The organism is Pedococcus sp. P2_E5 (assembly GCF_056403895.1).
This window is the reverse complement of sequence record NZ_JBFUEP010000030.1, coordinates 1-47,768: the sequence shown is the minus strand read 5'-3', so window position 1 is coordinate 47,768 and position 47,768 is coordinate 1. Positions and strand designations below refer to the sequence as shown.

The 47,768-nt window shown below is 70.0% G+C and carries 47 protein-coding genes, 1 tRNA gene and 1 riboswitch; of the genes, 18 read left to right on the top strand and 30 right to left on the bottom strand.

The features are described 5' to 3' along the window. Nucleotides 1-37 precede the first annotated feature (37 nt). Nucleotides 38-409, top strand: a complete 372-nt coding sequence (locus AC1DVZ_RS11690) for a DUF2752 domain-containing protein (protein WP_477618368.1) — start codon at nt 38-40, stop codon at nt 407-409. 5 nt (nt 410-414) lie between these two features. Here AC1DVZ_RS11690 and AC1DVZ_RS11685 read toward each other — a convergent pair whose 3' ends face one another. The 3 genes from AC1DVZ_RS11685 to AC1DVZ_RS11675 all read right to left on the bottom strand — a co-directional run bounded on the left by AC1DVZ_RS11685 (nt 415) and on the right by AC1DVZ_RS11675 (nt 3,638). Then, complete coding sequence (locus tag AC1DVZ_RS11685; RefSeq protein WP_477618367.1) at nt 415-1,032, bottom strand: RDD family protein; 618 nt, start codon at nt 1,030-1,032, stop codon at nt 415-417. 60 nt (nt 1,033-1,092) lie between these two features. Continuing rightward, nucleotides 1,093-2,382 (bottom strand): DUF4032 domain-containing protein, encoded by a 1,290-nt coding sequence (locus tag AC1DVZ_RS11680; protein WP_477618366.1) that lies wholly within the window; start codon nt 2,380-2,382, stop codon nt 1,093-1,095. 143 nt (nt 2,383-2,525) lie between these two features. Then, nucleotides 2,526-3,638 carry an ABC transporter ATP-binding protein gene (locus tag AC1DVZ_RS11675; protein ID WP_477618365.1) on the bottom strand — a complete coding sequence of 371 codons (1,113 nt, stop codon included), beginning with the start codon at nt 3,636-3,638 and terminating at the stop codon, nt 2,526-2,528. A 270-nt stretch (nt 3,639-3,908) separates the two neighbouring features. On the opposite strand from AC1DVZ_RS11675, the gene AC1DVZ_RS11670 reads away from it, so the two are divergent. Next, nucleotides 3,909-4,922, top strand: coding sequence for a LacI family DNA-binding transcriptional regulator (locus AC1DVZ_RS11670; RefSeq protein ID WP_477618364.1), 1,014 nt, complete (start codon nt 3,909-3,911; stop codon nt 4,920-4,922). 8 nt (nt 4,923-4,930) lie between these two features. Here AC1DVZ_RS11670 and AC1DVZ_RS11665 read toward each other — a convergent pair whose 3' ends face one another. From AC1DVZ_RS11665 to AC1DVZ_RS11655, 3 genes are read right to left on the bottom strand one after another with little or no spacing between them, the layout of a single operon-like run. Next, complete coding sequence (locus AC1DVZ_RS11665; RefSeq protein ID WP_477618363.1) at nt 4,931-5,074, bottom strand: hypothetical protein; 144 nt, start codon at nt 5,072-5,074, stop codon at nt 4,931-4,933. 29 nt (nt 5,075-5,103) lie between these two features. Continuing rightward, nucleotides 5,104-5,925, bottom strand: coding sequence for a trehalose-phosphatase (gene otsB, locus AC1DVZ_RS11660; RefSeq protein WP_477618362.1), 822 nt, complete (start codon nt 5,923-5,925; stop codon nt 5,104-5,106). After that, nucleotides 5,922-7,442: an alpha,alpha-trehalose-phosphate synthase (UDP-forming) gene (locus AC1DVZ_RS11655; protein ID WP_477618361.1), complete on the bottom strand. Its 1,521-nt coding sequence runs from the start codon at nt 7,440-7,442 to the stop codon at nt 5,922-5,924. Before AC1DVZ_RS11655 ends, otsB begins: the two co-directional genes overlap by 4 nt. Nucleotides 7,443-7,598: 156 nt before the next feature. Between AC1DVZ_RS11655 and AC1DVZ_RS11650 the strand changes: the two genes are divergently transcribed. From AC1DVZ_RS11650 to AC1DVZ_RS11630, 5 genes are all read left to right on the top strand, one after another. Further along, entirely contained in the window at nt 7,599-8,027 is a 429-nt protein-coding gene (locus tag AC1DVZ_RS11650) for a CBS domain-containing protein (RefSeq protein ID WP_477618360.1), read from the top strand. Nucleotides 8,028-8,091: 64 nt separating this feature from the next. Continuing rightward, entirely contained in the window at nt 8,092-9,801 is a 1,710-nt protein-coding gene (locus tag AC1DVZ_RS11645) for a serine/threonine-protein kinase (RefSeq protein ID WP_477618359.1), read from the top strand. Further along, a complete protein-coding gene (locus AC1DVZ_RS11640) occupies nt 9,798-11,342 on the top strand; it encodes a threonine/serine exporter family protein (protein WP_477618358.1) in 1,545 nt (514 codons plus the stop codon). Before AC1DVZ_RS11645 ends, AC1DVZ_RS11640 begins: the two co-directional genes overlap by 4 nt. A gap of 196 nt (nt 11,343-11,538) precedes the next feature. Then, a riboswitch (cyclic di-AMP (ydaO/yuaA leader) is annotated at nt 11,539-11,694 on the top strand. 9 nt (nt 11,695-11,703) lie between these two features. Continuing rightward, a complete protein-coding gene (locus AC1DVZ_RS11635; protein ID WP_477618357.1) occupies nt 11,704-12,432 on the top strand; it encodes a transglycosylase family protein in 729 nt (242 codons plus the stop codon). 75 nt (nt 12,433-12,507) lie between these two features. Then, a tRNA-Thr gene (locus tag AC1DVZ_RS11630) sits at nt 12,508-12,580 on the top strand. A gap of 483 nt (nt 12,581-13,063) precedes the next feature. Here the strand turns inward: AC1DVZ_RS11630 and AC1DVZ_RS11625 are convergent. Next, the gene (locus AC1DVZ_RS11625; protein WP_477618356.1) at nt 13,064-13,636 is read right to left on the bottom strand and encodes a hypothetical protein; all 573 of its coding nucleotides are present in this window, start codon (nt 13,634-13,636) and stop codon (nt 13,064-13,066) included. Nucleotides 13,637-14,236: 600 nt separating this feature from the next. Here AC1DVZ_RS11625 and AC1DVZ_RS11620 point away from each other — a divergent pair. Continuing rightward, nucleotides 14,237-16,552, top strand: coding sequence for a putative bifunctional diguanylate cyclase/phosphodiesterase (locus tag AC1DVZ_RS11620; RefSeq protein ID WP_477618355.1), 2,316 nt, complete (start codon nt 14,237-14,239; stop codon nt 16,550-16,552). A gap of 88 nt (nt 16,553-16,640) precedes the next feature. Here AC1DVZ_RS11620 and AC1DVZ_RS11615 read toward each other — a convergent pair whose 3' ends face one another. The 11 genes from AC1DVZ_RS11615 to AC1DVZ_RS11565 form a co-directional block, all read right to left on the bottom strand. After that, nucleotides 16,641-16,862, bottom strand: a complete 222-nt coding sequence (locus AC1DVZ_RS11615; RefSeq protein ID WP_477618354.1) for a hypothetical protein — start codon at nt 16,860-16,862, stop codon at nt 16,641-16,643. A 72-nt stretch (nt 16,863-16,934) separates the two neighbouring features. Beyond that, nucleotides 16,935-18,440, bottom strand: coding sequence for an RNA polymerase sigma factor (locus AC1DVZ_RS11610; RefSeq protein WP_477618353.1), 1,506 nt, complete (start codon nt 18,438-18,440; stop codon nt 16,935-16,937). Then, nucleotides 18,433-18,723, bottom strand: coding sequence for a hypothetical protein (locus AC1DVZ_RS11605; RefSeq protein WP_477618352.1), 291 nt, complete (start codon nt 18,721-18,723; stop codon nt 18,433-18,435). Before AC1DVZ_RS11605 ends, AC1DVZ_RS11610 begins: the two co-directional genes overlap by 8 nt. A gap of 171 nt (nt 18,724-18,894) precedes the next feature. Then, the gene (locus AC1DVZ_RS11600; RefSeq protein ID WP_477618351.1) at nt 18,895-19,710 is read right to left on the bottom strand and encodes a lipase family protein; all 816 of its coding nucleotides are present in this window, start codon (nt 19,708-19,710) and stop codon (nt 18,895-18,897) included. Nucleotides 19,711-19,781: 71 nt separating this feature from the next. Beyond that, on the bottom strand, nt 19,782-20,891 hold the full coding sequence (locus AC1DVZ_RS11595; RefSeq protein WP_477618350.1) for a CapA family protein: 1,110 nt from the start codon (nt 20,889-20,891) through the stop codon (nt 19,782-19,784). Beyond that, on the bottom strand, nt 20,870-22,651 hold the full coding sequence (locus tag AC1DVZ_RS11590) for an ABC transporter transmembrane domain-containing protein (RefSeq protein ID WP_477618349.1): 1,782 nt from the start codon (nt 22,649-22,651) through the stop codon (nt 20,870-20,872). The genes AC1DVZ_RS11595 and AC1DVZ_RS11590 overlap by 22 nt, the downstream gene beginning before the upstream one ends. A 2-nt stretch (nt 22,652-22,653) precedes the next feature. After that, nucleotides 22,654-23,808, bottom strand: coding sequence for a DUF1611 domain-containing protein (locus tag AC1DVZ_RS11585; RefSeq protein WP_477618348.1), 1,155 nt, complete (start codon nt 23,806-23,808; stop codon nt 22,654-22,656). A gap of 236 nt (nt 23,809-24,044) precedes the next feature. Then, a complete protein-coding gene (locus AC1DVZ_RS11580; RefSeq protein ID WP_477618347.1) occupies nt 24,045-25,292 on the bottom strand; it encodes an Ig-like domain-containing protein in 1,248 nt (415 codons plus the stop codon). Nucleotides 25,293-25,710: 418 nt separating this feature from the next. Continuing rightward, nucleotides 25,711-26,676 carry an alpha/beta fold hydrolase gene (locus tag AC1DVZ_RS11575; RefSeq protein ID WP_477618346.1) on the bottom strand — a complete coding sequence of 322 codons (966 nt, stop codon included), beginning with the start codon at nt 26,674-26,676 and terminating at the stop codon, nt 25,711-25,713. A gap of 402 nt (nt 26,677-27,078) precedes the next feature. After that, complete coding sequence (locus tag AC1DVZ_RS11570; protein ID WP_477618345.1) at nt 27,079-27,438, bottom strand: hypothetical protein; 360 nt, start codon at nt 27,436-27,438, stop codon at nt 27,079-27,081. Continuing rightward, nucleotides 27,435-27,569, bottom strand: a complete 135-nt coding sequence (locus AC1DVZ_RS11565; protein WP_477618344.1) for a hypothetical protein — start codon at nt 27,567-27,569, stop codon at nt 27,435-27,437. The genes AC1DVZ_RS11570 and AC1DVZ_RS11565 overlap by 4 nt, the downstream gene beginning before the upstream one ends. A gap of 319 nt (nt 27,570-27,888) precedes the next feature. On the opposite strand from AC1DVZ_RS11565, the gene AC1DVZ_RS11560 reads away from it, so the two are divergent. Beyond that, the gene (locus tag AC1DVZ_RS11560) at nt 27,889-28,200 is read left to right on the top strand and encodes a hypothetical protein (protein WP_477618343.1); all 312 of its coding nucleotides are present in this window, start codon (nt 27,889-27,891) and stop codon (nt 28,198-28,200) included. A 9-nt stretch (nt 28,201-28,209) separates the two neighbouring features. Then, nucleotides 28,210-29,151, top strand: coding sequence for a PaaX family transcriptional regulator (locus tag AC1DVZ_RS11555; protein ID WP_477618342.1), 942 nt, complete (start codon nt 28,210-28,212; stop codon nt 29,149-29,151). 5 nt (nt 29,152-29,156) lie between these two features. On the opposite strand, the gene AC1DVZ_RS11550 is transcribed toward AC1DVZ_RS11555, so the two are convergent. Then, nucleotides 29,157-29,585, bottom strand: a complete 429-nt coding sequence (locus tag AC1DVZ_RS11550) for a RidA family protein (protein ID WP_477618341.1) — start codon at nt 29,583-29,585, stop codon at nt 29,157-29,159. A 137-nt stretch (nt 29,586-29,722) separates the two neighbouring features. Here AC1DVZ_RS11550 and AC1DVZ_RS11545 point away from each other — a divergent pair, with 137 nt between their 5' ends. From AC1DVZ_RS11545 to AC1DVZ_RS11515, 7 genes are all read left to right on the top strand, one after another. Next, the gene (locus AC1DVZ_RS11545; RefSeq protein ID WP_477618340.1) at nt 29,723-30,547 is read left to right on the top strand and encodes a fumarylacetoacetate hydrolase family protein; all 825 of its coding nucleotides are present in this window, start codon (nt 29,723-29,725) and stop codon (nt 30,545-30,547) included. A gap of 20 nt (nt 30,548-30,567) precedes the next feature. Next, on the top strand, nt 30,568-31,044 hold the full coding sequence (locus AC1DVZ_RS11540; RefSeq protein ID WP_477618339.1) for a cupin domain-containing protein: 477 nt from the start codon (nt 30,568-30,570) through the stop codon (nt 31,042-31,044). After that, nucleotides 31,041-31,964 (top strand): acyl-CoA thioesterase, encoded by a 924-nt coding sequence (locus AC1DVZ_RS11535; RefSeq protein ID WP_477618338.1) that lies wholly within the window; start codon nt 31,041-31,043, stop codon nt 31,962-31,964. Before AC1DVZ_RS11540 ends, AC1DVZ_RS11535 begins: the two co-directional genes overlap by 4 nt. Before the next feature lie 32 nt (nt 31,965-31,996). Further along, nucleotides 31,997-33,703, top strand: a complete 1,707-nt coding sequence (locus AC1DVZ_RS11530) for an AMP-binding protein (RefSeq protein ID WP_477618337.1) — start codon at nt 31,997-31,999, stop codon at nt 33,701-33,703. Continuing rightward, entirely contained in the window at nt 33,700-36,084 is a 2,385-nt protein-coding gene (locus AC1DVZ_RS11525) for a bifunctional salicylyl-CoA 5-hydroxylase/oxidoreductase (RefSeq protein ID WP_477618336.1), read from the top strand. The genes AC1DVZ_RS11530 and AC1DVZ_RS11525 overlap by 4 nt, the downstream gene beginning before the upstream one ends. An 80-nt stretch (nt 36,085-36,164) precedes the next feature. Further along, nucleotides 36,165-36,536, top strand: coding sequence for an acyl-CoA thioesterase (locus AC1DVZ_RS11520; protein ID WP_477618335.1), 372 nt, complete (start codon nt 36,165-36,167; stop codon nt 36,534-36,536). A gap of 98 nt (nt 36,537-36,634) precedes the next feature. Beyond that, entirely contained in the window at nt 36,635-37,069 is a 435-nt protein-coding gene (locus AC1DVZ_RS11515; protein WP_477618334.1) for a VOC family protein, read from the top strand. Here the strand turns inward: AC1DVZ_RS11515 and AC1DVZ_RS11510 are convergent. From AC1DVZ_RS11510 to ligD, 7 genes are all read right to left on the bottom strand, one after another. Then, nucleotides 37,066-37,671, bottom strand: a complete 606-nt coding sequence (locus AC1DVZ_RS11510; protein ID WP_477618333.1) for a DUF2238 domain-containing protein — start codon at nt 37,669-37,671, stop codon at nt 37,066-37,068. The genes AC1DVZ_RS11515 and AC1DVZ_RS11510 overlap by 4 nt on opposite strands. Before the next feature lie 88 nt (nt 37,672-37,759). Then, nucleotides 37,760-38,503, bottom strand: coding sequence for a calcium-binding protein (locus AC1DVZ_RS11505; protein WP_477618332.1), 744 nt, complete (start codon nt 38,501-38,503; stop codon nt 37,760-37,762). A 139-nt stretch (nt 38,504-38,642) separates the two neighbouring features. Beyond that, the gene (locus tag AC1DVZ_RS11500) at nt 38,643-39,707 is read right to left on the bottom strand and encodes a sulfate/molybdate ABC transporter ATP-binding protein (RefSeq protein WP_477618331.1); all 1,065 of its coding nucleotides are present in this window, start codon (nt 39,705-39,707) and stop codon (nt 38,643-38,645) included. Then, the gene (locus AC1DVZ_RS11495; protein WP_477618330.1) at nt 39,704-40,513 is read right to left on the bottom strand and encodes an ABC transporter permease; all 810 of its coding nucleotides are present in this window, start codon (nt 40,511-40,513) and stop codon (nt 39,704-39,706) included. The genes AC1DVZ_RS11500 and AC1DVZ_RS11495 overlap by 4 nt, the downstream gene beginning before the upstream one ends. A gap of 6 nt (nt 40,514-40,519) precedes the next feature. Beyond that, nucleotides 40,520-41,329 (bottom strand): molybdate ABC transporter substrate-binding protein, encoded by an 810-nt coding sequence (modA, locus tag AC1DVZ_RS11490; RefSeq protein ID WP_477618329.1) that lies wholly within the window; start codon nt 41,327-41,329, stop codon nt 40,520-40,522. Then, nucleotides 41,326-41,730: a TOBE domain-containing protein gene (locus AC1DVZ_RS11485; protein WP_477618328.1), complete on the bottom strand. Its 405-nt coding sequence runs from the start codon at nt 41,728-41,730 to the stop codon at nt 41,326-41,328. The genes modA and AC1DVZ_RS11485 overlap by 4 nt, the downstream gene beginning before the upstream one ends. Before the next feature lie 138 nt (nt 41,731-41,868). After that, a complete protein-coding gene (gene ligD / locus AC1DVZ_RS11480) occupies nt 41,869-42,846 on the bottom strand; it encodes a non-homologous end-joining DNA ligase (RefSeq protein WP_477618327.1) in 978 nt (325 codons plus the stop codon). Between the two features lie 166 nt (nt 42,847-43,012). On the opposite strand from ligD, the gene gabT reads away from it, so the two are divergent. Then, nucleotides 43,013-44,344: a 4-aminobutyrate--2-oxoglutarate transaminase gene (gene gabT, locus AC1DVZ_RS11475; protein WP_477618326.1), complete on the top strand. Its 1,332-nt coding sequence runs from the start codon at nt 43,013-43,015 to the stop codon at nt 44,342-44,344. 25 nt (nt 44,345-44,369) lie between these two features. Here the strand turns inward: gabT and AC1DVZ_RS11470 are convergent, their stop codons facing one another. The 4 genes from AC1DVZ_RS11470 to AC1DVZ_RS11455 all read right to left on the bottom strand — a co-directional run. Beyond that, nucleotides 44,370-44,591 (bottom strand): hypothetical protein, encoded by a 222-nt coding sequence (locus AC1DVZ_RS11470; RefSeq protein ID WP_477618325.1) that lies wholly within the window; start codon nt 44,589-44,591, stop codon nt 44,370-44,372. A gap of 376 nt (nt 44,592-44,967) precedes the next feature. After that, nucleotides 44,968-46,353 carry a vanadium-dependent haloperoxidase gene (locus tag AC1DVZ_RS11465; RefSeq protein WP_477618324.1) on the bottom strand — a complete coding sequence of 462 codons (1,386 nt, stop codon included), beginning with the start codon at nt 46,351-46,353 and terminating at the stop codon, nt 44,968-44,970. A 153-nt stretch (nt 46,354-46,506) separates the two neighbouring features. Further along, on the bottom strand, nt 46,507-47,271 hold the full coding sequence (locus tag AC1DVZ_RS11460; RefSeq protein ID WP_477618323.1) for an SDR family NAD(P)-dependent oxidoreductase: 765 nt from the start codon (nt 47,269-47,271) through the stop codon (nt 46,507-46,509). Nucleotides 47,272-47,275: 4 nt separating this feature from the next. Beyond that, on the bottom strand, nt 47,276-47,768 hold a 493-nt coding region (locus AC1DVZ_RS11455; RefSeq protein ID WP_477618322.1), incomplete at its 5' end, for an acyl-CoA dehydrogenase family protein.

Sequence of the window (47,768 nt, the reverse complement as noted above, 5' to 3'; positions counted from 1 at the left end):
GGACGTCACTTCCCTGTCGGGCCGCCTCGCGCTCCCGGTGGCCGTCGGTGTCGGGACGCTGGCCCTGACGGCGTACGTCGCGGCGGTCGACCCGAACCGGCCCGGCCACTACCCCGTGTGTCCCACCTACGCCCTCGCCGGTGTCTACTGCCCCGGCTGCGGCATGCTGCGGGCCACCCACGACCTGACCCACGGTGACGTCGTCGGTGCGCTGCAACGCAATCCCCTTGCCCCGCTGGTCCTCGCGGGCATGGTGGCGCTCTATGTCGTCTGGGTGGTCTCCCGCTGGACCGGTCGGCCGGTCCGCTGGACCCCTGGTCGCTGGACCCCGTGGCTGGTGCTCGCCGGGTTCGCCCTGTTCACCGTGGCCCGCAACGTGCCCGGCTGGACCTGGCTGTCGCCCGCCTGAGCTGCCTAGCCCTGGGGCACCTCGACGACGACCGTGCTGAGGATCTTGTCGGCGAACGTCTGTCGCTTGTCGTCCCACAGCGGCCAGAGGTAGCCGACGTAGGCGGCCCCGTCCAGCGTGTGCGCCAGGTCGCGCACGAACGCCATCCCGGCGCCGATCGGCTGCCCCGTGGCCTCGTCGACCAGCCGGATGCCCATCACCCTCTTGCCCATGCTCTGTCCGGTGCGGCCCTGCCTGAAGGCACGGTTCCAGATCTGGATGCCGAGCATCAGCAGCAAGCCCGCGAGCACAAGCAGTCCTCCCGCGACCATCAGGCCGGTACTGCCCTCCTTCGCCGGCGTGTAGTCCCCATACCTGCCGTCGGAACCCGAGTCCGGCGCGCCGACGACGAACAGGATGAGCCCCACGACGTAGGGGACCATGCCGAGCAGCTGCAGCAGGCTGTCGAGGAGCATCGCCGCGGCCCGCGTCCCCCATCCGGCGAGCGGTCCCCATGGTGAGCCGCCCCGGTATGCCGGGTGACCGGCATACCCCGTGGGTGCGCCGTAGGCGGGTGCCTGGGTCCACGGCTGCGCCGGTGGCGTTGGGTGCGGAGCGGTTGCCTCGTTCGGCTGGTCGGCCATGGGTCCCCCTGCGGTCGGCGCACGTCGTTGGTCGTGCGGGCGACGGTCACCCTAGCGTTGCTAGGCCTGGTGTCGAGGAGACGGCCGCGGGTCGTCGTCGGCCGTGTCGTCGAACATCGCCACGACCGGCATCTCGACCGTGTCGACGCCGACCACCGTCGCCTCGTCGGGCTTGCTCGGGAGCACCGTCGACACGTAGTCCCGGATCGCGTCCTCGATCGGCATGTCGTGGCCGGAGCGCTCGGAGAGGTACCAGCGGTGCTCCAGGACCTCGTGGAAAAGCTCGGCGGGTTCGAGCTTGCCGGCCAGGTCGCGCGGGACCGTGCGGGTGATGGGTTCGTAGATCCGGGCCAGCCAGTCGTGCGCGACGATCTCCTCGTCGTCGTTCTGACGGTCGCAGTCGGCGCGGTAGGAGTCGAGGTCGTTGAGCAGCCGACGAGCCTGGTTCTCCTCGACGTCGAGGCCGGTGAGCCGCAGCAGACGCCGCGAGTGGTGGCCGGCGTCGACGACCTTGGGCTGGATCTGGATCGTCGTCCCCCCGATGTCGGTGGAGATCGCGAGCTCGTCGACGTCGAAGCCGAGCTCGTTCAGGCGGCGAATCCGCTCGTCGACGCGCCACCGGTCGCCGCTCTCGAACCGCTCGAGGCCGGTGAGCTCGTTCCACAGGTCGGCATAGCGGGTGACGATGCGGTTGGACGTGTCGACCGGGTCGACCCCCGCCTCGAGGAAACCGCCGGCCTCGAGGTCCATCAGCTCGCCGGCGATGTTGACGCGGGCGATGTCGAGGTCATGCTCGCGCTGCCCTGCGGTCAGCGTCTGGTGCAGCTCACCGGTCTCCGCGTCGACGAGGTATGCCGCGAACGCGCCGGCGTCGCGCCGGAACAGCGTGTTCGACAGCGACACGTCGCCCCACCAGAACCCGACGAGGTGCAGCCTGACCAGCAGCACCGCCAATGCGTCGATCAGTCGGGTCGAGGTGTCCGGGCGCAGCGACTGGCTGAACAGGGCTCGGTAGGGCAACGAGAACTGGAGGTGCCTGGTGATGAGGCAGGCGTCGAGGGGCTCGCCGTCGGTGGCCTCCCGTCCGCTGACGATGCCGAACGGGACCACGCAGGGCAGGTCGAGCTTCCCCAGCATCCGGAGCATCTGGTACTCGCGGGCCGCGATGTCAGCCTTGATCTCCTTGACGGCCAGGACCCGTCCCGAGAGCTTGACGAACCGCACCACGTGCCGCGAGATGCCGCGAGGGAGGGCAGCGAGGTGCTCCTCCGGCCAGGTCTCGAGGGGGAGCTCCCACGGGAGGTCGAGCAGGGCCGGGTCGGGTCGTGCCGCGGTGATCTGGAGTGCCACGTCCTCAGCCTCGCTCTGGTGTCGTGGGCAGCGTCAACATCGTTCCATCCGTGAGATTCCTRCGCCGAGGTGGGCCAGAAACCGGTGTGGCCGGCCCCCGCGCACGGGAGCCGGCCACACCGGCATACGAGCAGCTGGCGGGCCTAGCTGAGGCGCAGGCCGTTCTCCGCGTCGAACAGGTGCAGGTGCCCCTGCTTGGGGGCCAGGTAGACCGTCTCGCCCTTCTTCGGCGGCTTGCGGCCGTCGACGCGGGCGATGAACGGCTTCTCCGGTGCGTCGCTGTCCTCGTCGGCCTCGATGTGCTGGTGCACCTTCGCGGTGCCGTAGATGTAGGCGTCCGCGCCGAGCTCCTCGACCACGTCCACGGTGACGGGGATGCCGCCGCCGCTGTCGGTGGTCAGCTCGAGGTCCTCGGGTCGCACGCCCATCGTGATCGACTTGCCGTGTGCCTTCGCGAGGATGTCGCGGTCGACCGGCATGACGCTGCCACTGACCTTGACGCCGCCGTCAGCGACATCGACGTCGAGCAGGTTCATGGCCGGCGAGCCGATGAATCCGGCGACGAAGACGTTGTTCGGGTGGTCGTACATGCGGCGCGGGGTGTCGCACTGCATGAGGAGGCCGTCCTTGAGCACCGCGACGCGGTCGCCCATCGTCATGGCCTCGACCTGGTCGTGGGTGACGTAGACCGTGGTGACACCGAGCCGACGCTGCAGCGAGGCGATCTGGGTGCGCGTCTGGACGCGGAGCTTGGCGTCGAGGTTCGACAGCGGCTCGTCCATGAGGAACACCTGGGGGGAGCGCACGATCGCGCGGCCCATCGCGACGCGCTGGCGCTGGCCACCGGAGAGGGCCTTCGGCTTGCGCTCGAGGTACGCCTCGAGGTCGAGGATCTTGGCGGCCTCTTCGACGCGCTTGCGGATCTCACCCTTGTCGACGCCGGCGATCTTGAGCGCGAAGCCCATGTTGTCGGCAACCGTCATGTGGGGGTAGAGCGCGTAGTTCTGGAAGACCATCGCGACGTCGCGGTCCTTGGGGGACAGGTTGGTGACGTCTCGGTCACCGATCCAGATCTTGCCGGCGTTGACCTCTTCGAGGCCCGCGAGCATGCGCAGGGAGGTGGACTTGCCACATCCGGAGGGACCGACCAGGACGAGGAACTCGCCGTCCTCGATGTCGATGTTGAGCTTGTCAACCGAGGGCTTGTCATTGCCCGGGTAGAGCCGGGTTGCCTCGTCGAACTTGACTGTTGCCATGGCTACGTTGCCTCTCCTTCACCGGCAGGAACGTGCCGGACGATCCGTTGTAAAGGGTGGTGCTGCCGCTGACGTCGGTGTCCGCGGTGGGCTCAGTCTGGCCCAGCGGGGGGCGTTGCGCCAGTGCTGGTCCGGCCGGTGGGCGACGGAGTGGAAACGTTTGCGCACGCGAGAGGTATGCCGCGTGGCCGCGGCGCGCACGCGGCATACCTGAAATTTCTTGCAGGGTGTCGGCGGGCAACCCTGCAACTTCTTGCTACCGTCGCGGCCATGAAGGCGAGACTGGCTGACATCGCGGCGCACGCCGACGTCAGCGAGGCGACCGTCAGCAGGGTGCTCAACGGCAAGCCCGGGGTGGCCGAGGCGACCCGCGAGGCCGTGCTGACCTCGCTGGACATCCTCGGGTACGACCGTCCGTCGCGACTGCGGCGCAGGACCGCCGACCTCGTCGGCCTGATCGTCCCGGAGCTGACCAACCCGATCTTCCCGGCGTTCGCGCAGATCATCGAGACGGCGCTGGCCCGGCACCAGTTCACGCCGGTCCTGTGCACGCAGACCCCCGGCGGGGTGCACGAGGACGAGTACGTCCAGATGCTGCTCGACCGTGGCGTCGCGGGGATCATCTACGTCTCGGGCCAGCACGCCGACGTGACCACCGATCCCGAGCGGTACACCAGCCTGCGCGAGCGGGAGCTGCCGATCGTGCTCGTCAACGGCTACTGCGAGGGCATCGACGCGCCGTTCATCTCCAACGACGACGTCGCCTCGATGGAGCTCGCGCTGACCCACCTCGTCCAGCTCGGCCACACCCAGATCGGGCTGGCCGTGGGGCCGGAGCGGTTCGTCCCCGTCATCCGCAAGATCGACGGGTTCCGCGCCTCGATGAAGAACCTGCTCGGTCGCGACGACGTCGACGAGCTGATCGAACGCACGATGTTCTCGGTCGAGGGCGGCGACACCGCGGGGGCCCGGCTGATCGAGAAGGGCTGCACGGCCGTCGTGTGCGGCTCCGACCTGATGGCGCTGGGCGCGATCCGGGCGGCACGGCGGGCGGGCAAGCAGGTGCCGGCGGACTTCTCGGTGGTGGGCTACGACGACTCGCCCCTCATCGCGTTCACCGACCCGCCACTGACGACGGTGCGGCAGAGCGTCCAGGCGATGGCCGAGGCGGCAGTGCGGGCCCTGCTCGACGAGATCGCCGGTGAGCCCTCTCCGCGAGCCGAGTACGTCTTCCGACCCGAGCTAGTGGTGCGTGCATCCACCGGTGCCGCGCCCACCCGCTGAGGCGCCGGTCAGCGGGCGTAGAGCCTGGCCTTGGCTGTCCTGACCGTCAGGGTCTCGGGGGTGCCCTGGATCGTGACGTCCCCGGGGATGTCGATCCACTGACCACCGTTGACGGGGAACTGTCCGGTGTAGGTGGCATCAGAGCCCTCCACAGGCCGATCACATACCGAGACCGCCGGAGCTACCGCCGCGAGCGTCGCTCGAACACCAGCCGCAGCGCCCCGGCTGCGTCCTCGGGGGAGTCCACCCGGAACCGGGCAGCCGTCTCGCCCGGGCCCACCTTGACGGTCACGTCGTCCGGCCCCAGCGCCCGGAACGCGTCCTCGTCGGTCACGTCGTCGCCGAAGTAGGCGACCACGTCCGCGCCCACCTCGTCGCGCAGCGCGACCAGCGCGGAACCCTTGTCGGCCCGCACCACGCTCACCTCCACCACGTGCTTGCCGTGCAGCACGTGCAGTCCGGTATGCCGCGTGGTCACGTCGAGCGCCGCCGCTTCCGCTTCGCGGGCGGCCGACTCGTCGGCCATCCGGCGGGTGTGCAGGACCACCGCGGTCGGCTTGAACTCGAGCGACGCGCCGGGTGGCAGGCTGGCACACAGGTCCTTCAGGTCGTCGGTGACCCGGTGGAGCGCCAGCTGCTCGTCGTCGGTCAGCCCTGGACCGCCCGAGCCGGCGGCCGAGCCCGAGTCGATGGTGGCGCTGGTCTCCGCGCCATGGCTGCCGATCCGGGTCACGGCGCTGTCGCCCAGACCGGTGAGCAGGGTCAACGTCTCCAGGTCGCGCCCGGACACCACCGCGGCATACGTGGCGGGAAGGGCCGCAAGGCCTTCCAGGCTCTCGATGGTGCCTGGCAACGCCGTGGACGCCATCGGGTCGCGGACGAGGGGAGCGAGTACGCCGTCGAAGTCGGACGCGACGAGCACCGTTGGCGCCACCGCGAATTCGTCGATCGCCGCCGTCAACGCCGCGGGCAGGCCCGACGACACCGCCGCCGGCAGCGTCATGACCTGGAGTCCTCGGCCGCGGCCTGGTGCAGGTAGCGCGCCTTGCGGTCGGCCGTGGCGTGCTCGTCGTCGGCCTTCTGCTCCTTGGTCGTGCGCTGCGGTCGGTCCGGGGCCACTTCGAGGGCTTCGAGGAACCGGGACGCCCAGCGTTGCACGTCGTGGTCGGCGACGCGGCGGCGCATCGCCCGCATCAGGCGCCGCTTCTCCTTCTCCGGCGTCTCGATGGCCCGCATGATCGTCTGCTTCAGCCCCTCGATGTCGTGCGGGTTGCAGACGAACGCCTGGTGCAGCTCGTGGAACGCCCCGGTGAACTCCGAGAGCACCAGCGCGCCGCCCTCGTCGTAACGGCAGGTGACGTACTCCTTGGCGACGAGGTTCATGCCGTCGCGCAGCGGGGTCACGAGGACGACGTCGGCGGCGAGGTACAGCGCCGCCATCTCCTGTCGCGGATAGGAGTGGTGGAGGTACTGGACCGCGGGCGCGCCGATGCGGCTGTGCTCGCCGTTGAGGCGTCCGACCTCGCCCTCGATCTCGTGCCGCAGCTCGCGATAGGCAGCCACCCGCTCGCGGCTCGGCGTGGCCACCTGCACGAAGACCTCGTTGGGCGGCGAGACCTGACCCTCCTCGAGGAGCTCCCCGTAGGCCTTGATCCGGTGGCCGATCCCCTTGGTGTAGTCGAGTCGGTCCACGCCGAGGAGCAGGGTGCGGGGGTTGCCGAGCGACTCGCGGATCTCCTTGGCGCGCTGCTGCGTCTCGGGCAGCTTGGCCACCGCCTGGAGCCCGACGTAGTCGATGGAGATCGGGACGGCGCTGGCCCGCACCCGGCGGCTGTCGTCGGCGCGCGAGACCGAGACCGTGTCCCCCTTGGTGGGCAGGCCCAGCAGCTGCCGGCAGGCGCGCACGAAGTTCTGTGCGTCAGCGACCCGTTGGAACCCCAGGTAGTCAGCCCCCAGCAGTCCCTCGAGCACGGCCCGTCGCCACGGCAGCTGGGCGAACAGCTCGACCGGCGGGAACGGGATGTGGTCGAACCAGCCGATCCGCACGTCCGGCCGCAGCTCGCGCACCATCGCGGGCACGAGCTGGAGCTGGTAGTCGTGCACCCACACCGTCGCGCCCTTCGCGGCGACCTCGCAGATCGCCTCGGCGAACCGGCGGTTGACCGTCTCGTAGGCCGTGAACCAGTACCGGTGGAAGGTCGCCGGGACGATGACGTCGTGGTAGATCGGCCAGAGCGTGTCGTTGCTGAAGCCCTCGTAGTAGTGGGCGACCTCGTCCTCCGACAGCGGCACGGGCCGCAGGTGCATGTCGTCCTCGACGAAGGGTTCGGGGGCGTCGCCCGCCTCGCCGGCCCACCCGACCCAGGCGCCCTCCCGGCCACGCATGACCGACTCCATGGCGGTGACCAGACCGCCCGGACTGGTCCGCCAGGACACCTCCCCGTCGTCGCCCACGACCCGGTCCACGGGCAATCGGTTGGCGGCGATGACCAGGTCGAACTGCTGCTGGCTGCGAGGCACAGGAAATCAACTCCACGGTGTAGTTGCAGTGGCAACCCTATGTCGCGAGCCAGCCAGACGGCACACCGTGCCTCGGTCGTGGGAGGTGCCCGTCGGGTATGCCGCGTGCGTGGGCTCCCCCTAGCGGTGGCCCTCCCGGCGGTCTACCGTCTGACCATGAGGATCTCGGATGTCGTGCGACGCAAGGGTGGCCAAGTGGTCACCATCCGCTCCGAAGAGACCGTGGAACGGCTGCTCGACCTGCTCGCCGAGCACCGCATCGGTGCCCTCGTCGTGAGTGACGACGGTGAGTCCGTGAGCGGCATCGTCAGCGAGCGCGACGTCGTGCGCCACCTGCAGAGCGACGGTGCCGCCGTCCTGCTGGCGCCAGTGGGCTCGATCATGACGGCCGACGTGGAGACGTGCGGGCCCGATGTCCAGATCGACGAGCTGGCCCGCACGATGACCGAGCTGCGCATCCGCCACGTGCCGGTCGTCGTCGACGGCCATCTGCACGCGATCGTCAGCATCGGCGACATCGTCAAGCACCGGATCGACGAGCTCCAGTCCGAGCGTGACCAACTTGTTGGCTACATCCAGCAGTAACCTCACCCGTTTCGCAGGGCACCCTCACGTACCGTAGGGGGATGACGACAGAGGCCGTAGGGGGATGACGACCGAGGCGATCGAGGGCAGCGACGGCCGGTCCGTCGCGCCAGACGGCCTCCGGCTCGGCCCGTACCGCCTCATCCAGCAGCTGGGTGAGGGCGGCATGGGCGTCGTCCACCTGGCGCTCGACCCCAGTGGCCGTGCCGTGGCGCTCAAGGTGCTGCGCCCGCACGTGGCGCACGACCGCGACGCCCGCACGCGCCTGGCGCGAGAGGTGCAGGTCCTGCGTCGCATCGACGACCACCGCGTCGCAGCGGTGATCGACGCCGACCTCGACGGCGACCGGCCCTACCTCGTGACCCGCTACGTCCCGGGTCCCGCCCTGGACGACGTGGTCAAGGAGTCCGGCCCGATCCGCGGCGGTGAGCTTCTCCGGCTGGGCCGTGGGCTCGCCGACGCCCTCCACGCCATCCACGCCGCCGACGTCATCCACCGCGACCTCAAGCCCGGCAACGTGCTGCTCCTCGACGGTGACCCGGTGCTGATCGACTTCGGCATCGCCCACGTCGCCGACGACGTCCGGATCACCATGACCGGTCTGGTCATGGGAACTCCGGGCTACCTGTCCCCCGAGGTCGTCGAGGGCGCGCCGGTCACAGAGGCCACCGACTGGTGGGGGTGGGCCGCCACCTTGGCCTACGCCGCCAGCGGCGCCCCGCCCTTCGGCCGCGGACCCATGGACGTGGTCCTCACGCGCGTCAGCCGGGGGGAGGCCGACCTCACCGGTGTCGACCCACGCCTCGCCCCGCTCCTGTATGCCGCGTTGTCCCCCCAACCTCGCCAGCGTCCCGACGCCGACGAGGTCGTCGACGCGCTGGAGCGCTACGCCACCGGGCAACCGGTGACCGAGGCACTCACGACGCCCCCGCGGCATACCCAGGTGTTGGAACACCGGCCCACCGCCCGCTGGGAGCGTCCCGCCGTCGCGTCCGCCCCCGTGGCGCTGCCCGTCGAACCCGAATGGGCCCGGGAGCCGCAGTGGACGCCCGAAGGGCAGTGGACGCAGGCGCCCGAGCAGGACCTCGTGCCCTGGGACGAGCCCGACGGTGAGGTGTCCGAGTGGCAGGCCGCCTGGGAGGGAGAGGTCGGCGAACCCGACCCGCGCATCGGCCGCCCGGCGCGCACCGGCACCCTGCTGGCCCTGCTCACGGTCGTGGTGGCGGGGGCTGCGGGCTTCCCCGTGGTTGCCGCGGTGGTTGCGGTGCTCTGGTCGTGGGCGGCCCGCACGGCGGACCGGTCCGTGACCTCGCTCGTCCTGCGTCGACACCATCGCGGTCGGCGCCGGTCCGACGTGCCGATGGCCGTCGCCGCCAGCCCCTGGCACCTCGTCGTCGGCGCACTCGCGACCGTGGTCAGCGCGATCCTGCCGCTCGTCGTCGGGATCTGTGCCGTGTTCAGCACCGCCCTGGCCACCGTCGCGGTCAACAGCGGCTCTCCGCACCCGAACTCCTCGGCGCCGCTGGCGGTGGGCGCTGTGGTCGCGGCCCTGATGGCGTGGTGGGGCCCCGGTGGGTCCGGCCTGCGTCGCGGCACCCGGAGCATCATCCGCGGGGTCAGCCCCGGGCAGCGGGCGACCCAGGTGCTGGTCGTCCTGCTGCTGGTCGCGGCCGGCGGGCTCGCCCTGTGGAGCCTGCAGAACGCCGGGGTGCCCCAGTGGTGGCCGACCCAGGCGCCGTCGGGGCTGCTGTCCGGCGTCGGCCTCACCGCATGACGGAGGACACCGAGGGAACGCCAGGCACGTCGGGTCCCGGCACGTCGGGTGCAGGCACTTTGGGTGCCGGGGCGGCACGCCGGCCCGCCAAACGGCGCCCCGTGCTGCGCCAGAGCCGGATCTGGCGCGGGGAGGAGCTCACCGAGACGCTGCCGATGATCGAGAGCCTCCGGCACACGCCGTACCGCAACCCGCGCGTCCTCCAGGCAGCGGCCGAGGAGCGTGAGGCCAGGGCGTCCCTGGACCTGGCGCTGCGCGTCGGCGAGCTGATGCTGCGCTGTGGCGCGGGCGCTCCGCAGGTCGAGTCGTCCGTGGTCGCGGTCGCCGCTGCCGCAGGGTTGGACAACCTCGAGGTCGACATCACTCTCCAGTCGCTGCTGATCCAGTGCTCGACCGTTTCCGGGGTGCCCATCACCATGCTGCGGGTGGTGCGCTCGTCGACCCGTGACTTCGCCCGGCTGACGGCGGTCCACGAGTTCGTGGAGAACCTCGTCGCCGGGTCCTACGACCGCGAGGCGGCGGCTGAGCAGCTGCGCGAGATCCGCCGGGCACCACGGTTCTGGCCCAAGTGGGCGGTGCGGGGTTCCCTGGGCATGCTCGCTCTGGCCATTGCCGTCATGCTCGGCGCCGGTTTCGTCGCTGCCCTGGTTGCTGGGATCTCGGCCCTCCTCGTGGGGTATGCCGCGCGCGTCCTCGGGCGCGGCGGCCTGCCGGACTTCTACCAGTGCGCCATCGGCGGCTTCCTGGCAACGACCATCGCGTGGGGCGCCTTCAGCCTCGGCGCCGCCGGGTGGCTGCCCGTGTCGTCGTCCGACTTCGCCTTCATCGTTGCCGGGGGGATCACGGTGCTGCTCCCCGGCCGTACGGTCGCGTCCGCGTTCGAGGACGCCATCTCGGGCTACTCGGTCACGGGTGCCGGCCGGATGTTCGCAGTCTTCCTGACGACGGCCGGCATCATCCTGGGAGTGGCCACGGGCCTGTCCCTGACGCTGGCGTTGACGAGTGCCTTCGACCTCGAGCTGGCCTCTCCCTCGATCATGGCCACGCGGGCCCTCGACGCCCCCGTGGTGCTGGCCCTGGTGGGAGCGTTCGTCGTGGGCGTGGCCGGCGCGGTCTCGCTGCGGAGCCGGCGACTGCTGGTGATCCCGAGTGGACTGCTCTGCGCCGTCGGGGTCGCCGTGTCACTCGCGGTGTCCCGGGTCGACGGGCTCGGCCAGCTCGCGGCTGCCGGGATCGCGGCGATCGTGCTGGGATGTGCCGGCCGGCTGCTCGCCCTGCGCATGGGTGCCCCGGCGATGGTGCTCGTCGTGCCGGCGTCCTACGGACTGCTGCCTGGCCTGGCCATCTTCCGGGGACTCTACGAGATGGTCAACGGCTCGTCGGCGAACGCTGGGTCACTGTCGCTCCAGGGTGGACTGACGACCCTGCTCGGGGCGATGGCCGTGCTGCTCGCCATCGCGGCCGGCAGCGTGCTGGGGGAGTTCATGGCCGCGCCGTTCGACCACCGCATGGTGCAGAAGCGGCGGGCCCGCCGTCGCTGATCGGCGGYGCTGATGGACAGGTGCTGATGGACAGGCGCTGAGCGACAGGTGGCGCCGGGCCTTCGTCAATCTGTCCGAATTGCTTGTGGCCGGGGTCGGTGGCCCTTACGGTGGACAACCTGCGCAAACGCGCTCTCACAACTGCACACGGCATACCCAATCAGCCATGCACATCCACCGCGCCGAGCCTCGTCAGGTGGATGTCTTGCCGGAAGATCTCCGGGCAGACGAGGACGGGGGACCCAATCCGGCCACCACGGTGGCCTTGGGGTGAAGTCGGCTCCGGCCGACCGGGCACCTGACAGCCCGAACCCGACAGCTCACCCCGCAGGCGCCGGTCAGGAGAGGAAATCCCCCCGCCATGTTCTATGCCCCGAAGCACTCTGCTCGGAAGGCCAACCCCGTACGCCGTCGTGTGACCGGTGTCGCCGTCGCCGGTGTCGCCACCGTCGCGGGAGGCATGGCGACCGCGACCTCCGCGTCGGCGGCATCGACCGTCTGGGACCGGGTGGCCGTCTGTGAGAGCGGTGGAAACTGGTCCATCAACACGGGCAACGGCTACTACGGCGGACTGCAGTTCTCCGACCGCACCTGGGACGCCTTCGGCGGAGAGCGCTACGCCTCGACCGCCAACCGCGCCTCCAAGGCCCAGCAGATCACCGTCGCCCAGAAGGTCCTCGCCTCGCAGGGGCCCGGCGCCTGGCCCACCTGTGGCGCACGGGCCGGACTGACCCGCGCCAACGGCGGGGCGGTCGACGCCGGTTCGACCACGACCCAGACGGCTGCATCGCGGTCGACCGTGCGCAAGGCTCCCGCGGCCACCTCCGCTGGCACACTGGTGGTCGACGGCATCCGCGGGCCGAGGACGAACGCCGCCATCGAGCGCTGGGTCGGGGGTTCGGTCGACGGCACGTTGTCGCGCACCGACGTCAAGGCGTTGCAGCGCAAGGTCGGCTCGGCGCCCGACGGCGTGATCGGCCCGAAGACGGTGGCTGCGCTGCAGGCGAAGATCGGCGCCCGGAAGAACGGCTCGCACTCGCTCGACCGCGCAACGGTGCGGTCGCTGCAGGGCTACCTGAACGCCCGCTGACCGTTCCTCACGCTCCGAGTTCCTGACGAGGGCGCCCGCGCCGGTACCATCGTCGCCGTCTGCTGCGGCAGGCAGGCCGGCGTGGCGCAATTGGCAGCGCACTTGTCTTGTAAACAAGGGGTTAGGGGTTCAAGTCCCCTCGTCGGCTCCCTGACCTGTGTATGAGTTCGGCTCATGCACGACGTATTGGCTCCGGTACATGCCTGACACGGCTTCGGCTGATCCTTGACACTGGCTCCGGCTGATCCTTGACGCGGTCCGGCCGCTTCCCGAGTCGGTGACTCGCGAGACCACCGGACTCACCGGCATACCCCCGGGGCGCGAACCGCCGAGGCGGACAGGTGCGAAAGGGGCGGCGGCCCGCCTCTCTCGTCGTAATGCCCAATCCGCCGAATCGGTCTATATGGGGACGGCGCCACATCATCTTCATGGCCGCCCGAGAGGGAATTTCTCTCAGGCGCGCTCACGCGTGTTGAAAAGTGCGGCGCTGCCATCAAGAGACAGTTCTCGAATATCTCCCCACGAGAAATCGCCATGATTGGCGGAGGTGACTTCGGATGCTTTTCGCGCGACAGACAAATGAAGTGTTTACCGGTGCGTGTCATCAGGCGCGGCGCCCAGTCTCGGGTCGTCAGGGCTGCCCGTCCCACCCGTCGACCTGCAGGGCGGCCATGGGCGCGATCGTCCTGGGGCTTGCGCTGGCAGCGCCGGCGGCAACGACGGGTGAGCCGACCCGCGGCGGCCTGCCGCTGTCGATCGACCCGCCATCCACTGCGACGGGGACGGCGCCTGCGAGGGAATGGCATTCGGTGTCCGGCCCTGCCGCCGAGGCCCAGCTCGGGGACCATGCCCTCGCGCTGACGTACGCCGCGGCCGCACCAGCGGCTTCCGCGCGAACCGTGTGCGTGAACAGGGCGAACGTGCGGTCCGGCCCGGGCACGTCATACCGGGTCGTCACCACGCTCGGCCGGGGCGCAACCGTGAAGGGGCCGGTGGCCAGGGGCTGGCTCAAGCTCCGCAACGGGCAGTGGATCTCCACCACCGTGACCTGCGCGAAGCGCGCCGGCGCGGCTCCGGCGGCCGCAGCCCAGACCGGCTCGCAGCAGGCCTTCCAGGCCTGGGCGCGGGCTCTCGACCCGGCGGGGAGCGCGACGTGGAAGCTCGACCACTCCCGGACCCACGCCAAGGGCGTCGTGCGGGGCATGACGGTGTTCCACAGCTGGGGACAAAGTCGGTCCACGGTCTACATCCAGCCGGGTATGAGCTGGGCCAAGACGAAAATGGTCATGGCACACGAGGCCATTCACGTGAGGCAGATTCGATATGGCGGTTTCCGTCACTCCCTCAGCGTGTTTGGTTCGATTCCGGGAATGGAGCGGGCAGCCGACTGCGGAGCGACTCTCACGCTGAGGTACGTGGTCCGGGGCGGGTGCACCTCTGCGCTCAGAGCACCTGTTCGCAACCTTCTCTCGGGCCGAGCCGCGTGAAGCGGTTCTGCGCCTCGATGGTCACGGCAAGACGAGGGACCCCGCGGGATCCACAGGGGGAAGGATCCACGCGGGGCCCCGGCCGGAGTTCCGGCCAGCCGGTCAGTCAGGGGCTGACCGACCACCCCAAGGACGGGCCGGAGGGGTGCCGCGTTACGGCGAGGGGGACCCCCTCGGGCTGCCGAAGAATGTCGCCCGGGAGCGTAATGACAAACCCGTCGTCGGCGTCTCATCAGCGACGGCTCCGAGTCGCGAGCCGCACCTCGAGGTGGAAGGCCGGGGATGGCGACCGCAGTCCGACACCGCTCTGGACGACCGTGACACGGGCGAGGCCGAACCGCACCGCGGACCAGGCAGGCGAGCTGTTCGTTCGCCAGGTCTACGCGCACATGCGTCTGGCGCCCTGGGCCAACCTGGCGAACGCGATGAGCGTGCTGGTCCTGTGGCTGTACGTGGTTGCACCCCAGCACCCGGTCTTCGGTGCGGTCTGGGCGACCCTGGCCCTCCTGACTTTGGGCCTCCGGTCCTTCTGGTGGCGAGTTCGCGAACCCAGTGGGACCGACCCGTGGGACCTGGCCGAGGCCCGACGGATGTTCCGTGTCACCTCCCTGGAGATCTCGATCCACGGGGTCCTCAACACCGGCATGACCTTCTACGTGCTCCCGAGGGTGGACCCAGGGCGTCAGGTCGTGCTCGTGGCCACGATCGCAGGGATCATGGGTGCTGGTGCCGTGGTCATGTCGCCGCTCAGGCCGATCGGCATCCTCTGGGTCGCGATCCACGCCGCTGGTTTCACGCCGGCCTTCATCGCCATGCGGCAGACCGCCTACTCGATCCTGAGCCTGCTGACCCTCGTCTACGGGGGAGTCCTCATCCTCGGGGTCATCTACCTGTCGAACTCCTTCGAGCGACGCAGCATCGCCGAGTTCGCTGCTCGACAGGCCCAGCAGGATGTCGAGCTCTTGCTCGACGACTTCGAGGACGGAGCTCGCGACTGGCTCTGGGAGACCGCGCCACAGGGCGACTTCACGCGAACCTCCGATCGAATGGCCGAAGTCTCGGGACACACGACGGACCAGCTGCACCAGCTGAAGTTGGCACAGCTCCTCGGGCGACTGGCGAACGAGTCAGAGGGCGGCACGAAGGCCGTCCACGCTCTGAGTGATGCCATGGCTCGAGGGGAGGCAATCCGCGAGCACCTCATTCCTGTCGTGGTGGCGGGCAACGAGAGGTGGTGGTCGCTGTCGGCCAAACCCATGACGAGGCGAGATGGACTCGTCACGGGCTGGCGAGGTGTGGGGGTGGACACGACCGACGAGGTCAGGCACCGGCAGGAAATGGTCAGGCTGGCAGAGACGGATCCCCTGACCGAGCTCGCCAACCGACGTAGGTTCAACGAAAGGCTGCAGTCCTGCCTCGCCGGGCGCGAACGGCCCGGGCCGTGCCACCTGGCGATCTTCGACCTCGACAACTTCAAGTCCGTCAACGACACCCTGGGACATGGAGTGGGCGACGAGCTCCTTCAGCATGTCGCCGCCCGGATGCTTGCCAACAGCAACGGCGACTTTGTCGCTCGACTCGGTGGCGACGAGTTCGCCGTCATCGCACAGCCTGAATCACCTCCCGACTTTCCCGAAGTGGTGTTCGCCCACTACCAGAACACGTTTGCCGAGCCCTTCACCATCCGCGGAAACCGCATCGAGATGAGCGCCAGCGTGGGGTGCACCCATGCGGTCCCGCACAGCACCAGCGCGGACGAGATGGTGCGCATGGCCGACCTGGCCCTGTACGACGCCAAGGGAGTGGGGCACGGCCGGATGAGCTCGTTCACCCAGTCGATGAGCGTCCGCGCGCGAGAGCGGGCTTCCCTCCTGGCTGATCTCGCCCGAGCCATCGAGAACGAGGAGTTCCTCTACCACTACCAGGCGCAACACGATGTGCGCACCGGCAGAGTGGTGGCGACCGAGGCGCTCCTGCGCTGGCAGCATCCGACGCGTGGTCTCCTTGCTCCTGCGGACTTCCTCGACGTCGCGCAGGAGTCCGGACTGATCGTGCCCATTGGCGAGTTCATGCTCCGACACGCGTGCCGGGAGCTGTCGCGGCTGGGTCGCGGCGTCCGACTCACGGTGAACGTGTCAGAGGCCGAGCTCGGGGCTGCCGGGTTCCTGGACCACGTGGAAGCCGCCCTCAACGAGTTCGGCGTCGCGCCGAACCTGCTCGAGCTCGAGGTGACGGAGTCAGCAGCCGTCAGCGACCACTCCATCTCGCTCATGCACGAGCTCCGTCACCTCGGCGTCCGCATCGCGATCGACGACTTCGGGACTGGCTACTCCTCGCTCAACAACCTCCAGCGGGTGCCGGTGGACCTGCTCAAAGTGGACCGCGCCTTCGCAGCCGCCCTGACGACCAGCGACACACGCACGAGCCAGACGGCGGTCGCGGTCATGAAGGCAGCCGTCGACATCGCGACCGCGCTGGGCATCAGCACGCTCGCAGAGGGAATCGAGCGCCGGGACCAGCTGGCCCAGGTCCGGGCACTCGGCTTCGACCTCGTCCAGGGCTTCTTCCTCGCGTCGCCCACACCCGCCGTGAACCGTCACCTCTCCGTGGTCGAGACCCCCCTGGAGCAGTGACCTCCGAACATCAACCCATCCAGCGGCCACAGGCCGACCCGGCTGTGGTGGCGCGACCGACCTGACCAGCGCCGCCATCGGCGGTGAGTCAGGTCGCGGCTCCGGACGCGAGCTCCGCGTCCGACTGGCCGTTCTCCTGCACCAGGTGGAGCGACGCGGCATACACGTCGGCCAGGGCCTCCAGCATGCAGCAGGGATCCAGGAGGTAGGAGCGATGGGAGTCGTGATTGAGGAAGTTGACCCGCTCGACGGCCTGCGCGAGCTCGTCGAGCACCAGCGACGAAACCGAGATCCGTTCCGGAATGTCCATGACGAGCTCCTAGGTGGGACGCATAGGCTCACACTGGGCGATGACGACTTGAGGCACGTGCAGTGCCGGGCTCTACGGGGGCCACGTGGCCTCGATTGAGCCCTTGGCGGGCGAACCATTCGCGTAGGTTCCCTGGACGGTCGCGCGGACGAGTCCGCCCGCCGCCGCAGTCCAGGCCGTGTGGATGGTCCCCGTCCACGTGACGTCCTGGGCGTTGGCGGCGGCGCAGCTGATGGTCGTCTGGCTCTGGGTGCAGGAGGTCCAGTCGCCACTGGCCTGCGTCAGGGTGACACCAGTCGGCACCTCCAGGAGGAGTTTCAACGGGCCGACGACACCTTCGGCGGAGGCCGTGACGACGATGGCCGTGTCTGACGGGGCGCCACCGATTCCCAGGTCGAGCGCCATCGGACTCATCCGGGGCGACTGCGTGGTGGGGGCGGCAATCGTCGGCTTCACGACGGTCGTGGCGCGTGGGACGGGGGCGCTGGTCCGCACCGGCGTGATCGCCCGGGCTCGTGGCGGGGTGGTCGTGGTCGGGGTGGTCGTGGTCGGTCGCTGGGTCACGGGCGGCGGGGTGGTCGTCGTCGTACTCGGGGTCACCGTTGACGGCTGGGTCACCACCGGGGTCTCCGTCGCGACCTGAGGCGCATCCAGTCCGTCCGGCCGAAGGGCCAGGATGATCGCGATGGTGGCGGCCACCGCCGCGGGGCCCACGAGCCAGCGGGTGCGGGGACGTGCCTTGGAGGGGGACATCGTCAGCGCCTGCGACGTGCTGGTCGCCCCGGCACCGGCAGCGACGCCTCCAGCGAACATCGAGGAGGGGAACAGGCCCAGGATGGCCGGCCCGAGCACGCCGGCGAAGTTTCGGTCGACCGCTCTGAGTTCCTCGATGCGCCTCGTGCACCCGAGGCAGGTGGCCACGTGGCTCACCAGCGCGTCCGGGGCTCCAGCCTCGGAGACCGTCAGGTCTGCGAGTCCGTCGATGAAGGGCTTGCACTCGGCATCCACGCCCCGGTCCGAGAGGTGGGCGCGTAGATAGGCCAGCCGAAAGCCTCGGCGAGCTCGCTTGGCCAAGGCGGCGACGCCATTCGGGGAGAGCTCCATGGCCCGGCCGACCTCGATGTTGCTGTCCTTGTCGACCGCCGTCCGCCACAGCACGATCTGCCACCGCTTGGGGAGATCGGCGAACGCGACGCGCACCAGTTCGAGCTCGGACATGTGGACCGTGGTGTCTGGGGTGGCCCGGTCGAACACGGCCACGTCGTCGGTGATGACGTCACCGGACGAGGGGCGTCGTGCCCTGCTCGCGGCCAGATTGCGCACCGAGGTCACGAGATAGGCACGGACGGAGGTGGTCGGGCCGGCGCCCGAGGAGAGGGCCGACAGCATTCCGGCGAATGCGTCGGAGGCGATCTCCTCGGCGTCCCGCGGTTGGCGGGTGACCCGTCGTGCGGCGAGTAGCACTGCGGGGTAGTGCCGGGTCCAGAGCTCGACAGCCGCTTGCTGATCGCCACTGCGAGCGCGTTCGACCAGGTCTACGTCTGGCTCGACGGAGTCGACCGGGTCGACGTCATCCACGGTCTGTGCCTGCCTCTGGCTCCGCGACTGCTCCGGCTGTCTCCCGGAGCTCTTCGGGTTCCGCGGGGTACAGTGCCGCGACGCGAAAGCGGACCTCGCCCGTGCCTCCGGCGGCCAGGTCGGCTCGATGTTCGGCCTCCGCGACCGTGAGCGCGGCAAGGGCGTTGGGGTAGGGGCCGGAGTAGCTGGCCGGCGGACACCCGGGGACCACCGCGATGACGACATGGGGCATGTCGATCTCAGCGACCTCCATGGAGTACATGATCCGAGCCACGAGCTCCATGTCTCCAGATCCATGGGGAAATAACGATTCGCTCACCCCAGAACCTTTCCTACCGGGCACTCGACGACTCCTGAACATGGAGACGTCTGAAAGTTCAATTGGTGACGCGGCGGTGTGTCACACCGCTACTGAACGGTGGACGCTTCGGCCAGCCGGACGGTTCGTCGTCCGCTAGCGCGCGAAGACGGTCGCCGCCTCTGCGGACATCGGCGCGTGGACGTGCGCGACTCCAGGGACGACGCGCAGCGTCCACCGAAACGGTATGCCGCGGCCGCGGGCCTGTTCGCCTGCGACCCGGTAGAACTCCTCCCCACGCTCGATCCGCGTCTGACCCTGCCGAGCGGCGCCTTCGTCCTGTCGAAGGTTCTCGTCCTCGATGTCCTCACTGCCGAGCAGCACGGTGAGATCGCGCGCGAAGAGGCCGTCGAGGTCCACTGGTGCTGGCGCGTGGTGCAGTCCGTAGGGAAAGTCGATGTCGAGATCCGGGACGGTGTACCAGCCGGCGTTGGCTGCCACCGCTCGCCTGACCGGGGCAGTCGGCTCGAACTCCAGGTACCGGTGGACGAACTGGGCGCCCGCCGAATGGCCGAACAGGTCGAAGGTGGGGGCGCGCACACCGGTCAGGGCTCGGACCYGGTCCACCAAGGGTTGGATGTAGGCAAACGCCCAGTCGTGGGTGGGCCGTGCGTCTCCGGACTCGTCCACAGTGCCCCCCAGGTTGTAGCCGGAAGCCCCTGGAAAGTCCTCCTGGTCGAACTGCGGCGCGACCACCACCCAGGGACGGTCCTTGACCAGCGACGTCCAGGAGTCTCTGTAGTCGCGCGCGTTCCTGTTCGTGCCGTGCATCACGACGACCACTCGCCCGGCTTCGAGTGCTCCAGAGCCGACGGCATAGAACACCCTGATCGGTGGTGCGCCGGGCGGGGCGAACTCGAACGAGCCTGTTCCCGTGAGAGCTGCTCCCCCGGAAGCCGGCGCGTCCTCCACGGCACGACTACAGGCTGTGGCGCCCAATGCCGTCATGAGGAGTACCACCCCCGTGAGCCGTAGCTGTCGCATCAGAAGGACACGGATGCCCGGTTCTGCATCCAGCTCACCCCCGGACCGAGAATCCGGTGTGCTGCCTCGAGGGAGGCGGCGGGGCAGGCGCGAGCGACGTACCCGTTGAGGAGGTTGTCTGTCTGCACGCAGTCGAGTTGCAGGGTTCCGCGTCCGTTCGCGTCCCAGCGCAGGTGGGCCACAGCGCCCACCCCGACCTTGCCATGGCCGGCAAACCTGCCGGGTGTGCCGAAGGCAAGATTGCCGAGGCTGTAGGCGACCGGAGTGCCTCGCACGATCTCGATCGGCTGCAGCACGTGGGGGCCGTGACCGATCACCGCGTCGTAGCCCGCGTCCACCAGCAGTCCTGCCCAGTACCGCTGTTGCGGGTTGATGTCGGCGTAGTTGTCGCCCCAGTGGACGAAGGCGACCACCTTGGAGGCCCCCGCACGCTTCCCCGTGATGACCCCGCGCTCGATGAGGTCAGGACTGAAGGGAACCATCCCCGGGGTGGTCGACGTACTTCGGTGGACGGGCCCGAAGTTCTCGCCGAACGCCACCACCGCAACCGTATCCTGCGGTGAGGCGAGGATGAGCGGACGCATGGCCTCTGCTCGATTGCGGCCCGCGCCGAAGGTCGACAGTCCTGAGGCCGCGGCCGTCCGCTGGGTCTCTGCCAGCCCCGCCGCACCACGATCCATGGCGTGGTTGTTTCCGAGGCCCAGCACGTCGACCCCGGCGCGGCCCAGGGCCGGCGCCCCGGCCAGGCCGCCGGCATACGAGTACTTCGCGCCGGGGTTGGCGGGAGTGGCCGCCGTGGTGATCGGGGCTTCGGCGTTGACGATGGTGACGTCTCCGGACGTGAGCATCGCGCGGACGCCTGCCAACGGCGCGTCATAGCCGGCGGTGGCGATCAGTCGGTCTGCGCCGTCGCCCAGCATGGTGTCGCCGGCGAACGTGAGGTCGACGGAGCCGTCTGCACCGGCGCTGACGGGCCGGGTGACGACGTCAGGCAGGGGTGCTGCCATGCCGGTGAGCTGCCATCCCACCGTTACCAGGCTCAGGGTCGTCGCCGCCCCGAAGCCCGCCATCAGTCGACGGTCGCGCCTCAGGTGCTTCTGGCGGGCCATCGGCTCCCCTGGGGTGTGCGGCTCGTCCACAGGTCTTCGCAATAGGTGCTGCTGGCCTTGACCTCGACACATCGCCCCCCATCCATGACCCAGATCAGGTCGGCCTCGGCCAGGTCGTCCGGCTCATCGGTGCACCAGAGGACGGTCCCCCGGTGACGCAGGACCATGGCGCGAGCCAGGATGCGACTGGCCGGGTCGAGACCCTCGAAGGGTCTGTCCAGCAGCAGGATCGGAGGATTTCCCATCAGCGCTCTCCCGATGGCGATCAGCTGTCGGTCGGCGGACGGGATGTTCTGTCCGCCCTCGACGAGCCACTCGGCCACGCCCGAACCCCCGATCCGCGGCAGGACCTGGTTGAGTCCGAGCCCGAAGGCGACCCGCTGAACCTCGGACGCCGGAGCGGCTCTCGCTCCGTAGGTCAGGTTGCGCCGGACCGTGCCGCGCATCAGAGGCAGGTCGGGACCGACCATCCCCACGGCGCGACCGATCGAGCCGGGATCGGTGGCCACGAGATCCTGCTCGTCGATGGTGACCGCCCCGGAGTCGGGGTCCACGAGTCTGGCAATGAGGTCGAGCACGGCGGTGGCACCCGAATCCGCCCCGCCCGTGATGGCCACCACCGTCCCGGGCGCCGCCTCGGCGGAGAAGCCCCGCAAGGCGCCCTCCACCGTGACGTCGTCGAAGCGGATGTGACCCCGCCGCACTCTCAGCGGCGCGAAGAGCTCAGCCTCGATCGCGCGGCTCGAGCTCGCGAGGAACTCCCCGATCTTCTGGCGCGACACCAGCCCTCGATGCCAGTAGTCGTGCATCAGCCCGAGGGTTCTCACCGACCTCGTGAGGAAGCGCGCGATCAGCACCTCCAGCAGGACCGTGGTGGGAAGGACAGCACCGTTGCGGGCTTCGACGACGCCGGTGGCCACCACCGCCGCGGTCGCCACCATGCTGGTGCCGGTCGCGATGCCGCGCAGCCGGCCGCGCAAGCTGGCCACCCGCCCCAGCGCTCGGTTGAGGGAGTCGTTCTGGCGGGACAGCCTGGCGTACTCGCCCCCCGTGCGTCCCGACACCTGCGTGACGGCGAGGGCATTGATCTGTTCCGCGATGTTTCCGATGACCAACGACCGCCGTCGCCGCATCGTGCGTGTCGCGGACCGCATCGTCTGACCGCTGTAGAGCGACACCGCGGCGCCCAGGCACAGGACGGCGACGAGTGCGCACGCCATGGCACGGTCGAGGATGAACGCACCGGTCAGGCCTGCCACCAGCGTGATGGCGGCCGACGACCCCTGCAGCTGGCCACGGCTGAGCCACATGCGCAACATCGAGAGGTCTCCGGTGAGCCGGAGCAGGAGCCCGCCACGGGCGCGGTGCAGGAGGTGGTTCGGCAGCATTCGCTGCAGATGGCCGTACATCTCCATGCGGAGGCGACGGACGACCTCGTAACCTGCCTTCTCGGTCACGCTGAACTCGATGGCCCGCATGGTCCCCAGCGCCGCGCCCAGGCCGGCCAGGACGAGGCAGCCCAGCAGGGATTCTCGATACTGCCGTTCGGCGGCCAGTCCCACACCCGTGGGCTCGAGCGCATCGACCACGTGCGCCAACAGCAGGATGAAGGCCAGGAGGCAGGCACCTTGCCCCAGGCCGAGTCCAAGCACGATGACCCTGGCCCCGCGCGACACGCGAAAGGGCGCCGGGTCGGTGCCCCTGTCGACACCGGGCAGTGGCCCCAGACTGGTCTGCCACTGGGGAAGTCGCGCATCCATGGTCAGCCCGCCTGCGAGATCAGGCGATCCGGAACGAACGCTTCGCCCCGCAGGGTGTCGCTCGACTGGAAGCCTGTGGCGGGGGGCGCGGACGTCGCTGACTCGAGGGGCGAATGGTCAGTCTCCACCGTCAGGTCGAGCCCCGCCAGCTCGACGGGCCAGGCGGCGTCCAGGGCGGGTTCTGGGTCTCGCACCAGGTCGGGGTCCAGGCCGAGCGCAGGAATCACCAGCTCCGGAGACTGGAGTTCGGGGATCCCCCACACGGGAAGCCCGGTCGCCTCTGCGGCCTCCCGGATCGCGAGCGGGGAGCGCGTCAGCATGCCCGACACGGCAGCCACCTTGAAGCCCCGCTCCCGAAGGTGACTGACACCATGCGCGGCGCCCATCGCGTCAGAGGCCGCGAGCACGACGACGTCGAGCAGCTCATGGACGACCGGCGAGGTCAGCAGCATTCTGTTCTCCTGCTGGAAGACTCCGTCAGCGATCTCCACGAAGTTGACCCCACATCCGGCAAGGGACAGCTGAGCGACGAGCTGGGTCATCGCCGACTCGAGGACGGGGATCGGCTGCCGAAAGGTCGACGCCAGACCCGCGTCCGTGAAGTCGAACATGCGATGCGCGCCCGCATCGAGCATCACCCAGAAGTCGTTTCCCGATCCCGTGCCGGTGACCTTGACCGACCCGGGTGCCATCCCGACCTTGCTCAGCCCGTGCAGGAGGTAGTGCATGGTCGTGGTCTTGCCCGCGTTCATCGACGTGCCGAGAACAGCAACCGTCCTGGGTCGCTCCGAGGGCGGAACCACGTCGGGGAGCCGGAAGTCCCAGACGTTCAGCGGCCTGCCGTACTCGTCGCCGACCAGTCCCAACGGAATGATGTCCGTGGCACGCCGGACGGCGCTGCTCTGGGAGATCGACTGGGAGGCGATCCCGCCGGAGGCCACCAGCTGGACACGGCCCAGCGAGGACGGCACGTGGGACTCGAACTGGTCCGTGGCGTATCGGTCGGCATAGGCGACGACGACGGTGTCCCCGACGTGCAGGGCACTGCGCCGGCCATCGGGCTGTTCGATTCGCCGGTGGTGCCCCAGACGCTCCACCTGCGCCAGGACGACATCTCCGGACCGTGGTCGGATCGCGCCGCCCACGAGCGTCTTCATGGCGGAGCGTGGCACGCGGCGCGTCGCGAAGCTCTGCCTGGCACGTTGGTTTGTCCCCCCCTCCAACGGCCTGACCCACACGTCTTGTCGAGCCATGCCCCCACCCTCCAAAAATCCCTGCGACGGGCGCCGCACCGTGGACGCGGTTCCCCCCGACGCCCTGCCTGCCGAACGTTGAACGAGGGGGACACCGGCGCGGTCGACAACCCGTCGCGGCCCTCGCCCGCGTCCTGTCCCTAGTGACGCGAGCGCCTGCCCGCCATCATCAGGCCCGATCCGGCGATCAGCAGGACCAGGGCGCCAGCCAGCGCAGCCGCCACGTTGAGGCCGGTGAAAGCCAAGGCGCCCCCGCTCACCTCGAGGGCCCCGCTGGTCGTGACGACGTAGGGAAGCGCTCCGTCGATCGTCCCGTTCTCCTCCGCACCCGTGGCTCCCGTGGTCCCCGTCGAGGTGGCGGTCGGCGTCGGCGCTGTCGTGGTGGACGTGGTGGACGTCGTGCTCGTCGGCGGTGTAGTCGTGGTGGACGTGGTGGAGGTGGACGACGTCGTGGACGTCGGGGGTGCGGTCGTGGTGGACGTGATGCTCGTCGTCGTGGTCGGGGAGGGGGTACCGCCTGAGCCCGTTCCCGAGGCGTCCGTGCGCTTCACGACCGACTCCACGGGGAGGATGGTGCCGTCGAACTTCACCGTCGCATCGTTCGAGTACGCCGACCGTCCCGCATCGGTGACGGTGGCGTTGACCCGCACCTCGGCATACTCACCGGCGGGCACCGCCGTCCACGTCACGACGAGCCGGTCCGGCTCACACGAGACCGCTGCCGGAATGGCGGCGTCGTCGTAGGGCTCGGTCAGCTTGCCCTCGGCGCCGAGCTCGCGGCCGATGTGGGCGGTCACGGACGCGCAGTCCAGGCTCAGTCCCGGCCCGGGCGTGTCCGTGATGGTCACGGTGGTCGCGTCAGCGGTCGTCGCCGGCGTCCAGACGACTGATCGCGTCTTCGTCTGCCCCGAGTCGAGCCACCACATGTCCTTGCCGGCGTCGTCTCGGGAGCCCACGCAGTTCGTGGTGCAGGGGTGGTCGGTTCCGACCGGAACCCTCACGACGTCAGCACCGGTCTGGAACTCGAGATCCACCTCGCCGCCAGTGCCGGCAGTGCTGTAGAGGGTGACGAAGGTGCAGGTCCCGTGGATGTCCCTGGGGTGCGTGGCGACGTAGTCGGCCAGCGTGAAGACGACGTGGTCGTCGTTGTCGACGGTGGCGTTCGCCACGACGGAGCCGTCGGGGGCGAAGAGGTTGAAGGTCCTGGACCCGAACCAGTTGAGCTGGGCGGGCAGGGTGAGGTCGAAGGTGTCGCCCGGGTCGGACCCGTCAGGGACCGCCCACGTGCAGGCGAACGTGACCTCGTCGCCCTCGTCGACGTGGGTTGCCTGGGTCGAGATCGAGGTGATCGCTCCCGGGATGACGTCGGCCTGGGACGGCGGTGCCATGACCAGTAGGGCGGTCAGCCCGATCAGGACGCACCCCCCGACCATCCACACGACTCGCCGCCAGCTTGTGCCTGTTACCACCATGCGCGAACGCCTCCCCTGTAGCGGCGTCGTCGTCGTCCCCCTGAACTGGACGTGCCGACGCCATCACCAGTTAAGGACCGGGCCGTGGCGAAAGGATGACGCGAGCGGGCAGCCGCGAAAGTGTGACGCCCGCCACTCAATGGAGGCGTAGGTCAGGAGGCTGTCACCCCGCCCGCCCCTACTCGGTCGGGGTGACAGCGGCGATGTGGCCCCACCCGATGCCCCGCCTACAAGGACGTCACGCGCGGGATTTCGTGTCGCCGGACCAGCGCATCGGTCTGCGGTGGCCGCGCCACAGAGGGCCACAGAGGCACGTGCCTGGGTCAGGGCCCGGTCAGCGGAAGAGGAGTGCCCGTGCCGGCGACGAGCGGATCATCGATCGCCCTTGGTGCCCCACTCCGGGCACGACGGAGAGGGAGTGACCAGCGGGGTGATACCCGAGCTGGTCGCCCAGGTGGGTGAAGAACAGCTGCCCGCGTTCGAGGCGATTCCTGCCCTGGGCGTCCGCCTCGCAGCTGACGTCCAGCTCCGAGTCCCGCAACACGTCGGCGCCCCCGAGGAGGAGGGCAACGCGGTGCCCGGCATAGCGGGCGCGGAGGTCTCCGGCCGAGCGCATGTAGCCGTTCAGCCCCTCCATGCCGTACTTCCACGTGTTGTAGCCAGGACACCCCGCCAGCGGGTCGACCGCGGTGGCACCCTTCCATCGCTGGGCCGTGAGGTACGCATAGCTCGACGGGTTCGCAGCGACGAACCGGTCGATCGGAGCGTCACTGCCCTCGCCGTAGCGCTGCACGAACTGGCCGCCCGCGGAATGCCCGATGATCCGGATGGGAACGCTGCTCCCGAAGGTCTTGCGGACTGCGGCGGTCAGCTGGTCCAGCGCCTCGAAGCTCGAGACCTTGGTGCCGTCCGCGTTGTTGCTGGTGTTTCCCTCGCGCCATCCCGACCCCCAGATGAGGCGCCTCTCGTCGTCCGTTTCCGAGTACGTCGGAAAGTGAGGGGCCACCACGAGCGTCGAACCGAGGACCCCGGCGTCGGAGGCGGACTCCATCGCATAGCGTGCATAGTCGCAGTAGTTGCCTCCGCTCCCGTGCACCACGAGCACGACCCTGGCGATCCCCTTCGTCCGGAGCGCCACGGATCCGTTGCCGCAGTAGTCGAGTACCTTCGTGCCGACCAGGAACGTGCGACTGGTCGGGGACACCGCGCCCGCGGCGGCGGGGCTCGCCGGCGCGAGCAGGCCAGCCACCAACGAGACGGACGCGATGATGCGCCGGGTCCGCGCCTGGACCGGGAGCACTCGCGAGACGGCGGTGCAGGGGGCCCGGCGATGGCGCGGCCGACGGCATGAGACCGCCGGCCCGGCGGAGGCGTGCAGATGCCGCTCGGCGCGGCATGCCGTGACGAGCCGGTGGTCGGCCCGCTCACGTGGTGTCCGTCGGTGTGACCCGAGGCGGCAGTTCGTGGACAGGTGTGAAGCAATCATGGGAGCGCCTACCTCCGTGACAGAGTGGCCTCGGGGCTCGTGCTCCGAGACGACGGCCTCGCAGCCGGCGACCCCCCCGGGCCCGTCGGAAGGGCTCCGAAGGCACCGTCGTCATTGCCCGAAAAGCATTGTGCTCGTTGGTATTTCGCTCCTCAGGAGCATCCATCCGGGATGTGTGGGCCGTCACCCATAAAGACCACCTCGCGGGGTCCGGGATTACGCAGAGAGCCCGACGCCCATCTGGTCGGTCCCCACGGTGGGGGTCGGCGACAGGGCAGGCCCGATGTGGGCCATGTTCTGGCAGAGCGGGTTCTGGCACGCGTGCGCCAGCACCTGGGCCGCCACGAGGGCGTCCACGCCGAAGGCCAGGGCAAAGCCGAACCGGTGCGCGATCACCATGCGGTCGTGCGCGATCCAGAACTGTCCGTGTCCGCGCCCGGAGACCGCGCCCGTCCACGGGTGACACGCTCCCGGGGCGGCAACGTTCAGCACGCGTTGGCGGTATGCCGCGACCAGCGTGGGGACGCCCATCGACGCGCGCAGCTGGGCCACCGTGACCGGCCTCATCCCCGTCATCGCCGCGACTGCTCGTCGTCGTGACGGTGGCCACCGAGCCCGAGCCCGATCGCCGCACCGCCGAGGATGAGGGTGAGGAACAGGACGAAAACCACTACTGCGCCAACGCCGGACGTCACCCGCGAACTCACCCTTCAACCGTCACACGTCAAACCCTCGACCGCGCCACCGACAGCACAGTGCTCCATCCCTACGACGCATATCCGGTCGAACCGTGACGCCGCAGGGCTGACCCGCGCGGGTCACGGGGCCTGATGGTCCTGTCGACAGGGGTGATGGTCGCCGCACCCTGTCGACAGAACTATGGGGAGGAGATGCCGGACGGTCCAGTCCGTGACGCCGGGGGACCAACTCGTCCGCCAACCGTTGACAGAACATGACAAAACGGATCATGATCTCAGGGCTTCAGGCAGTCGGGGCACCCAGTCGTCAACGCCCAGGAGGCTGCAGGTGAGCGAGTCGAAAGAGTCCGTCCGCGTGGGTGATCCGACCACCACACCCCCGCCCACGACACCCCCGACCACGACACCCCCGGGCGCTGCGTCCGTGCGTGAGCTCCTCGCCGAGCTCGCCGAGCTGGAGGACGCCACCCGTGCTCCCGGCGGTTTCCCCCACCCGGCCGGTGCCGGCCGGTCCACCGACCTCCTCGCGGCCCTGGCTCGTGAGCAGGCGATCATCGACGAGCTGCACCGTCGCTGTCCCGATGCCCACCTGCCCACGAGTCCGCTCGACGTCCAGGGGCCGGGGGTGGGGGCTGACTAGGCTGGCACCGTGCCTCGTCCGTCCGTCACCGCAGTCCAGGGCGAACCCCCGAGGGGGGAGCCGCAGGCGGGTGAGCCGCCCGTTGGAGAGCCGCCCGTTGGAGAGCCGCAGGCCGGCACCGGTCGGCAGCTCCAGCAGCTGATCGTGACGATCTGTGCGCTCCACGCGCGCGGTGACCACGACTCCCTGGCCGTGGCGGAGCTCATCAGGCTCCTCGCCCCCCTCGACGTCGACGAGGCGGCGACGCGGTCGGCGCTGTCCCGCTTGAAGAAGCGCGGAGTCCTGCTGCCTGCCCGCAAGGGCGGCAACGCGGCATACCGACTCGACCCGCAGCTCGAGGACGTCTTCGAGGAAGGGGACGAACGCATCTTCGCGCCGCGGCGGGCCAGGCCGGGCGACCGCTGGCTGCTCGCCGCGTTCTCGGTGCCGGAGTCGCAGCGCAACCTGCGCCACCAACTGCGCCGGGTGCTCGCGGGACGGGGGTTCGGCACCGTGGCCGCTGGGCTGTGGATCGCCCCCGAGTTCGTCCACGCCCACCTTCGCCGTGAGCTCGAACGCGAGGGCCTGCTGGAGTTCGTCGAGTTCTTCGCTGCCGACCTGCTCGACGACCAGGTCGCGCGACGCGTCGCCGAGTGGTGGGACCTCGACGCGCTGGCTGCCTTGTATGCCGGGTTCCGGGCGCAGTTCGAACCGGTCCGCGAGCGGTGGGGCACCGCTGCGGACGCGTCGGGTTCCGGGGGACCGGGCCCCGATGACGAGGCTCGTGCCTTCGCCGACGACGTGCTGCTCCTGACGGCATGGCGGCGGCTGCCCTACCTCGACCCGGGGCTGCCCGTGGAGTTCCTGCCCGAGGACTGGCAGGGGATCGCTGCGGAACGACTCTTCTCGGACCTGCACCAGCGGCTGGCCGGGCCTGCGGGTCGCTACGCGGAGACCGTCATCGGCAGGTAGCCCCCTCAGGTGTCGTGGGTGGTGGGGCGGACCAGCCGGTCGTCGGGGATGACCGCGACGCCGAGGATCTCGATGAGGGCCTCGGGCTGCCACAGGGCAGTGCAGCCGATGCCGGCCATCGCCGGATAGACGGGACCGGCCAGCTCGCGCCACACGCGCCCGATCTCGCGGCCGTGGGCCTGGTAGTCGGGGATGTCGGTGAGGTAGATCGTCAGGCTGACGAGGTCCTCGGGGATGCCGCCTGCCTCGCGCAGGGTGGTCAGCACGTTGCCGAACGCCTGGCGGAACTGCTCGACGATGCCGCCCTCGACGATCCGCATGTCCGCATCGAGGGCCGTCTGACCGCCGAGGTGGAGCGTGTTGCCGCTGAGCGTGCCGTGCGAGTAGCCGCTGGGGGCGGGCAGTGCGGCGGGGTTGATCGCGACGGGGGTCATGGCGCTCCTCGGGTCGTTTCCGGTGCGGTGCTTCGTGCGTGCTCGCGCGCGTGTGGGGCGGTGCTCGCGCGTGGGCTATTGACTATACGTGACGATCGTGAAATTGTCGCTATACAGCAGACGGAAAGGGCGCGAGGATGCGACTGGCCACGGTGGCGACGCCGGACGGTGGGACGTGTGCCGCCGTGTGYCACGACGACGTCTGGGTCGCGCTGCCTGCCTCCGACCTGTCCGAGCTGCTGACCCGACCCGCCTGGCGCGAGGTCGCCGCGGCGCCCGGCGGCACGGTCGCTGGCGGACCGGACGCCAACCTGCTCACTCCGCTGCCCCGTCCGGCGAAGGTCATCTGCTGCGGGCTCAACTACGGCGACCACATCACCGAGATGGGCCGCGAGCTGCCGGAGTTCCCCACGCTGTTCGCCAAGTACGCCGACACCCTGGTCGGACCCACCGACGTGATCCGCGCCCCGGCGGACGTGGACCTCGACTGGGAGGCCGAGCTCGCCGTCGTGGTCGGGCGGCCGCTGCGCCAGGCCACCGAGGAGCAGGCCCGTGAGGCGATTGCCGGCTACACCGTGGCCAACGACATCTCCGTCCGTGACTGGCAGCGACGCACCCTGCAGTGGTTCCAGGGCAAGGCCTGGGACGCGACGACGCCCGTCGGCCCCGTCGTCGTGACCCCCGACGAGGTCGACCCCGAGGCCGGTCTCGAGGTCACCTGCCTGGTCAACGGCGAGACGGTCCAGCGCGGCAACACCAAGACCCTCGTCTTCGGGGCCGCCGCGCTCCTCGCCTACATCTCGGAGTTCACGCTCCTGCGCCCCGGCGACCTCGTGCTCACGGGCACGCCTGGCGGTGTGGGCATGGGCATGACGCCGCCACGGTTCCTCGACGACGGCGACGTCGTGCGCACGCAGATCGAGGGAATCGGCTTCCTGGACAACACGATTCGACTGACCTGAAACCGACGAAGGAGACACTGATGAACTTTGACGACTACGTGCTCGAAGGAGACCCTTCGCCGTGGGCCCAGCCCGATGGTCGGGTCATCCCCATCGTCACCAAGGCGGGTTCGGAGGACGCCTCGACTGCCGACTCCGGCGGCGCCTACCGCGTCTCCGGTGTCAGCATCCAGCACACCCCGGCGCAGCGACTCTGGTACGGCAAGGTCTTCAACAAGCCCGGCTACCGCTCCGTGAACCACCACCACGGCGAGGCGGAGACCGGTGGCTACGTGCTGCAGGGTCATGGCCGCATCTACTTCGGGGAGGACTTCCGCGAGTACGTCGACATGACCGAGGGGGACTTCGTGTTCGTGCCGCCCTTCATGCACCACGTCGAGTGCAACATGTCCACCAAGCACGACCTGGTCTGGCTGACCACCCGAACGCCCGACAACATCGTCGTCAACCTCGCCGACGTCGACGACTCCATCCTCGAGGGCTTCCGCCGCGCATGAGTGAGCTCGAGATCCCCACCTCCCGCGTCCTGACCGACGCCCTGGCCCTCACGCGGGTCGACGCCGAGGTCTTCGACGAGGCCTACACGGCCACCACGCAGTACTGCCCGTGGCCCAAGGCCTATGGCGGCGACATGGTCGCCCAGGCGACGGTGGCCGCCATCCGGTCGGTCGAGGCTGACCGCGGCTTGCACTCGATGCACAGCTACTTCATGCGCCCCGTCGACATCGGCGCGCAGGTCCGGTACGAGGTCGAGCGGCTCCGCGACGGGCGCGGCTACTCGACCCGCCAGGTCCGCGCCTTCCAGGGCGGCAAGGTCGTCTACGTCGCCATGGCGTCCTTCCACGTGCCCGAGGACGGCGGGGAGTATGCCGCGGACGCGCCGGCCGCGGTCCCGGCACCCGAGGCGTTGCCCAGCTCCGCGGCATACCTCGAGGGGTTCGAGCCGGGGAGCGAGGAGGCGGGGACGATGACCGCGGACTCACGCGGCTACTGGTCGGGCGGCCGGTCCTTCGACATGCGCCACGCTCCCGGTCCGGTCTACGTGCAGGTCGAGGGGGAGCGGACCGCGCACCAGGCAGTGTGGGTCAAGCCGTTCGACCCCCTGCGCTCCGTCGAGGGGATCGACGCCGTCCAGCTGGCCCAGGCGGCGCTTGCCTACGCCTGCGACTACACGATCCTCGAGCCGGTGCTCCGGGTTCTCGGAATGCCTTGGGCGCAAAGAGGACTGGTCACCGCCAGCCTGGACCACGCGATGTGGTTCCACCGGCCCTTCGCCATGGACGACTGGCTGCTCTACGCCCAGGAGGCGGCCAGCGCCCACGGTGGACGCGGACTGGGGCTGGGGCGGTTCTTCACCCGAGCCGGCGAGCACGTCGCCACCGTCGCCCAAGAGGGCATGATCCGCGCTGGTCAGTGATGTCGGAGCACACGACTGTGAAAGGCACGATGATGGAGCTCAGCCCCTCGGCCCATGAGGACACCTTCGCCCGCGACTCGTTGCCGCCGCGCGACCTGTGGCCGACCATCGAGTTCACCCTCCCCGAGCTGCAGTTCCCCGACCGGCTCAACGCCGCGACCTGGTTGCTCGACGACACCGTCGACAGGGTCGGTGCCGACCGTCCGGCGCTGCACGCCCCCGACGGGACGACGTGGACCTGCGGCGAGCTGCAGCAGCGGGCCAACCAGGTCGCCCAGGTGCTCACCGACGACCTCGGCCTGGTGCCGGGCAACCGGGTGCTGCTGCGCGCGCCGAACAACCCGTGGGTGGTGGCCTGCTGGTTCGGTGCCCTCAAGGCGGGCGCCGTCGTCGTCACCACGATGGCCGCCCTGCGAGCCGTCGAGATCACTCCCATCGTGGCCGCCTCCCGGCCGACCATCGCCCTGGTCGACCACCGGTTCGCCGCCGACCTGCATGCCGTTCGCGACGGTGGTGCGCCGGACCTCACCGTCGTGGAGTTCGGCGGCTCGGGGGAGGGCGACCTGGTGGCGCGGTGCGCCGCGAAGTCGGGTGAGTTCGTCGCGGTGGCAACGGCCGCCGACGACGTCGCCCTGCTGGGCCCGACGTCCGGCACCACCGGCGTCCCCAAGCTGACCATGCACTTCCACCGCGACATCGCGTCCATCGCCGAGACCTTCGGCAAGCACCTCGTGCAGCTGACGCCCGACGACGTCGTCGCCTGCACCGCGCCGCTGGCCTTCACCTTCGGCCTGGGTGCGCTGGTGGTCTTCCCCATCCGGGCAGGAGCGAGCTCCCTGCTCACCGAGAAGGCCACGCCCGCAGAGCTCGCCCAGCTCGTCCACGACCACGAGGTGACCACACTGTTCACCGCGCCCACGGCCTACCGGGCGATCGTCGTCGACGGCCACGTCGGGCTGCTCGCGGGCGTCCGCACCGCGGTATCGGCTGGTGAGCACCTCAACCCCGAGACGTGGCAGGCCGTCCTCGACCAGACCGGTCTGCGCATCATCGACGGCATCGGGTCGACCGAGCTGCTGCACGTCTTCGTGTCGGCGAGGGGAGACGACATCCGCCGCGGTGCGACCGGCAAGGCGGTGCCCGGATTCCGCGCCACGATCCTCGACGCCGACGGTCGCGAGGTCGGGCCGGACGTCCCCGGTCGCCTCGCCATCATCGGGCCCACCGGATGCCGGTACCTCAACGACGAGCGCCAGCGCGCCTACGTCCTGAACGGCTGGAACATCACCGGGGACACCTTCATCCGTGACGCCGACGGCTACTTCTACTACCAGGCCAGGTCCGACAACATGATCGTGTCGTCGGGCTACAACATCGGCGGGCCCGAGGTCGAGGGCGCGCTCGACCAGCACCCGGACGTGGCCGAGTGCGCGGTGGTCGGTCGGCCGGACCCCGAGCGCGGGTCGATCGTCTGCGCCTTCGTCGTGCTGCGCGCGGGAGTGGTGGGTGACCAGGCGAAGGCGCGCGAGCTCCAGGACTTCGTGAAGGCCCACATCGCTCCGTACAAGTACCCCCGGGACGTCCGCTTCGTCGACGTCCTGCCGCGCAACCCCAGCGGGAAGCTTCAACACTTCAAGTTGCGCCAGCAATTTGAACAAGGGCCCAGCAAATTGCGCCAGCAGCCTGAGCAAGAGCCCAGCAAGTTGCGGGAAAGCGTTGCCCGGGAAGGACAGTCGTGAAGATCGCGGTCATCGGCGGCGGCCCCGGCGGGCTGTACTTCGCCGCCCTCATGAAGCAGCTCGACCCCGCGCACGAGGTCACCGTGTGGGAGCGCAACGCGGCCTCCGACACCTTCGGCTTCGGGGTGGTCTTCTCCGACGAGACCCTGGGTGGCATCGGCAATGCCGACGAGCGGATCGCCGAGCAGATGGCCGACCGCTTCGCGCGCTGGACCGACATCGACATCCACTTCCGCGGCCAGCGGCACACCGTCGGTGGCCAGGGGTTCGCGGCGATGAGCCGCAAGGAGCTGCTGTCGCTCCTGCAGGCCCGGTGTGCCGAGCTCGGGGTCGACGTGCGCTTCTCGACCGTGGCTCCGGACGTCGAGGAGCTGCGCGCGACCCACGACCTCGTCCTCGCGGCGGACGGCGTCAACTCCGCCGTGCGACAGCGGTATGCCGACATCTTTCGTCCCAGCCTCGACCGCCGCCACAACAAGTTCATGTGGCTGGGGACCGACCTGGTCTTCGAGGCGTTCCAGTTCTACGTCAAGCAGACGCAGTGGGGGACGATGCAGATCCACGGCTATCCCTACTCCGACAAGGGTTCGACGTTCATCATCGAGATGCACGAGGACGTCTGGCGGGCGGCCGGCCTCGACGCCGACGAGGGGACCGAGTTCCCCCCCGGGGTCTCCGACGAGCAGTCGATCGCCCGGGTGGCCGAGATCTTCGCCGACGAGCTGGGGGGCCACGAGGTCCTCTCCAACAACTCCAAGTGGCTGAGCTTCACGACCGTCCGCAACGAGCGCTGGCACGACGACAACGTCGTCCTGCTCGGCGACGCGGCGCACACCGCGCACTTCTCCATCGGCTCCGGCACCAAGCTCGCCATGGAGGATGCGTTGGCCCTGGCCGCCTGCCTGCACGAGCACCCCGCCCTCGATGCCGCGCTCACGGCATACGAGACGGAACGGCGACCGGTCGTGGAGTCCACGCAGCGCGCGGCGCAGGCGTCATTGGAGTGGTTCGAGAACATCGGGCTGTACGAGGACCAGGACCCCACCCAGTTCTGCTTCAACCTGCTGACCCGGTCGCGGCGCATCACCTACGACGGGCTGCGCACCCGCGACGAGGAGTTCGCCACCCGGGTCGACGAGGCGTTCGCGGCGGCGCAGGGCGCGTCCGAGGTGGTGCCGGCGATGTTCCAGCCGATGCGGGTGGGAAACCTGGAGCTGAAGAACCGCATCATCGTCTCGCCCATGGACATGTACTCCGCCGTCGACGGTGTCCCCGGCGACTTCCACCTCGTGCACCTGGGGTCCAAGGCGCTCGGTGGGGCGGGACTCGTGATGACGGAGATGGTCTGCGTCTCGCCCGAGGGTCGGATCACCCCGGGCTGCACCGGGTTGTGGACCGACGAGCAGCGGGACTCCTGGGTCAAGGTCGTCGACTTCGTCCACGCGAACTCCACTGCTGCCATGGGGCTCCAGCTCGGTCACTCCGGCCGCAAGGGGTCGACCAAGCTCATGTGGGAGGGCATGGACGAGCCGCTCGACGCCGACAACTGGGAGGTCACCGGCCCGTCGGCGCTGGCCTACGGAGACGGGTGCCACCTGCCCCGCGAGGTGACCCGCACCGACATGGACGCGATCCGCGACGAGTTCGTGGCCGCCGCGAGGCGTGGGGCAGACGCGGGCTTCGACCTGCTCGAGCTGCACTGCGCCCACGGCTACCTCCTGTCGTCGTTCCTGTCGCCGATCTCCAACCAGCGCACCGACGAGTACGGCGGCTCGATCGAGAACCGGCTGCGGTTCCCGCTCGAGGTCTTCGACGCGGTGCGAGCTGCCTGGCCGGCGGAGCGTCCCCTCACGGTCCGCATCTCGGCGACCGACTGGATGCCCGACGGCAACGACGAGCACGACGCGGTCGAGCTGGCCCGGGCCTTCATCGCCCACGGCGCCGACGCCATCGACGTGTCCTCGGGACAGATCGCCAAGGAGGAGAAGCCGGCGTTCGGGCGGTCCTACCAGACTCCCTTCGCCGACCGGATCCGTCACGAGGTGGCTGCCGCGGCAGGCGTGGCAGTCATCGCCGTGGGTGCCATCTCGTCGCACGACGACGTCAACTCGATCCTCCTCGCCGGACGGGCCGACCTGTGTGCTCTGGGGCGGACCCACCTCTACGACCCGCAGTGGACCCTGCACGCGGCGGCGGAGCAGGAGTTCCGCGGGGCAGCCGCCGAGTGGCCGCTGCCCTTTGCCGCGGGGCGCCGCAAGCCGCCCACGGCTCGGACCGATGCGGTCCGTCCCCGGCTCTCGCTGATCAAGGAGACCGAGACCGACGAGCTGCCCACCCATCTTCGCTGGATGCCGGTGCGCGACCCGGCGGGGGTGGCCTGAGCGTGGGTGGCCCGACGGGGCCAGGGTCAGCGGTTGCCGCGGCGGGCGCCTCCGGAACCCATCGTGCCCGGGTCGAGTGGATGGACACGGACGCGGCCGGCCACCACCACAACACGGCCATCACCCGCTGGGTCGAGTCGGCGGAGGCTGAGCTGATGCGCGGGCGCGATGTGGCCGGCTACTTCGGTGTCGCGCCGCGGGTGCGCCACGAGGTCGACTACGAGGCGCGGCTCTGGTTCGGGCAGGGGATCACGGCCACCGTGGTGCTCGAACGCATCGGCACCAGCTCGATGACCTTCGGCTACGAGGTGTGGGGTGAGCCGTTCGAGGGCCGCCCCCGCACGCGGGCCGCCGTGGGCAGGTACGTCACCGTGCACGTGCCTGCAGGTGCGGAGGCCTCGCAGCCCTGGCCGGACTCGTGGCGTCGCTCGCTCGAAGCGGACAGGCCGTGAATCCGGACAAGCCCTGATTCCGGACAGATGGTGACCGGAAGCCTTCCTAGGCTGGTGGTAGAACCTCCGAAGGAGAGGTTGCGACGAGAGGACTGGCAGTGGACTACAAGATCGAGCTCATCCCCATCTCCGTCACGGACATCGACCGCACGAAGGCGTTCTACGAGGACGTCGTCGGGTGGCCGGCGGACCAGGACCAGGTCGTGGAGGAGGCGGGCCTGCGCTTCGTCCAGATCACGCCACCCGGGTCGGCCTGCTCGTTCTGCTTCGTCAAGGGCATGGAGATGCTGGGCGAGGGAGTGAAGCAGTACCTCCAGGTCGTGGTCGCCGATGCCGACGCCGCCCATGCCGAGCTCAAGGGCCGTGGCGTGGACGTGACCGAGGTCGAGGACCTGCCGTGGGGCCGGTTCACCCACTTCGAGGACCCGGACGGTAACCACTTCGCGCTCCAGGAGCTGCCCGACTACGCGGCGGGCCTGGCTGCCCGCGAGGCGGCTGTCGCAGCCGCCTCAAGCACGGGCGACGCCTCCTAGGAGTGAGAGGGGTCGCGGACCTCGGCCGTGGCCCGGGGCCGGCGCAGCAGCAGCCCGGCCACCAGGGCACCCAGCGTGCCGAGCGCCTCGTCCCCGAGGGTGTCCTGGTAGGCCGTGTCCAGCTCGGTCCCGTGGCGGATGAACGTGTACCACTCGCCCAGCTCCCACCCGATCGCCAGCACGGCCCCGAGTCCGGTCACGAGCAGGACCCGTGCCCACGGCATACGAATCCCTTGCAGCAGTAGCAGACCCAGGCCGGCGCACAGCAGCACCCAGTTGACGAAGTGGTTGGCGTCGTCCCACCACGTCACCGAGTCGTAGAGGTCCAGGGTGTTGCCGCTGACGTCGATGAGGAACGGTGTCATGACCAGGGCGAAGGCCAGCCAGGGCACCCCGCCACGCCGACCCCGCTGAGCCAGCCACCAGACCGCCGGGACGACCAGCATCATGACCGGGTAGGCCACGAGTCGCGCCCCGAACGCCTTGCCATCGAACTGCTCCAGGCCGCCGGCGAAGGTGCCCAGAGCCAGCTGCCCGACGGTCAGCACCAGCACGCCGGCGGGCAGCCACCACGAGCGCCACCAGCCCCTGTCGTCAGCCATGTCGTGGATCCTGCCGCACTGGCGACGTCAGGGTGTCGGACGCGCCCGAACCGCCGCGGGCCAGGGGGCGCCCGCGGCGTGCCCGGGCTCAGTCAGGCAGCGGGCCGGTGGTCTCGACCTGGTTCAGCACCTCGCACGAGCCCTCGACGGCGAAGTCGTTGCCCTGCTGGCCGTTGCAGACGTCGAAGGAGGGGCCTTGCGCCACCGGGATCGGGTTGTCGCCCGTCATGAGGTCGTCCCCGCTGCCGGCGAGCAGCACGTCGTTGCCGAAGTTGCCGACGACGGTGTCGTTGCCGTCGCCGCCGTTGACGACGTCGTCCGCCGGACCGCCGAACAGCTCGTCGTCCCCCGCCTCACCCATGACGTTGTCGGCACCCATCTGGCCCGTCGCGAAGTCGTTGCCGCTCCCCGCGCGGATCGCGTCGTCGCCGCCCTCGCCGGCCAGGGCGTCGTCGTCCCTCCCGCCGGTCAGCAGGTCCGCCCCACCAGGGACGTTCATCCCTCCCGGGTTGCCCAGCAGGAACGTCTCGCCCGTGTCGCCGAGGATGAAGTCGCTCCCGTCGCCGCCGTCGAGCCGGTCGTTGCCGGGCCCGCCGCAGATCAGGTCGTCGCCCCCGCCGCCCGTGACCACGTCGTCGCCCGCTCCCGCCAGGATGACGTCCGGTCCGGGCGTGCCGACGATGCGGTCGGGTCCTGCGGTGCCGACGATGGTCGCCGTCTCCACCTCGAAGATCAGCAGGCACGGGTCGGGTTCGTCCTGGGCCGAGGCCGCGGGCGCGAGCCCGAGGGTCAGCACGAGGGCTCCTGTGGCGATGAATGGCAGTCTGCGCATGACGAACTTCCTCCCAGGTCGGCGGGCGCTTGTGGGCCCACCGACCACCGTCCCGTGTCCGATCTGGCGCGTCATGGCGCAAACGTCCTAGTACGCCGTGGTCTGTGGCCTTGTCGTGTGTCTACTGTCCGGAGCCCGCTCACGCGGCGTAGACCGCGACCTCGCTCGCCTTGATCGTGAAGACCACCTCGGTGCCGGGAGCCAGGTGGAGCTCGGCCAGGGCCGCCGGCGTGATGTCCGCCGAGAGGTATGCCGTGTGCACACGCACCTGGTGACCGTGCGGTTCGAGGTCGGTCACCGTCCCCCGGATGACGTTGCGGGGGCTGCCTGTGGGGGCCTCGAGGTAGACGCCGACGGCGTTGGGGTTGAACACGGCCACGGCCGGCTGGCCGTCACCCAGGACGTCCTCCGTGAGCCCCTCGACACGCATCCCCTCGGGCGTCGAGACCGTTGCCCCGTGGGCGGTTCCGCGCACCAGGTTGAGACCCGCGATGCGGGCGGCGAAGCCGCTCGTCGGCCGGGTGAGCACCCGGGACGTGGGTCCCTGCTCGACGACCTGGCCGTCCTCGACGACGGCGATGTCGTCGGCCAGCAGGACCGCGTCGAGGATGTCGTGGGTGACCAGGACCGTGGTGCGGTCCTCGAGGACACGGCGCAGCAGCTGGCGGATCGCGGGCGCGGACTCGACGTCCAGGGCGGACAGCGGCTCGTCGAGCAGGAGCAGGTGCGGCTCGGTGGCCAGGGCGCGGGCGATGGCCACGCGCTGGGCCTGGCCGCCGGAGAGCGCCGCAGGTCGTCGGTCTGCGAACGCCTCGGCGTCGACCCGGGCGAGCCACTGCCGCGCCCGTTCGCGGGCCCGGCCGCGCGGCATACCGGCGCTGCGCGGGCCGAAGGCGACGTTGTCGAGCACCGACAGGTGCGGGAACAGTCGTGCCTCCTGGGCGAGCAGGGCCACGCCTCGCGCGTGCGGCGGCACCCATTCGCCGTGGCCTGAGCCGACGCCAGAGTCGTTGCTGGAGAAGAGGATCCGGTCATCGAGGGTGATCTGGCCAGAGGCGGGGCGCAGGAGCCCGGCGATGGAGGCGAGCGCCGTGGACTTGCCCGCACCGTTCGGCCCGAGCAGCGCCAGCGTGCGGCCGGCCTCGACGGCGACTGTGAGGTCGACGCCGCGGTGGGGGAGGCGGATCTGCGCGTGGAGCTTCACAACGCCGTCCTCGACCGTCGGGTCAGGGCGATCACCACGGTGGCGACGACGACGAGGACCAGCGACAGGGCGACTGCCGCCTGGGGATCGGTCTCACGCTGGAGGTAGATCTCGAGTGGCAGCGTGCGCGTGACGCCCTGGAGGCTGCCGGCGAAGGTGATCGTGGCCCCGAACTCGCCCAGCGCCCTGGCGAAGGCGAGCACGGCGCCCGACGCGAGTCCGGGGAGGACCAGCGGCAGGGTCACCCGCAGGAACACCGTCGTCGGGTGGGCGCCGAGGGTCGCGGCCACCTCCTCGAAGCGCTGTCCACCAGTGCGCAACGCACCCTCGAGGCTGACCACGAGGAACGGCAGGGCGACGAAGGTCTGGGCCATCACGACGGCGGTCGTGGAGAAGGCGATCTGGAGCCCGAGGACCTCGATGGTGTGGCCGAGCAGGCCTCGCCGACCGAACGTGTAGAGCAGGGCGATGCCGCCGACCACCGGGGGGAGCACGAGGGGGAGCAAGACCAGCGATCGGGCGATCGACTGCCCGCGGAACTCGGTGCGCGCCAGGACCAGCGCCATCGGCACGCCGAACACGATGCACAGCGCAGTGCTCGCGACCGAGGTGCGCAGGCTCAAGGACAGGGCGGCGCGGGAGGAGTCCGAGGTGATCAGGGTGCCGAAGCTGCCCCACTCGATCCGGGTGAGCATCGCCACCAGGGGGAGCACCACGAACAACGCGCCGACCGCTGCGGGGACGAACACCCAGGCGGGAAGTCCCAGCCGTGGTCGTCGTTGCGGCGTTGAAGCAACCAGAGGCACGACAGGCTACGGCTTCGCGAACCCGGCGGTGGCGAGGATGCCCTGACCCGGCTCGCCCGTGACGGCCTGGAGGAACGCGACCGCCAGCGCAGAGTTCTTGCTGCTCTTGAGGGTCGCGATAGGGTAGGTGTTCACAGCAGCCGAGGACTCGGCGAACTCGATGCCCTTGACCTTGTCACCGGCCCCCGTGACGTCGGTGACGTAGACGAGCCCGGCGTCGGCCTCACCCGAGGTCACCTTGCCGAGGACGTCGGTGACCGACTGCTCCTCGCTCACCGGCCTGATGTCGATCCTGGCGGCCGTCTCGACCTTGGCGGCGGCGGACCCGCAGGGAACGGCCGGAGCGCACAGGACGACCTTGATGCCGGGCTCGGCGAGGTCGGCGAGGCTCGTGACCTTCGCCGGGTTGCCCGGGGGGACGGCGATCTCGAGGGTGTTGGACGCGAAGTTGACCGGGGTGGCCGCGGTGAGCGAGTCGCCGGTCGCCTTGTCCATGTTCGTGGTGTCGGCCGAGGCGAAGACGTCCGCGGGCGCCCCCTGCTGGAGCTGGGCGACCAGGTCGGAGGAGCCGGCGAAGTTGAAGGTGACCGTGGCGCCGGGGTGGGCCTTCTCGAACTCCGCGCCGATCGCGGTGAACGTCTTCTTCAGGGACGCGGCCGCGAAGACGGTGAGCTCACCCGAGAGCGCGTCGGGCGAGGACGAGGACGAGGATGAGCCGGAGCTCGTGGTGTCGCCGGCGTCGGACCCACACGCTGCCGTCGCGAGGACGAGCGCCGCGGCGGCAAGGGCGGCGAGCCATGCGATGGGGCGGATCATGATGCTCCTTGCGGTGTCTCGACGATCACGGTCGTGGACTTGACGACGGCGATGGCGACGGAGCCCAGCTCGAGCCTGAGGTCGTCCACGGCCTCGGAGCTCATCAGGGACACCACTCGGAACGGCCCGCACTGCATCTCGACCTGGGCCATCACGGTGTCGCGCTTGATGTCGGTGACGAGGCCCACGAACCGGTTGCGAGCCGATCGACCGACTCCGGACGGGTCCGCCACGGCGTGCGCCTGGTCGCGGGCGAGCAGGGCGACCTGGTAACCGTCGACGACCTTGCGCCCCGCCTCGTCGGCGCTGGCTTCGAGGGCGCCGCTGTCCACCCAGCGCCGCACCGTGTCGTCGCTGACGCCGAGGAACGACGCGGCATCCTTGATCCTCATCAGCGGCATGAGAACCACTCTAGGTCCGTGCCTGCGGTCAAGCCAAGGGAATCATTCCGCTTCTGCGGTCCTGAGTCTGGTCAGGACGTCTCGGCGGCCGATGAGGACGCTCGGCGGCGTCCGATGAGGACGCTCGGCGGCGTCCGGCTAGGACGGCTCGGCGGCGTCGGGCTCGGGCGGCTCGGCGGCGCCGTCGCGGTCGTCGCGCTCCGCCCACTCGAGCAGCTGGTCGATCTCGAACACCGCATCGTCGATTCCCGCGTGCAGGTCGCCGAGCTCGGCGTACCGTGCGGGCATCGTCGCGATCGTGAAGTCGTCAGGCTCGACGTCGTCGACCTCGTCCCACCGGATCGGCGCCGACACGGTCCCGATCGCGTTGCCGCGCACCGAGTAGGCCGCGGCGATGGTGTGGTCCCGCGCGTTCTGGTTGTAGTCGACGAACAGGTCCGCAGGGTCGCGGTCCTTGCGCCACCACGCGGTGGTGACGTCGTCCGGCATGCGCCGCTCCACCTCGCGCGCGAACGCGAGCGCGCCCCGCCGCACGTCCTTGAACCCCCAGTCCGGCGCGATCCGCACGTAGATGTGCATCCCGGACCCGCCACTGGTCTTGGGCCAACCGACCGCGCCCAGCTCGTCGAGCACCTCGTGCGCCACGTGGGCCACGCGCTGCACCCGGTCCCACGGGCAGTCGGGGCCGGGATCGAGGTCGATCCGCCACTCGTCCGGCTTCTCCACGTCGGCCCGCCTGCTGTTCCAGGGGTGGAACTCGACCGTCGACATCTGCACCGCCCAGATCACCTGGGCCAGCTCGGTGACGCACAGCTCGTCGGCCTTGCGGTTGTAGCGCGGGAACGTCACCCGCACCGTCTGCAGCCAGGGCGGCGCCCCGTGCGGCACCCGCTTCTGGTGCACCTTGTCGCCGGCGATCCCCGAGGGAAAGCGGTGCATCATGCACGGCCGCTCCCTCAGCGCGTTGACGATCCCGTCGCCCACCGACAGGTAGTACTTGACCAGGTCGAGCTTGGTCTCGCCGCGGGCCGGGAAGTACTCGCGCTCCGGGTTGGTGATCCGCACGTCGCGATCGCCGACCTCCAGCACGATCGCGGGCGATCCCTTGGTTGCCATGTCCCCACGCTACGGGTGGGTATGCCGCCCTGCCACGCCGCGGCATACCTCCCCTTGATCGGGTTCAGGGACAAAGGGGACCTTCACCCGAGAACGGTTCCGGGGTGAGGCAACAAAGTCCCGGGACCCGACAAGGGTGCGGCGCGGGCGGTCGTATGCTCGGCGCATGCTCGAGCAGAAGCGCATCCTCGCCACCAGCATCCCCGGCCCCAAGAGCCAGGCCCTCCAGCAGCGCAAGCTCGCGGCAGTGTCGGCCGGGGTCGGCACCGGTCTGCCCGTCTACATCGAGCAGGCGGCGGGCGGGATCCTGCGCGACGTCGACGGCAACCAGCTCATCGACTTCGGGTCGGGCATCGCCGTCACGACGGTCGGCAACGGCAACCAGCGCATCATCGACGCGGTGACCGCACAGATCAACGACTTCACCCACACCTGCTTCATGGTCACGCCCTACGAGGAGTACCTCGAGGTGGCCGAGGTGCTCGCGGAGGTCACGCCGGGAACGCACGAGAAGCGTTCCGCGCTCTTCAACTCCGGCTCCGAGGCCGTCGAGAACGCCGTCAAGGTGGCCCGCCACTTCACCGGGCGGCAGGGCGTCGTCGCGTTCGACCACGCGTACCACGGGCGCACCAACCTCACGATGGGCCTGACCGCGAAGAACATGCCCTACAAGCACCGGTTCGGGCCGTTCGCGAGCGAGATCTACCGTGTGCCGATGGCCTACCCCTACCGCTGGCCGACGGGTCCGGAGGCCTGCGCCGACGAGGCGTTCGCGGAGTTCGTCGACCTCGTGCACGCCCAGGTCGGCGAGGACAACACGGCGGCCGTCATCCTCGAGCCGATCCAGGGTGAGGGCGGGTTCATCGTGCCGGCGCCGGGCTTCATGAAGAAGGTCTCGGACTGGTGCACCGAGCAGGGGATCCTGTTCATCGCCGACGAGGTGCAGACCGGGTTCTGTCGCACCGGTGACTGGTTCGCCTCCGACCACGAGGAGGTCGTTCCCGACCTGATCACCACGGCCAAGGGCATCGCGGGAGGTATGCCGCTGGCGGCCCTCACCGGTCGCGCCGACGTCATGGACGCGATCCACGTCGGCGGTCTGGGAGGCACCTATGGCGGCAACCCCGTCGCCTGCGCGAGTGCCCTCGCCGCCATCGAGACGATGAAGGCCGACGACCTCGTCGGACGGGCGCGCGCCGTCGAGGCGTTGTTCCGCCCGAGGCTCGAGGCGCTGGCTGACAAGTACGGCGTGATCGGCGACATCCGCGGTCGCGGGGCGATGCTGGCCGTCGAGCTCGTCAGCGACCCGGAGCACAAGACTCCCGACCCGGACCTCACCGGCCGGATCAACAAGGCCTGCCACGCGTCCGGGCTGGTCACGCTGACCTGCGGCACGTTCGGCAACGTGTTCCGGTTCCTGCCGCCGCTGTCCGCGGGCGACGACCTGCTCGCCGAGGGGCTCGACATCCTCGAGGAAGCGTTCGCCCAGTCCGTCTGACGATCGCCTCACACCCGTCGCCGGGCTAGGTGCGCTGGACGCGGCGCCTGTCGATCAGCGCCCACCGCAGCGCGGCGACCGCCACCCAGCCGAGCCCGTAGAGCAGCAAGGTTGCCCACGAGGGGTACGGGTTGCCGACGACGGCCGTGACCCCGACAAGGAACACGACGACGAGCACGACTTCGCACGCCGCCTGCGCGAGCGCCTGGGCGAACGTGGTCGGGCGCCGAATCAGGGCTTCGAGCATGGTTCCCTCCCTCACAGGACAGGTGGGGTCACCTCTCACGGAGAAGGACGCGGGACGCGCGAGATCGGGACGCCGGGCCCGGCACAGGGCTCGCCTGCGCCGACAGGCCTGGCGTCCTGCGGACGCCTACTGCGTGGCGCTACTGCTCGCGCACTGTTTACCTCGCCGACGCGTGTCGGTTACCGGTCGGGCCACCTCGGGCTGTTAGAAAAGGTGAGACCCGGCCAAGTATGAGTTGGCCGGGTCTCGTGTCCCCCGAGGGGGACTGGCCTCCCGAGGGAGGTTCGATGATCTTGACCCATCTGCGCGCCTCCCGCAAGAGGTGGATGAGCCCGAGTTTCTCCGCCGGTCTCGCGACCTACGGGCTGGCTGGCACCTAGCCGACCGGCTGGAAGTAGTGCTTCTCCATCCAGTGGCCGACCTTGCGACCGGTGTTCGCTCCCACCACGTCAGCGGTGCGGAAGTGGATGCCGCCCCAGACCCGCGCGTCGATGATCTCCTTCATGGCCAGCGACAGCCGGCTGAAGTCCCGGGTCTCGCCCGGGTAGCGGCTCGACGTCATGTGGACGGCCACCTTGTCGGTGCCGAAGAACGTCCGGACGGCGTCGAGGGTGGCGCCGCTGACGCAGCCGTGGCCCGAGGGGTGCTCGGGGAAGGGCGGGTTCACCAGCGGGGGCGTGGTCGCGGTGGCAGGGTCGAAGTGCGGACGCCAGTTGGGATCGGCCATCGTGTCCGGGTTGTCGTCCGTGCCGGCCTCTCGGATGGCTGCCACTGGCCGCCAGTAGTTCCAGTGGTACTTGGCGTCCCAGCAGGCGATCGCACCGTCTGCCCCGGCCAGGCTCATCGTGGCGATCAGCCGAGCCCCCTCGGCGGCGCTGAGGCCGTGGCGGGTGATGAGGTCACGTGCCATGCCGTGCCACAGGGGCGCGGGCGCGGTCTGCCAGAAGATGGCCGCCTTCGTCTGGTCCGCGGTACGCCGTGTGCTGGTGAGCGAGCCGAGCGCCTTGACCTCGTTGAAGTCCTTCGTGTACTCGGCGCTCGTCAAGGCGTTCGGAGCGGACGAGCGGAACTGGTCGGGGCTCCTCATGAGGAACGGCCGCAGCTGCCCCACCCACGGGTCAGGGTCGAGGGCGGTCGCAGGTGAGGGTCGCCAGTCGCCCGGCTCGGTCCCGAGGTCGAACGTGAAGGGCGACATGAAGCCATCACCCCTTCGGGAGTCGACCATGGCCGCGGCGGCAGCCTTGCCGGCGCGAACGCCCTCGTCCTCGCCGGCTCCGTCCGGCACGGCCGCCAGGCTGGTCGTCAGGGCGGTGTCGAGCGCGGCCACCTGTGCCTGCGGCACGATCGCCACCAGGACGTCGTGGGCGGCGGTCGCGATCGCCGCGTCGGTCGAGGCCCACGGCTTGATGTCCAGGGCTGCGACGTCGAGTCGGTAGGGCTGGTGGCTCCGGTCGATGGCGTTCACCGCGTCGTAGACGGCGCCGGCGACCATGGCGATGCCTCGGGTCTGGCCGTGGGCCGAGGGTCGCAGTGGGGTGGTGAGACCTTGTGCTGTGATGTTCCACTGCAGCAGGACGCCCGGGCCGGTTGGGGCGGCCGCGGGATCGGCCGTGGCAGGCGCTCCGGACATCGCCGCAACCGCAGTGCCCAGGGCGGCGGTGAGGGCGAGGCCGGCACCGCGGTGCCAACGACGAAGCGGTCGGGGACCGCGTGGGGGTGTCTGGTGGACCGTCCCTGCGCCAGTCCGTGAGTGTGCTCTCATGGCGGGTCCCTTCGACGAGGGCCCGAGGGAGGCACGTGCGGGGTGCCGACGTCCCGGTCAGGCCCAGCTCACCATCGTGGCAGCAGCCTGCGGACCCCGGATCGGTCGAAGTGCGCACCCCGGATCGGTCGAAGTGCGTAGCGGCCGGAGTCGTCAGCGAGGAGGCATGCGGAGCGCGCCGTCGAGCCGGATGACCTCGCCGTTGAGCATGCCGTTGTCGACGATGTGCGCGACGAGGTTGGCGTACTCGTCGGGGTTACCCAGGCGTGACGGGTGCGGCACCTGGGCCTCGAGGACGGCAGTGGCCTCCGGCGGAAGACCCGCGAGCATCGGGGTCATGAACGTCCCCGGCGCGACCGTCATCACGCGAATTCCCTTGTCCGCCAGGTCGCGAGCGGCACTCAGGGTGAGGCCGACGACGCCACCCTTGCTCGCGGCATACGCGGCCTGGCCGATCTGTCCGTCGTAGGCGGCGATCGACGCGGTCATGACGATGACGCCGCGGTCGGCGTCGACGGGCTCGTTCTCGAGCATTGCCGCGGCGGTGAGGCGAAGCACGTTGAAGGTGCCGATCAGGTTGATGTTGATGACGTTGGCGAACTGCTCGAGCGGCAACGGGCCGCGCTTGCCGACCACGCGACCGGGCGTGCCGACCCCCGCGCAGTTGACGACGATTCGCAGTGTCCCGAGCTCACGCGCCACATCGACCGCAGCCTGGACCTGCGCCTCGTCGCGGACATCGGTCCCCACGAACCGCGCGCGCTCGCCGAGCTCCAGGGCCAGCGCCTCACCGGGGGAGGACGGCAGGTCGAGGATGACGACCGTGGCACCGTCGGCGTGCAAGCGGCGGACGGTGGCGCCGCCCAGGCCGCTGGCTCCGCCGGTGACGAGGGCGACGGTGGAATCGGTGATCTGCATGGCGTCAGTCTCTCTTGGAGGAGCTCTTGAGGAGCTGGCGGCTGATGACGAGCCGCTGGATCTGGTTGGTGCCCTCGAAGATCTGGGTCACCTTGGCCTCGCGCATGTAGCGCTCGAGCGGGAAGTCCTGGGTGTAGCCCGCGCCGCCGAGCACCTGCACGGCGTCGGTGGTGACGCGCATGGCGTTGTCGGTGCAGACCAGCTTGGCCACTGCCGCCTCCTTGGTGAACAGTCGGCCGGCATCGTGCAGCCGGGCGGCGTGGAGGTAGGCCGCGCGGGCCGACGTCACGCCGGMCTCCATGTCGGCGAGGAGGAACGCGAGCCCCTGGTTGTCGCCGATCGGTCGCCCGAACTGCTCGCGCTCCTTGGCGTAGGCGACGGCCTGGTCGAGCGCTGTCTGAGCCAAACCCGTTGCGGCAGCGGCGATTCCGAGCCGACCGGTGTCGAGGGCCGACAGGGCGATTGTCATTCCTTGACCGGCGCCGCCCACCAGGCGG

Excerpts from the sequence above, each read along its gene's own strand:
- AC1DVZ_RS11465 (WP_477618324.1), bottom strand. The coding sequence starts at position 46,353 with ATGAGAGCACACTCACGGACTGGCGCAGGGACGGTCCACCAGACACCC.
- AC1DVZ_RS11510 (WP_477618333.1), bottom strand. The coding sequence starts at position 37,671 with ATGGCTGACGACAGGGGCTGGTGGCGCTCGTGGTGGCTGCCCGCCGGC.
- AC1DVZ_RS11540 (WP_477618339.1), top strand. The coding sequence starts at position 30,568 with ATGAACTTTGACGACTACGTGCTCGAAGGAGACCCTTCGCCGTGGGCC.
- AC1DVZ_RS11530 (WP_477618337.1), top strand. The coding sequence starts at position 31,997 with ATGGAGCTCAGCCCCTCGGCCCATGAGGACACCTTCGCCCGCGACTCG.
- AC1DVZ_RS11590 (WP_477618349.1), bottom strand. The coding sequence starts at position 22,651 with ATGGATGCGCGACTTCCCCAGTGGCAGACCAGTCTGGGGCCACTGCCC.
- AC1DVZ_RS11470 (WP_477618325.1), bottom strand. The coding sequence starts at position 44,591 with ATGCTCGAAGCCCTGATTCGGCGCCCGACCACGTTCGCCCAGGCGCTC.
- gabT (WP_477618326.1), top strand. The coding sequence starts at position 43,013 with ATGCTCGAGCAGAAGCGCATCCTCGCCACCAGCATCCCCGGCCCCAAG.
- AC1DVZ_RS11670 (WP_477618364.1), top strand. The coding sequence starts at position 3,909 with ATGAAGGCGAGACTGGCTGACATCGCGGCGCACGCCGACGTCAGCGAG.
- AC1DVZ_RS11685 (WP_477618367.1), bottom strand. The coding sequence starts at position 1,032 with ATGGCCGACCAGCCGAACGAGGCAACCGCTCCGCACCCAACGCCACCG.
- AC1DVZ_RS11535 (WP_477618338.1), top strand. The coding sequence starts at position 31,041 with ATGAGTGAGCTCGAGATCCCCACCTCCCGCGTCCTGACCGACGCCCTG.
- AC1DVZ_RS11595 (WP_477618350.1), bottom strand. The coding sequence starts at position 20,891 with ATGGCCCGCCAGAAGCACCTGAGGCGCGACCGTCGACTGATGGCGGGC.
- AC1DVZ_RS11585 (WP_477618348.1), bottom strand. The coding sequence starts at position 23,808 with ATGAAGACGCTCGTGGGCGGCGCGATCCGACCACGGTCCGGAGATGTC.
- AC1DVZ_RS11675 (WP_477618365.1), bottom strand. The coding sequence starts at position 3,638 with ATGGCAACAGTCAAGTTCGACGAGGCAACCCGGCTCTACCCGGGCAAT.
- modA (WP_477618329.1), bottom strand. The coding sequence starts at position 41,329 with ATGATCCGCCCCATCGCATGGCTCGCCGCCCTTGCCGCCGCGGCGCTC.
- AC1DVZ_RS11485 (WP_477618328.1), bottom strand. The coding sequence starts at position 41,730 with ATGCCGCTGATGAGGATCAAGGATGCCGCGTCGTTCCTCGGCGTCAGC.
- AC1DVZ_RS11570 (WP_477618345.1), bottom strand. The coding sequence starts at position 27,438 with ATGACGGGGATGAGGCCGGTCACGGTGGCCCAGCTGCGCGCGTCGATG.
- ligD (WP_477618327.1), bottom strand. The coding sequence starts at position 42,846 with ATGGCAACCAAGGGATCGCCCGCGATCGTGCTGGAGGTCGGCGATCGC.
- AC1DVZ_RS11625 (WP_477618356.1), bottom strand. The coding sequence starts at position 13,636 with ATGCCCCGCACGACGCCCTTGGCGTGGGTCCGGGAGTGGTCGAGCTTC.
- AC1DVZ_RS11520 (WP_477618335.1), top strand. The coding sequence starts at position 36,165 with ATGGACACGGACGCGGCCGGCCACCACCACAACACGGCCATCACCCGC.
- AC1DVZ_RS11550 (WP_477618341.1), bottom strand. The coding sequence starts at position 29,585 with ATGACCCCCGTCGCGATCAACCCCGCCGCACTGCCCGCCCCCAGCGGC.
- otsB (WP_477618362.1), bottom strand. The coding sequence starts at position 5,925 with ATGACGCTGCCGGCGGCGGTGTCGTCGGGCCTGCCCGCGGCGTTGACG.
- AC1DVZ_RS11650 (WP_477618360.1), top strand. The coding sequence starts at position 7,599 with ATGAGGATCTCGGATGTCGTGCGACGCAAGGGTGGCCAAGTGGTCACC.
- AC1DVZ_RS11615 (WP_477618354.1), bottom strand. The coding sequence starts at position 16,862 with ATGGACATTCCGGAACGGATCTCGGTTTCGTCGCTGGTGCTCGACGAG.
- AC1DVZ_RS11505 (WP_477618332.1), bottom strand. The coding sequence starts at position 38,503 with ATGCGCAGACTGCCATTCATCGCCACAGGAGCCCTCGTGCTGACCCTC.
- AC1DVZ_RS11640 (WP_477618358.1), top strand. The coding sequence starts at position 9,798 with ATGACGGAGGACACCGAGGGAACGCCAGGCACGTCGGGTCCCGGCACG.
- AC1DVZ_RS11645 (WP_477618359.1), top strand. The coding sequence starts at position 8,092 with ATGACGACCGAGGCGATCGAGGGCAGCGACGGCCGGTCCGTCGCGCCA.
- AC1DVZ_RS11580 (WP_477618347.1), bottom strand. The coding sequence starts at position 25,292 with ATGGCACCGCCGTCCCAGGCCGACGTCATCCCGGGAGCGATCACCTCG.
- AC1DVZ_RS11605 (WP_477618352.1), bottom strand. The coding sequence starts at position 18,723 with ATGGAGCTCGTGGCTCGGATCATGTACTCCATGGAGGTCGCTGAGATC.
- AC1DVZ_RS11460 (WP_477618323.1), bottom strand. The coding sequence starts at position 47,271 with ATGCAGATCACCGATTCCACCGTCGCCCTCGTCACCGGCGGAGCCAGC.
- AC1DVZ_RS11635 (WP_477618357.1), top strand. The coding sequence starts at position 11,704 with ATGTTCTATGCCCCGAAGCACTCTGCTCGGAAGGCCAACCCCGTACGC.